The organism is Streptomyces sp. AK02-01A, assembly GCF_033795305.1.
Lineage (GTDB): Bacteria > Actinomycetota > Actinomycetes > Streptomycetales > Streptomycetaceae > Streptomyces.
Genome location: NZ_JARBAE010000007.1, coordinates 156,673 through 213,484 on the forward strand (window position 1 = coordinate 156,673; position 56,812 = coordinate 213,484).

Consider the following 56,812-nt stretch of genomic DNA (forward strand, 5'->3'; position numbering starts at 1 on the left):
CCCTGACCCGGCGTCATGGCGCCACCACCGGGTCGGGCGACTTCTCCGTCCCGTCGCCGGAATCGTCTCCGCCGCCGTCCACCGTGACCGAGCGGCGTTTGGAGCTGTACACCGCTCCGACGATGACCAGGAGGGCGAGCGCCGCGACGAGTGCGCGGATGCCGGCGTTGGCTCCGTCTCCATAGCTGAACCGCACGACCGCGGGCGCGATCAGCAGCGCCACCAGGTTCATGACCTTCAGCAGCGGATTGATCGCGGGACCGGCCGTGTCCTTGAACGGGTCGCCCACGGTGTCACCGATGATCGTCGCCGCGTGCGCCTCACTGCCCTTGCCGCCGTGCCGGCCGTCCTCGACGAGCTTCTTGGCGTTGTCCCAGGCGCCGCCGGAGTTGGCAAGGAAGACGGCCATCAGAGTGCCGGTCCCGATCGCGCCGGCCAGAAACGAGCCGAGCGCCCCGACGCCGAGCGCGAAGCCCACGGCGATCGGGGTGAGGACGGCGAGCAGCCCCGGGGTGGCCAGCTCGCGCAGGGCGTCCTTGGTGCAGATGTCGACCACGCGGCCGTACTCCGGCTTCTCGGTGTAATCCATGATCCCGGGGTGCTCGCGGAACTGCCGCCGCACCTCGTAGACCACCGAGCCGGCCGACCGCGACACCGCGTTGATCGCGAGCCCGGAGAAGAGGAAGACGACCGCGGCGCCGAGGATCAGCCCCACCAGATTGTTCGGCTGGGAGATGTCCAGACTGAGCGTCAGCTCGTCGGCCCTGGCGCCCACATCGACGACGGCTGTGGCGATGGCGTCACGGTACGAGCCGAAGAGCGCCGCCGCGGCGAGTACGGCCGTGGCGATGGCGATGCCCTTGGTGATGGCCTTCGTGGTGTTGCCGACGGCGTCGAGATCGGTGAGCACCTGCGCGCCCGCGCCCCGGACATCACCGGACATCTCCGCGATGCCCTGCGCGTTGTCCGCGACCGGGCCGAAGGTGTCCATGGCGACGATGACACCGACGGTGGTGAGCAGGCCGGTGCCGGCCAGCGCCACCGCGAAGAGAGCGAGCATGATCGAGGTGCCGCCGAGCAGAAAGGCTCCGTACACCGCGAGACCGATCAGCAGAGCGGTGTAGACCGCGGACTCCAGGCCGATGGCGATGCCCGCGAGCACCACGGTGGCGGGGCCGGTGAGAGCGGACTTGCCGATGTCCCTGACGGGACGCCGGGTGGTCTCGGTGAAGTAGCCGGTGAGCTGCTGGATCAGGGCCGCCAGCACGATGCCGATGGCGACCGCGATCAGGGCCAGCACTCGGGGATCGCCGCTGTGTGTGAGGATCGATTCCTCGCTGACCCCGTCCAGTTGGGCGTACGAGGACGGCAGATAGACGAAGGCCGCCACGGCGACCAGGGCGAGCGAGATCACGGCGGAGAGGAAGAAGCCGCGGTTGATGGCGCTCATACCGCTCCGGTCGGCGCGCCGCGGGGCCACCGCGAAGATGCCGATCATCGCGGTGACCACGCCGATCGCGGGAACGATCAGCGGGAAGGCCAGTCCGTAGTTCCCGAACGCCGCCGTGCCGAGGATGAGCGCGGCGACGAGCGTCACCGCGTACGACTCGAAGAGGTCGGCCGCCATGCCCGCGCAGTCACCGACGTTGTCTCCCACGTTGTCGGCGATGGTCGCGGCGTTGCGCGGGTCGTCCTCGGGAATGCCCTTCTCCACCTTGCCGACCAGGTCCGCGCCGACATCGGCGGCCTTGGTGAAGATGCCGCCGCCGACGCGCATGAACATGGCGATCAGCGCGGCGCCCAGGCCGAAGCCCTCCAGGACCTTGGGCGCGTCGGCGGCGTAGGCGAGCACCACGCAGGAGGCACCGAACAGCCCGAGGCCCACCGTGAACATGCCGACCACGCCGCCCGTACGGAACGCGATCTTCGTGGCCTTGTGCGAAACGGCGGTCAGGTCCTTCTCGGGCCGGCCTTCCGCCGGCGTCGCCTCACGGGCGGCCGCCGCCACCCGCACATTGCTGCGTACGGCGAGACGCATGCCGAAATAACCGGTGGCCGCCGAGAAGAGCGCGCCCACCAAAAAGAACAGTGAACGTCCAGCACGCTCCGACCAGTTGTCGGCCGGCAACAGCATCAACAGAAAGAACACCACGACGGCGAAAACGCCGAGAGTGCGCAGTTGCCGGGCCAGATAGGCGTTCGCACCCTCCTGTACGGCCGCGGCGATCTCTTTCATGGAATCGGTGCCCTCGCCGGCCGCCAGCACCTGGCGTACCAGAAGCTGGGCCACGAACAGCGCCGCCAGCGCGACGACCGCCACAACGATCACGATCAGCCGGTTGTTGTCCGTGAGTATCGCGGCCGCGAGAGAAGTGAGGCCCTCGGAAAGCTGTGGATGGAAGTGTCCCGCCATTCGTCCTCCTTGACGCTCAGCGCTCAAGATGGACGGATTGTAGGGAGTGGAACCTGATCAGAACTGAGCACGCCACATGCAATTGACCTTAATGTATCGACAGGCAATGATCGCATGCCGAAAATCATTCCGGAGACAATCTCGGAATGATTATTAGATAAACACATTGACGTTGCGGATGTTGCGGATGTTGCGGATGTTGCGAAAAATCGTCCGGTGAAAATAAGAAAGACCCTGCTGAGCAGGGCCTTCTTAAAATTGGATCATCTGTTCGCGAGCCGGTCGAGGGACCCCGGACAGCACTCTCCCGGACGGCACCGCCACGGAAGAAGGGACGCCACTGGAGAAGAGACCAGTATCAGGACGGTCCAGGACGAGGCACTCAGGAGAGCCGGATCAGGGCAGAGCCACGGCAGTCGTCGTCGGCCAGCTCATCCGGATGACCCCGCCGTCGTCGCCGGAGGTGACTTCCACATCGTCGACCAGCCCGCTGATCACCGCGAGGCCCATCTCGTCCTCGTCCTCGGCATCGCTCTCCTGGAGATCGCCCGAGGACGCCTCCTCGCGCGCCTCCGGAGCCCCGGCGCCGCCTCCCGGGCCCAGCACGCCGTCGCCGACCTCGATGGAGAAGGCTTTCTCCTCCTCGGTCAGCACCACCCTCACCGGGGTGGTGATGCCATGACTGCGGTGCAGCCCGACCGCTCGGCTGCATGCTTCGCCGACCGCGAGTCTGACCTCGTCCAACACAGCTTCGTCGACGCCGGCCCGACGCGCCACGGCGGCCGCCACCAGACGGGCCGTCCTGACATGTTCGGGCTGGGCGCTGAAGCGGAGTTCAACGGTGGCCATGCGATCCCCCTTGAACGTACGAGCGGGCAAACTCACGGACTCGGGCACCCGGCCATAACACCCGGTGCCCCGCCCTTATTCTTCCGGAAGGCTGCTGCCGACCTCAGTCGGTGGCCGCCACGGCCTCGTCGACCGTGGTGTGGATCGGGAACACCTTGGTCAGACCGGTGATCCGGAAGATCTTGAGAATGCGCTCCTGGTTGCAGACCAGGCGCAGCGAGCCCTCGTGGGCACGCACACGCTTCAGGCCACCCACGAGCACGCCGAGACCGGTCGAGTCCAGGAAGTCCACGCCCTCCATGTCGACAACCAGGTGGTAGCTGCCGTCGTTCACCAACTCGACCAACTGCTCGCGCAGCTTGGGCGCGGTATACACATCAATCTCGCCACCGACCTCGACGACCGTACGGTCGCCACCAGGGCCGGACACATTGCGAGTCGACAGGGACAGGTCCACGGATCCTCCAGCACCTTGCTATCGAGCGGTCGCCCCTCGGGTCTCCCCGACGGAGCCAGGGGACGTATCGCCAGCCGCCATGGCATTCAATCACTTACCAGCAGCCATGCACGACGCCTTGGGACCATTGTCCGTCACGCCAGTGACAGACTCGATGCCGATGACCAGGAATCACCGTCCCAGTGGACCCCCGGAGAGCGGGGGCAACAGCCCTTCTCCCCGTGCGGTCCTCGACCGGCTCGCCGCAGGGGCGGGCCGTGCTGCGCGCATCACCCATACGGAGCACCTGCCCCCGCGTGCGGGTCGCCATGCGGTCTGGCCCGATCGCATTCGCCCAGAAGTGATCAGCGCCATTCAGCGGGCCGGGATCGACCATCCGTGGGCCCATCAGGCCGCCGCCGCCGAGCACGCCCTGGACGGTGAGTCCGTCGTCATCGCCACCGGCACGGCCTCCGGCAAGTCCCTCGCCTATCTCGCTCCCGTTCTGACCACACTGCTGGACGGCTCCGAGGCCGCCAACGGCCGGGGCACGACGGCGCTCTATCTCGCGCCGACCAAGGCCCTCGCCGCCGACCAGCGCCGTGCCGTCAGAGCGCTCGCCGCCCCGCTCGGCAACCGTGTGCGTCCGGCCGTGTACGACGGTGACACCCCCGTCGAAGAGCGCGAATGGGTCCGGCAGTACGCCAATTACGTGCTGACCAACCCCGACATGCTGCACCGGGGAATACTCCCGTCCCATCCCCGCTGGGCCTCCTTCCTTCGCTCACTGCGCTATGTCGTCATCGACGAGTGCCACACCTACCGCGGCGTCTTCGGCTCGCACGTGGCCCAGGTGCTGCGCCGTCTGCGCCGCGTATGCGCCCGCTACGGCGCGAACCCGGTCTTCCTGCTGGCCTCCGCCACCGCCGCGGACCCCGCCGTGGCCGCCGGCCGGCTCACCGGCCTGCCCGTCCACGAGGTCGCCGACGACGCCTCGCCGCGTGGCGAGATGGTCTTCGCCCTCTGGGAGCCCCCGCTCACCGACCTCCATGGTGAGAAGGGCGCTCCCGTCCGCCGTACCGCCATGGCCGAGACCGCCGACCTCCTCACCGACCTGACCGTCCAAGGCGTCCGTACGGTCGCCTTCGTACGCTCCCGGCGCGGCGCCGAACTCATCGCCGTCATCGCCCAGGAGCGGCTGGCCGAAGTGGACCGCTCGCTGGCCCGCCGGGTCGCCGCCTACCGCGGCGGCTACCTCCCCGAGGAACGCCGCGCCCTGGAGAACGCCCTGCACTCCGGCGAGCTCCTCGGCCTCGCCGCCACCACCGCGCTGGAACTCGGCATCGACGTCTCCGGCCTCGACGCCGTCCTCATCTCGGGCTATCCCGGCACCCGTGCCTCGCTGTGGCAGCAGGCGGGCCGGGCCGGGCGCTCCGGACAGGGAGCGCTGGCCGTCATGATCGCCCGCGACGATCCGCTGGACACCTTTCTCGTCCACCATCCCGAGGCGCTGTTCCGGCAGCCCGTCGAGTCCACGGTCCTCGATCCCGACAACCCCTACGTCCTGGCCCCGCACCTGTGCGCGGCCGCCGCCGAACTCCCGCTCACCGAAGCCGACCTGACGCTCTTCGGCCCGGCCGCCCCGGAGCTGCTCCCACAGCTTGAGACCGCGGGACTGCTGCGCCGTCGTGCCTCCGGCTGGTACTGGACGCGCCGCGAACGGGCCGCCGATCTCGCCGACATCCGGGGCGAGGGCGGCAGCCCCGTCCAGATCGTCGAGGCGGTGACCGGCCGGCTGCTGGGCACGGTCGACGAACAGGCCGCCCACACCGCCGTCCACGACGGAGCCGTCCACCTCCACCAAGGCCGCACCTATCTGGTGAAGCGGCTGGATCTGGCGGACTCGGTCGCGCTCGTCGAGGAGGCCAACCCGCCGTACTCCACCACTGCCCGCGACACCACCGCCATCTCCGTCCTCGAAACGGACACCGAGATCCCCTGGGGAGACGGACGCCTCTGCTACGGCTCCGTCGAGGTCACCAACCAGGTCGTCTCCTTCCTCCGCCGCCGGCTCATCACCGGCGAGGTGCTCGGCGAGAGCAAGCTCGACCTGCCGCCACGGACGCTCCGGACCCGGGCCGTCTGGTGGACGGTCACGGAGGACCAGTTGGACGCGGCCCGGGTCAACCCGGAGCAACTCGGAGGCGCGCTGCACGCCGCCGAGCACGCCTCCATCGGGCTGCTCCCGCTTTTCGCCACCTGCGACCGCTGGGACATCGGCGGTGTCTCCGTACCGCTCCATCCGGACACCCTGCTGCCGACGGTCTTCGTGTACGACGGCCATCCCGGGGGCGCGGGATTCGCCGAACGGGCCTTCCAGACGGCCCGTGAGTGGCTCACGGCCACTCGCGAGGCCATCGCCTCCTGCGAGTGCGAGGCCGGCTGCCCGTCCTGCATCCAGTCCCCCAAGTGCGGCAACGGCAACGACCCCCTGCACAAGCGAGGCGCCGTGCGGCTGCTGACAGAGCTGCTCAGATATGCGCCGGACGCGGCCGAACCGGCGGGCGCGCAGGCCGCGCCGACCGCTCCACCAGCGGCGTAGCCGTCATGGCACGGCCTCCCCGGCGCCGGGCCGGGACTGGAAGGCCGCGTCCCCGGCGCCGGGCGTGGGCGGGCCGAGCGGCGGCCCCGCCCGGGCCCTGACCGCCGGGGCATACGGTCCGGACCGCGCCCGCGCCGTCACATCCGCGATCTCCCCGCTCAGCGCGCACCGCACCACCTCCGCTCCCTGTGCCGACGCCACCTCGGCGGCCCTGCGGCAGGCATCCGCAGGCCCTCGCGCGGCGTGATCCGCGGCGGCGAGGGCCGCCAGGTCCGCGGCCGCGCCCGCGCGGTGCCGGGCCACGACCGCCTGGCCCATGGCCAGCACCGCCGCGAACACCACGCACATCGCGGTCGCCGCCATGGCCGTCCACACCGTCGCCGAGCCCCGGTCGCCGGTCATGGCGCCACCTCCGCCGGACCCGGGCGCGCGGTGCCGCCTTCGACATCGCCCTGGCCGTCCTCCGCCGAAGCGGCCGCCTCCGCCGTGAGCGTCAGGGCCAGCGCACCCGGGCCGGGCGTGGGAGCCTCGACCCGCACCCGCCACAGCCCCTTCGTACGCCCCAGCGTGACCCTGGCACCGGCCGGCGCGGCCGAACGGGCGGAGGCCAGCGCCGCGGCCCGTGGCTCGGACCTGGCGGCCGCCCGCGCTCCGGCCCGTGCCGCGTCCACACACTGGATCTGCGCGGAGGCCGCCGTCAGAGCCCAGACCAGGGCCAGCGTGAACGCCACCAGCGTCGGCACCGCCACGGCCGCCTCCGCCGTCACGGACCCCCGATCGGCCCCGTGGCCCCGGACGCGCCCTCGGGCCGTAGAGCCCCGCTCAGAACTGCGCATTGAGTGCTCGCGCGATCAGCGACTGCAGCGCGTCCGAGACAGGACCGCTCGTGACCACCTTGTAGAGCACCGCGGCGAACGCGCAGGCCGCGATCGTCCCCACCGCGTACTCGGACGTGGTCATCCCACTGTCGGTACGCATCCGGCGCCGCCACTCTCGCCGCATTCGCTGTGTCCTCATCCACATGCCGACCTCCCCGTAGACATCTCTGATAACCGGCATAAACCGGCATAAATAGATATGGGCATTCGAAGGAAACGCTGAACCGGACTCAAAACGGCCGGCGCTATGTGCCTGCCAGCAGCCCGCCGGCCAGACCGATGACCACCGGTGCCACTCCCACCGCCAGAAACGCGGGCAGAAAGCACAGCCCCACCGGCGCGGTGATCAGCACCTGGGCCCGCTGGGCCCTGGCCACGGCGGCGCGGGTCCGCTCCGCCCTGAAGCTCTCGGCCAGCCGGGACACCGGCTCCGCCGACGGCGCCCCGGTGGACGCGGCGCGCTCCAGACAACGGGCCAGCCCCGCCGCGCCCGCTATCTCCCCCAACCGCCCCCACGCCTCGGCCGGTTCTCCGCCGAGCCGGAGCTCCGCCGCCGTCCGTGCCAGCCGGTCGCCGACCGGGCCGCCCAGCGACTCACCGACCGCCTCCGCGGCTTCACGCGGCCCCGCGCCCGCGGCGACGCAGGCGGCCAGCAGGTCGGCGGCGAGCGGAAGCTGACGCGCTGTCTCACCGGACCGGACGCGGTCGTCCGGCTTCCGGGTACGGAGCCATCGACGGAGCGCGTACGCCCCGGTGATCCCGACCACCCAGCCGGCGGCCCCGCCGACCAGGACCCAGCCGGTGATCGCCGCGCCAAGAGGCGGGCCCCACCTCCGCGCCCACGCCATGGCCTCGGGCCTGGGACGCCGCTGTCCGTACTCGACCGCCAGCAGCGCCGCGAGCCGCCCGCGAGTCCGCCGGCCGCGCCGCGCCCCCGCCATCGCGAAGGCCGCACTTCCCGCGGCGGCGAGCACCGAGACCGCCACCCACAGCGTGTGGACGGACTCCCGCGTCATGGCGCCTCCCCGGTCCGTACGATCCGGGCGGCCCACCACAGGCCCGCGCTCTCCAGCAGCCCGCCCACCAACAGGCAGCCCAGGCCCGCCGGAGTGTGCAGCAGCACGCGCAACGGCGCGGCGCCCATGGCCCAGCCCATCGCCAGACCCAGTACCGGAAGCAGCGCGAGCACCACCACCGTCGACCAGGCACCCGCGAGCTGAGCGCGCAGCCCCTGCCGCTGGTCCCTCTCCGTCCGCAGCGCGGCCTCCAGCCGGTCCAGCCCGGTGGCAAGGCCCGCTCCGCCGTCCACGGCCACCCGCCAGCAGGCGGCGAGCCCCACCAGACCGTCCGCTCCCGGCTCGCGGGCCGCCTGCCGCAGCGCACCGGGGACGTCGCCGCCGAACCGCGCGGCGGCCAGCACAGCGGCCTCCCCGCCGCCCAGCCCACCGGTGGACCCGGCGGCGGCCAGAAGGGCCTGTACGGGCTGCAGACCGGCACGCAGCTCGGCCGCCGCCGAGCCGCACAGCGCGACAACCCCGTCGGCCCGACGCTCCCGTGCCGTCCTCCGCTCCCACGCCCGCAGTCTCCGCCCCAGCACTGGCACGGCCAGCGCGCCGCCGATCAGCGGCAGCACCGACTCACCCAGTACGGCGAGCGCCACCGCCACCGGCAGACAGAGCCACTCCCCGCGCAGCCCGCCCGCCCACGCCCGCGCCCTCGGCGGCCACAGCTCCCACGGCGGCGCGCCCGGCACCACGCCGTGGCCCGCGAACAGCCGTCTGGCCCGTCGCGACCCGCGCTCATGACCGGCCGTCAGCCAGGCCGCGGCTCCCGCGCACACCATCGCCGCCCATACGGCGGCCGACATGACCGCGGTCGTCACAGCGCACCGCCGATCAGCGTCAGCAGCCGCGGCCAGCCGCGCTCGTACGCGAATGCCTCCGCGCCCCAGCGCAGCGCGGGCACCGGCACCACCAGCCCCGCCGCGTCCCGCTCCAGCACATGCACCTCGGCGATCCGCCGCCGCCCGCTGCGGTCCCGCACGAGATGGATCACAACCGACAGCGCCGCCGCCAACTGGCTGTGGAGCGCGGCCCGGTCGAGCCCGGCCGCCGTCCCGAGGGCCTCCAGCCGCGCGGGCACGTCCGCGGCCGTGTTGGCGTGCACAGTCCCGCAGCCGCCCTCGTGTCCCGTGTTCAAAGCGGCCAGCAGTTCGGTGACCTCGGCCCCCCGCACCTCTCCGACGACCAGTCGGTCCGGCCGCATCCGCAGCGCCTGCCGGACCAGGTCCCGAAGTGTCACCAGGCCGGCACCCTCCTGGTTCGCCGGCCGCCCTTCCAGCCGCACCACATGCGGATGATCGGGCCTCAACTCCGACGAGTCCTCCGCCAGTACGATCCGCTCGCGCTCACCGACCAGGCCGAGCAGAGTGGACAGGAGTGTGGTCTTCCCGGTGCCCGTGCCCCCGCTGATCAGGAACGACAGCCGTGCCTCCATCAGCGCCCGCAGCACCCTCTCGCCGCCCGGCGGTACCGTCCCCGCAGCGGTCAGCTCCGCCGGTGAGAACGCCTTGGGCCGCACCACTCGCAGCGACAGGTACGTCGAGCCGACCGCCACCGGCGGAAGCACCGCGTGCATCCGTGTCCCGTCGGGCAGCCGCGCGTCCACCCAGGGCCTGGCGTCGTCCAGCCGGCGTCCGGCCACCGCGGCGAGTCGCTGCGCCAGCCTGCGTACGGACGCGGTGTCGGCGAACGACACCGCCGTGAGCTCCAGTCCGCCACCGCGGTCCACCCAGACCCGGTCGGGGCCGGAGACCAGCACATCCGTCACAGCCGGATCGGCCAGCAGAGGCTCCAACGGCCCCGTCCCCACCAGCTCGCACCGCAACTCCTCTGCGGCACCGAGCACTTCGGTGTCGCCCAGCAGCCGGCCCTGGGCCCGCAACGCCGCCGCCACGCGCGCCGGAGTCGGGTCCGCCCCGCTCTGCGCGAGCCGCTGCCGTACGGCGTCCAGCAGCCCGCCGTCCGCCGTCCCGGCCGTCATGACGCCACACTCCCGTCCCCGGCCAGCGCGCGCTCCCAGAAGGCCGTGCAGAACGAGGCCAGAGGCCCGCGCGCACGGGAACCCGGCGGCGATCCGCCGTCCTGAGCCTCGGGCAGACCAGGCTCCAGCGGCAGTTCGCCAACCAGCGGGAGCCGGAGCGCGCCGGCGATCCACCGCTCGTCGAGCCCGGTCGCGTACGGACCGCGGACCACCGCCCGCAGATCCTTGAGCACCATGCCCACCATGGAGGCGACCCGGCCGGCCGCGGCGACGGCGCGGAGTTCGGCGGGCACCACCAGCAGCCCCAGGTCCAACTGGGCCAGAGCCTCCGCCACCGCCTCGTCGACCCTGCGGGGAAGATCGACGACCACCACACCGCCGCGTCTGCGGGCGGCCGCGAGCACCGATCTCATGGCCTCCGGCCGGACCACCACCGAGTCTCCGCGATCCCAGCTCAGCACCCGCAGATCGTGCAGGCGGGGCAGGGACTCCTCCAGAGCGCCGCCCGCGACTCGTCCCTTCGAGGCCGCGAAATCCGGCCAACGTCTGCCTTCCGCCTGCTCACCGCCGAGCAGCACATCGAGCCCGCCGCCGAGCGGATCGCCGTCGATGAGCATCGTGCGCCGTCCGGCGCGCGCCGCGGTGACCGCCAGTGCGCAGGCCAGTGTCGAGGCTCCGGCGCCGCCGCGGCCGCCGATCACACCGACGGTGAGCGCCTGCCTGCCGACGCCCTCCGCCGCGTCCGCGATCCGGTCGACGAGCCAGCTCTCCGCGTCGGGCAGCCGCAGCACACAGTCGGCGCCGATCTCCACCGCCCGCCGCCATACATCCGGGTCGTCCTGGTCGCGCCCGACAAGCATCACGTCCCGTCGGCGCGTGGCGCCACGGCAGCGGGCCGCGGCGTCGTCCCCGACGAGAACCATCGGCGCGTCCTCCCAGGAGCCCTTCCGCTCCGGCACCGAGTGGTGCACTTCGGGCTCCGCGCCCGCCGCCGCGCACAGCCGCAGCAGATCGTCGAGGAGCTCCACGTCCTCGGTGACGATCAGCGGTCCCGCCCGGCGCCCTTCGGCGACCCGCGACCGACCGGATGTCATGGATCCAGCCACGATCTCCGCCCCCTATCTCTGCTCTGATCCGGAACCGCGAGCGCTTCTCCGAGCGATCTCGCACAGATCCGGTATCCGCGATTCCGGCTGCCGCGAACTTCGCGACCGAAATCACCGTGCAGCGGAACGGAAAATCGTGTGGATCTTGCTTGAAAACTGTGGACAACTCCGGAGTTGTGAATAACTCCACCGCTCGTCCCAGTGACTTCCGGAGCGCAGCGCCCCAACTACTCACGGTGACAGGTATTAATGGTGAGAGGTCGGCAGCACACAGCGGGCACGAGAGGAGGACGACCTGGATTCGAGAGCCGAAAACGCGTCCGGACATGCGACGACCCCCGCCGGGGGGGAGAGCGGGGGTCGTCCCCACGGCCGACTCGGGGGGGGGGAGGAGCCGGACCGGGTTAGCACGGTCGCGAACGATCCGTGACTTCCATGGTGTACCCGAGAGCCTTCTCAGGCAAACCCACGCGCCCGAGCTTACGCCGAATGGTGGGCGCATATGCTCGGCCCCGTGGAAAACCACTCCTTGCCGCGCGCAGCAGCCTTCTTTGACCTGGACAAGACGGTCATTGCGAAGTCATCGACGTTGACCTTCAGCAAGTCCTTCTACCAAGGCGGTCTGATCAACCGCCGCGCCGTACTACGCACCGCGTACGCACAGTTCGTCTTCCTCGCCGGAGGCGCCGATCACGACCAGATGGAACGGATGCGGGAGTATCTCTCGGCACTCTGCAAGGGCTGGAACGTCCAGCAGGTCAAAGAGATCGTCGCCGAGACACTGCACGACCTGATCGACCCGATCATCTACGACGAGGCCGCGTCTCTCATCGAGGACCACCACACCGCCGGCCGCGATGTGGTGATCGTCTCCACCTCGGGCGCGGAGGTCGTCGAGCCCATCGGCGAACTCCTGGGCGCCGACCGGGTGGTGGCCACCCGGATGGTCGTCGGCGCCGACGGCTGCTTCACGGGCGAGGTCGAGTACTACGCGTACGGACCGACCAAGGCCGAGGCGATCAGGGCGCTCGCCGAGTCCGAGGGATATGACCTGTCCCGGTGTTACGCGTACAGCGACTCCATCACGGACGTGCCCATGCTCAAGTCGGTCGGTCATCCCTACGCGGTCAACCCGGACCGCGCCCTGCGGCGGGAGGCGACGGCACGCGACTGGCCGATTCTCGTCTTCAACCGGCCGGTCCAGCTCAAGCAGCGGCTTCCCACCCTCACCATGCCGACCCGGCCGGCCCTGGTCGCGGCAGCCGCGGTGGGTGCGGCGGCAGCGACCGCGGGACTGGTCTGGTACGCCAGCCGGCGTCGGCAGTCCACGCCCGCCTGACTCTTATCAGCCGACGACGCCTTTGAGAACAAATGAACAGTGTGCCCGTTTAGCCACTATTTGAACCCAAAAGTAAAGAAGTGAAGCCTGGGGTTCCGCATTCCTGGGGACAGGAGTACAAAGGTTTTATCGGCCCGCGAGACCAAGGACATCCGAGAGGATTTCCCGAAAACGCATCCGGCCCCACGGACCGCGCATGAAAACCGGGCACCCACGCGACGTCGACCCGTCGATTACGGGCCAGCCGCACCAGGTGACGGGCAAGGAACCCGACCTGATGGGCAACACAACGAGGACGCTTGGTAACCGGGTGGACATGCCAGCGGCGGCGCCTACACGGTGCCGCCGCAACCCTGTTCCGGCCGTGCCGACGCGCACCACCTCACCTTCGGGCCCGCATCGCCGCGCGGCACCTCACCTTCAGGCCGCCCCTCGCTGAAGCGCCTCACAGACGGCCATCGACTCCCTCGCGCCCAGCTCGACCGCTCGCCCACAGTGGCCGATCCACGCCGCCATACCGTCGGGAGTCCCCGACAGATAGCCCTCAAAAGCGGACGCGTACGCCGCGCGCCCCAATTCCGCGTGGCCGACCTCCGCCGGACAGACCGACTTGGGGTCCAGGCCGCTGCCGATCAGCACGACACGCTCGGCCGTTCGCGCCACCACACCGTTGTAGGAACCAAAGGGCCGAAGAGCCAGCAGTTCGCCATGCACCACCGCCGCCGTGACCAGCGCCGGCGCCGAACTCGCCGCGATCACCAGCGCCGACAGCCCGTCCAGCCGGACCGTGACCTCGTCCGCGCCGGGCAGCGGAGCTTCGATCAGCGGGCCGCCGACCTCCGCCCCGGGCGTCTCGGTCACCGATTCACCCGCCAGCCGGGGCCGCCCCACCGTCTCGTCGGGGACGCCAGAACCGCCGGCCGCCACCAGGTGCAACCGCGCGAGGACGCGCATCGGTGACTGCACCCAGATGGAGAGCAGTTGACCGGCCTCGGCGGTCAGCCGCAACGCCGCGCCGACCGTACGAGCCTCCGGCTCCGAGCTGAAGTCGCTGCGGCGGCGCACCTCTTCAAGCGCCCAATCGGCGCCGGACAGCGCGGCGGAGCCGCGCGCCGCGCGCAACGCCGCTTCCGAAGTGACCTCGTTGCTCCGGCGCCGCATCACGCGATGGCTGTAGACGCGGTCGACGGCCTCGCGCACGGAATCCACCACGTCGGGGACGCCCGGCAGAGAGGCCAGTGCGGCCAGAGGATCCTCGGGGCGCGGGGCGAAGGAGGCGTCAGAGGCAGTCGTACTCATAAGTACGGAGGCTACGCGCCCAGGGCGCGCGCCCCACCTTGGAGTGGTCTTCCCCACCCACATTGGTCACCTTGAGCGATTACTCGGCTACCCTAGGTGAACATGAAGATCGCTTTCGTAGGCAAGGGCGGCAGTGGCAAGACGACGCTGTCCTCGCTTTTCATCCGCCACCTGACCGCCAATGAAGCGCCCGTCATCGCGGTGGACGCCGACATCAACCAGCATCTGGGGGCCGCTCTCGGTCTCGACGAGGCCGAGTCGGCCGCTCTGCCCGCGCTGGGTTCGCACCTTCCCCTGATCAAGGACTATCTGCGGGGCAGCAATCCGCGGATCACGTCCTCCGAGGCGATGATCAAGACAACTCCGCCGGGCGAGGGGTCACGACTGCTCCGGGTCCGTGAGGAGAATCCGGTGTACGGGGCCTGCGCCCGGTCCGTCCGGCTCGACGACGGCGAGATCCGGCTGATGGCCACGGGCCCCTTCACCGAGTCCGATCTCGGTGTGGCCTGCTACCACTCCAAGGTCGGCGCCGTGGAACTATGCCTCAACCATCTCGTCGACGGGCCCCACGAGTATGTGGTCGTCGACATGACGGCGGGGTCGGACTCCTTCGCCTCCGGCATGTTCACCCGGTTCGACATGACGTTCCTGGTGGCCGAGCCGACGCGCAAGGGCGTGTCCGTCTATCGCCAGTACAAGGAGTACGCACGGGACTACGGCGTCTCGCTCAAGGTCGTCGGCAACAAGGTGCAGGGCCGGGACGACCTGGACTTCCTCCAGGCGGAGATCGGCGACGACCTGCTGGTCACCGTGGGCCACTCCGACTGGGTCCGGGCGATGGAGAAGGGCCGCCCGGCCCGGTTCGAGCTGCTGGAGGCGGACAACCGCTGCGCGTTGCAGACGCTCCAGGACGCGGCCGAGGACTCGTACGAGCTGCGCGACTGGGAGCGGTACACGCAGCAGATGGTCCACTTCCATCTGCGGAACGCGGAGAGCTGGGGCAACGCGAAGACGGGCGTCGACCTGGCCGCGCAGGTCGATCCGGCCTTCGTCCTCAGCGAGGCACTCGCCGAACCTCAGCCCACCTGACCGGAGTCCCGGCCGCACCGGCGGTCGGAGGCCGAGGCGCCTCGCGTCCAGAGCCGTACGAGCCCGGACGCGGCGGCGGGAACAAAGCGGCGGGGCCCGCACCGGCCGGCCTCGGCCCCGCACCGGCGGGACTGAGGCCGGTGGCGTCAGTGCTGTGCGGGATGACTGGCGGGCTTGCCCGCCGGGCTCCCGGAGGCTTGCGGGCCGGCATTCACGACGCCCGTGTACGGCCCCCAGGCCCCGCCCTTGGGCGCCTGTCCGACGCGGAGGCCGCGCAGCTTGGCCAGGATCGCCGGATCCTGCGCGTCCAGCCAGTCCGCGAGCTGGCGGAATGTCACGCACCGCACGTCCTTCTGGACGCAGACCGTCTTGATCGTCTCCTCGATGGCACGCATGTATGTGCCGCCGTTCCAGGATTCGAAGTGATTACCGATAATCATCGGAGCACGGTTTCCCCGGTAGGCACGGCCGAAGGCCTCAAGCAGGCCATCACGCATCTGGTCGCCCCAGAACGTGTGCTGGGCCGGGTCGCCGTTGACCGTGCCCGACTGGTTGTACATGAAGTTGTAGTCCATCGAGAGCGTCTCGAAATCCCGGCCCGGCACCGGTACCAACTGCAGCGGCAGGTCCCACATACCTTCGGTCTTCTTCGGCCAGACCTGATTGCCGATGCCGCTGGAGTCATAGCGGAAGCCCATCGTCTTCGCCGCCTGCATCATGTTCTTCTGCCCTTCCAGGCAGGGTGTGCGGCCGCCGACCATTTCCTTGTCGTAATTGAAGGGCAGCGGGGCCTCGTTCTTCAGGCCAGAGTTGGTCTTCCAGTTCTTCACAAAGGACTTGGCCTGCTTGATCTCGCTCTTCCACTCGTCGACGGACCAGGTGCCGACGCCACCGTTCTCGCCGCAGAAGTGGCCGTTGAAGTGGGTGCCGACCTCACTGCCCTCACGCCAGGCCGCACGCAGCTCCCGCAAGGTGTCCTTGATTCCCTGCGTGTCGTTGAAGCCGATGTCCGAACTGCCCGGCGAGTGCTGAGGCGGGTCGTACAACTTCGCCTTCTCTTCGGGCAGGAGATAAACGCCGCTCAGGAAGTACGTCATGGTCATCTTGTACTTCTTGCTTACCTGGCGGAAGTGGGAGAAGAGCTTCTGGCTGTCCTCGCCGGCGCCGTCCCAGGAGAACACCACGAACTGCGGGGGTTTCTGACCCGGCTTCATACGCTCCGGCTTGGCCACGTTCGGCTGGGCACCCGTGAAAGCGGTCGAGCCGTCACCGATGAGCTGTACGACGCTCTTGGCGCCCGCGGGGCCCTCTTTGGCTCCGGGCGCGCCTTTCTTGGACCCCACACGGCTGTCCGACACGTCAGAACATCCGGCAAGGCCGACGGCGAGCGCCGTGACGGCGGTGCCGATGGCGACTCTCTTTGTGGCGGCCAGCATCCGCCCACCCTCTTCCTTCAGGTTCAGTACCGAAGTGCCGAGCGGCGACGTGCCGGCACGGCGCCGAGCGCCGACAACGTCGCACTGGGACTGACGAGAAGAAGAAACGACAAGCCGGACAAAATCACTAATCACCACTCTGGGTGAAAGATTGCCCTATTTGCCCGGAAAATCATGTCTCAGTCTTTACTCTCCATTACGATCCATTTACCAAGAGTTGAGCATCCCGCCGCTGCGAAGCCGTGCCCCAACGGCCGCGACCCACGTTCCGCGACCGCGCTGCCCCAGAGGAGAGGGAAAAATGTCTGCTGCCTGCGTCCCCACTCGCACCGACCGCACCTCCCCCACCACCCATGCCGAAGGCACATCCCGCTTTTCCCGCCTCTCCCGCTTCGGGCGGCCGCACAGCCCGCCGCCGGACGGCCGCGGGTTGCGGATCGCGGGAGCCGATCTGTCCGCTTCCATCACTGTCTTCCTGATCGCGCTGCCGCTCTCCCTGGGCATCGCGCTCGCCACCGGCGCGCCGCTCCAGGCGGGTCTGGTGGCCGCCGCGGTCGGCGGCCTGGTCGTCGGCCGGCTGGGCGGCGCACCGCTCCAGGTCAGCGGCCCGGCGGCCGGGCTCACGGTCGTCACGGCCGACCTGATCCATCTGTACGGCTGGCGCACCACCTGCGCCATCACCATCTGCGCCGGCCTCGCTCAACTCGCTCTCTCGGCGCTGCGTGTGGCCCGCTCCGCACTCGCGGTCAGCCCGGCGATCGTGCACGGCATGCTCGCCGGCATCGGCGTCACGATCGCTCTCTCCCAGCTCCATATCGTTCTCGGCGGCAAGCCGCAGAGTTCCGCCGTCGACAATGTGCGCGGGCTGCCCGCCCAGTTGGCCAATCTGCATCTGGGCGCGCTTTCCGTGAGCGTCCTGACCATCGCGGTGCTGCTCGCCTGGCCGCGGATCCCGGGGCGCGCGGGACGGATCGTGCGCAAGCTCCCCGCCGCGCTCGCCGGAGTGGCCGTGGCGACCTCCGTGGCCGCGTTCGCCGGGCTGAGCCCGGAGCGGGTCCATCTGCCTTCCTGGCGCAGCCATGCCCTGCCGGGTCTGCCCGAGGGACCGATGCTCGGGCTGCTCGCCGCGGTCCTCACCGTCACGCTGGTCGCCAGCGTCGAATCGCTGCTGTCCGCCATCGCGGTCGACAAGCTGGTGGCCGCCCGCAAGGAGCCGCGCGTCCATATTCCGAGGGCCCGGCTCGACCGGGAGCTGGCCGGACAAGGCGCGGGAAACGTGGTCTCCGGCGCGCTCGGCGGGCTGCCCATCACCGGGGTCGCCGTGCGCAGCGCCGCCAATGTGTCCGCGGGCGCCGTGAGCCGGCGTTCGACGATGCTGCACGGCCTGTGGGTCACGGTCGCGGCCCTGCTGCTGGTGCCCGTGCTCGACCTCATCCCGCTGGCGGCCCTGGCCGCGCTGGTGATGGTCGTCGGTATCCAGATGGTGAACCTCGTACATCTGCGCAATGTGCAGCGGAACCGCGAAATGCTGGTGTACGCGGCGACGCTGACCGCGGTGGTGTTCACCGGTGTGCTGGAGGGCGTTGTCATCGGCATCGCGCTGGCGGTCGCGGTCGCGCTGCACCGGGTGACCAGGACACGGATCACGGCGGAGGAGCAGAGCGGGATCCACCGGGTGCACGCCCGCGGCCAGTTGACGTTTCTCGCGGTGCCGAGGCTCAGCCGGATTCTGCACCGGGTGCCGCAGGGCGCGAGGTGCGTCGTCGAACTGGACGGGTCCTTCATGGACCACGCCGCGTACGAGGCGCTGCACGACTGGCAGACGGCGCATGAGGCCCAGGGCGGTACGGTCGAGTTCGCCGGACGGGCGGGAGGCCGGATCGCGCCGCCCGCCACCGAGTCCGACGCCTGCTGCCGGCCCTGGACCCCTTGGCGTAATCACCACTGCGACGAAGAGCACGCCGCGGCGGAGGCCGCGGAATTCGCGGGCCACGGCCTGTCCGGAGGAGAAGCATCCGAAGCCGGTGCGTCCGGCACGCCTCCGGCCGGCTCCGGTTACTTCGACAGTACGTACACCAGCGGCGTGTATACCGACCGTACGCACGCCTCCGGGACGCTCCCGGACGGCGCTCACCCCCACGACAGCCAGTCCAACGGCGCTCAGTCCAACAGCGACCAGTCCAACGGCGAGCCGCACGGCACGCGGGACCACGGCGCAGAGCCCGGTGGCGTGGGAGCCGGCGGTCAGCGGAGCTCCGGGCTGTGGGCCGGCGGACCGGGCCGTACGCCGAGCAGCCGGCAACTGGCCCGTGGACTCAGCTCGTTCCAGCGCAATACGGCGCCACTGGTGCGCGGCGAGCTGGCGCGGCTGGCGCGCGAGGGCCAGCGGCCGTCTCAGCTCTTCCTCACCTGCGCCGACTCCCGGCTGGTCACGAGCATGATCACGTCCAGTGGTCCGGGTGATCTCTTCACCGTACGAAATGTGGGCAACCTCGTGCCGCTGCCGGGCGCGGAAGGCACGGACGACTCGGTGGCCGCCGCCATCGAGTACGCCGTCGAGGTGCTCCAGGTGGGATCCATCACCGTCTGCGGGCACTCGGGATGCGGTGCCATGCAGGCCCTGCTGAACACTCCCGGCGACGCCGACGACTCCCAGACACCGCTGCGGCGCTGGCTGCGGCACGGCCAGCCCAGCCTGGAGCGGATGCGGAGCAGGCGTCACTCCTGGGCGAGGATCGCCGGCCGGCTGCCGGCCGACGCGGCGGAGCAGCTCTGTCTGACCAATGTGGTCCAGCAGTTGGAGCATCTGCGGGCCCATGAGGCGGTGGCGCGCAGGCTCGCCGAAGGCAGTCTGGAGCTGCACGGCATGTACTTCCACGTCGGCGAGGCCCAGGCATATCTGCTGGCGGACCCGGTCGGAATCGCCGACGGCGGTGGCGGCGAGGAGGTGTTCAACCGAGTAGCCCCGACCGCGCTGGAGCAGTCGCGCGTCTGAACCATCACGACATCGCGTCCGTGAGAGTGTGTGGCCCCCTTCCCCACTGCCCCGGGGAAGGGGGCCCTCTCCGTCGCACGGAACACCGCACGCGGGGCACGCGCCAGATAGGTCTAAACCAATTTCTGAAAGGCCCTTGTCACCCGGGCATCCGCCTGATGAGCTAGTGCCGCGACCGGCACGTCTGCCCGCGAAGGCGCGGCGTCCGGCGCAAGTGGATCGCGAAGCGGCCGGAAGCACGTGTACGGGAGTTACCAGGGCTTCTGGCCAACGCGGCGAGCGCGCGTGCGGGGCGTCGCGACGGGGCAGACCTCGCCGTGAGGGGCACTGGGCCCGGGACAGACAGGACGCCCTGGGAAAGGGAGATGTCGTGAGCAATGAAAGCCTGGCCAAACTGCTGAAGGAGGAGACGGGACAGTGACCGAGAACCCTTCCCTCTCCAACTTGCTCAAGGAAGAGCGGCGGTTCGCGCCGCCGGCCGAGCTGGCCGCGCACGCCAATGTGACAGCGGAGGCGTACGAGCAGGCGAAAGCGGACAGGCTTGGCTTCTGGGCCGAGCAAGCGAGGCGGCTCACCTGGGCGACGGAGCCGACCGAGACACTGGACTGGTCGAACCCGCCCTTCGCGAAGTGGTTCGCGGACGGTGAGCTGAATGTCGCCTACAACTGCGTCGACCGCCATGTGGAGGCCGGCCACGGCGATCGCGTCGCGATCCACTTCGAGGGCGAGCCGGGAGACAGCCGCGCGATCACCTACGCGGAGCTGAAGGACGAGGTGTCCCGCGCCGCGAACGCGCTCACGGAGCTGGGCGTACGGAAGGGCGACCGGGTCGCCGTCTATCTGCCGATGATCCCCGAGGCCGCGGTCGCCATGCTGGCCTGCGCCCGGATCGGCGCCGCGCACTCCGTGGTCTTCGGCGGTTTCTCCGCCGACGCCGTCGCGTCCCGTATCCAGGACGCCGACGCCAAGCTGGTCATCACGGCCGACGGCGGCTACCGGCGCGGCAAGCCCTCCGCGCTCAAGCCCGCGATCGACGAGGCCGTCGCCAAGTGTCCGCAGGTCGAGCATGTCCTGGTGGTACGCCGTACCGGCCAGGACACCGCCTTCGACGACTCGCGGGACGTGTGGTGGCACGACATCGTGGGCCGGCAGTCCCCGGAGCACACGCCCGAGGCGTTCGGCGCCGAGCACCCGCTCTTCATCCTCTACACCTCGGGGACGACGGGAAAGCCGAAGGGCATCCTGCACACCTCGGGCGGCTATCTCACCCAGGCCGCCTACACCCACCACGCCGTCTTCGACCTCAAGCCCGAGTCGGACGTGTACTGGTGTACGGCCGACATCGGCTGGGTGACCGGACACTCTTACATCGTGTACGGGCCGCTCGCCAACGGCGCCACCCAGGTCATGTATGAAGGCACACCCGACACCCCGCACCAGGGCCGCTTCTGGGAGATCATCCAGAAGTACGGGGTGACGATTCTCTACACAGCGCCCACCGCGATCCGTACGTTCATGAAGTGGGGCGACGACATCCCCGCCAAGTTCGACCTGACCTCCCTGCGCGTGCTGGGCTCGGTCGGCGAGCCGATCAACCCCGAAGCGTGGATCTGGTACCGCGAGCACATCGGCGCGGGAAAGACCCCGATCGTGGACACCTGGTGGCAGACCGAGACCGGCGCCATGATGATCTCACCGCTCCCGGGCGTCACCGAGACCAAGCCCGGCTCCGCGCAGCGCGCTCTGCCGGGCATCTCGGCCACCGTCGTCGACGACGAGGCCCGTGAGGTCCCGGACGGAGGCGGCGGTTATCTTGTGCTCACGGAGCCCTGGCCGTCGATGCTCCGTACCATCTGGGGCGACGACCAGCGGTTCATCGACACCTACTGGTCCCGTTTCGAGGGCAAGTACTTCGCCGGTGACGGCGCCAAGAAGGACGACGACGGCGACATCTGGCTGCTCGGCCGGGTCGATGACGTCATGCTGATCTCGGGCCACAACATCTCCACCACCGAGGTCGAATCCGCCCTGGTCTCCCATCCCAAGGTCGCCGAGGCGGCCGTCGTCGGCGCCACCGACGAGACCACCGGACAGGCGATCGTCGCGTTTGTCATCCTGCGCGGCACCGCCGTCGTCGACGACGGCCTCGTGGCCGAGCTGCGCGACCACGTCGGCACCGCGCTCGGCCCCATCGCCAAGCCCAAGCGGATCCTGCCCGTCGCGGAACTGCCGAAGACCCGCTCCGGCAAGATCATGCGACGCCTTCTGCGCGATGTCGCGGAGAACCGCGAGCTCGGTGATGTCACCACGCTCACCGACTCCTCCGTCATGGATCTCATCCAGACGCAGTTGCCGTCGGCGGCCGGCGAGGACTGAGCCGCACACCCCGGCGCTCTCCGCGCGGGGCACCCGGGCAGCGTGCCGGGTGCCCCGCTCCGGTGCCGGGTAAAGTGGGCGCCACGTCAAGAACGCAACAGGGAATTCTGGGTGAGCCGGGAAGTCTGGTCGGCACGTGCTTCGTCGTGTCCGCCGATCCGACCTGGAGGTCCCCGCCCGTGGCCGCGCCCCGCCCCACCAGCCGTAAGTTCCTCGGAGTGCTCTCGCTGCCCGAGCGGAACTTTCTCACGGACGCACTGCGTACGGAGACCGTCGGTGGTGTCCTGCTGCTCGCCGCCGCGATCGGAGCCCTGATCTGGGCGAACACCCCGCTGAGCGGCGGCTATGAATCCGTACGGAATTTCCGTGCGGGCCCTTCCGCGCTCGGCCTCGATCTCTCTCTGGAGCACTGGGCGTCCGAGGGCCTGCTCGCCGTCTTCTTCTTTGTCGCCGGCATCGAGCTCAAGCGCGAACTGGTGGCCGGAGAGCTGCGCGACCCCAGGACGGCCGCGCTTCCGGTGATCGCCGCGCTCTCCGGCATGGCCCTGCCCGCATTGGTATATGTGCTGGTCAGCGGCGTCGGCGGTGGATCGTTGGGCGGCTGGGCCGTCCCCACCGCCACCGATATCGCTTTCGCGCTCGCCGTCCTCGCGGTCCTCGGCACCTCCCTGCCCTCGGCGCTGCGCGCCTTTCTCCTCACTCTCGCCGTCGTCGACGATCTCTTCGCGATCCTGATCATCGCCGTCTTCTTCACCGGCGATCTGAACTTCGCGGCGCTCGGCGGCGCGTTCGCCGGTCTTGCCGTCTTCTGGATCCTGCTGAAAAAGAACGTGCGCGGCTGGTACGTATATGTCCCGCTGGGCCTGGTCGTCTGGGGCCTGATGTACAACAGCGGCGTCCACGCCACCATCGCCGGAGTCGCGATGGGCCTGATGCTCCGCTGCGTCAGACACCCGGACGAGCGGCGTTCCCCGGGCGAGCGCATCGAACATCTCGTGCGTCCCGTCTCGGCCGGTCTGGCCGTGCCGCTGTTCGCTCTCCTCGCCGCGGGCGTCCCGGTCTCCGGCGGCGCGCTGGGCGCTGTCTTCACCCGGCCCGAGACCCTCGGTGTCGTGCTGGGTCTGGTGGTCGGCAAGGCGATCGGCGTCTTCGGCGGCACCTGGCTGGCCGCACGCTTCACCAGGGCCGAGCTGAACGAGGACCTGGCGTGGCCCGATGTGTTCGCCGTCGCCGTACTCGCCGGAATCGGCTTCACGGTCTCGCTGCTCATCGGCGAGCTGGCCTTCTCGTCGGACCCGGTGCTCACCGACGAGGTGAAGGCCGCGGTGCTGACGGGTTCGGTCGTCGCCGCCGTGCTCTCCGGCATCCTGCTGAAGCTGCGCGTCCGCAGATACCGGGCGCTCTGTGAGAACGAGGAGCGCGACGAGGACCTGGACGGCATTCCCGACATCTATGAACAGGACGATCCCGGGTACCACCTGCGCATGGCCGCGCTCTACGAGGCGAAGGCCGCGGAACACCGCCGGCTGGCGGAACACGCGGGGGCAACGCGCGAGGAACGCGGCGGTCCGGCATGATCTGACAACGGATCCGTAGACAAAAAGAGCGAGAAGAGGGAGTCACCTATGAGCGACCCCGGCAGGCAAGTCGCCGACACTGTCCGGACCGGCACAGTCGTCAAAGCCGTCACCACCGAACGCAGTATCGGCCAGTTGTTCGCCTCGGCGACCGCGGAGATGTCCGCGCTGGTCCACGACGAGATCGCGCTGGCCAAGGCAGAGCTCCGACAGGACGTCAGGCGCGGCGCGGTCGGCGGCGCCGCCATCACCGTCGCGGGCGTCTTCGCGCTGTTCTCGCTGCCGGTGCTGAGCTTCGCCGCCGCGTACGGAATCCACAATCTGGGTCTTGGCCTCGCCTGGTCGTTCCTCATCGTGGGAGGAGCGTTCCTGGTGCTCGCCGGGCTGCTCGCCGGACTCGCCCTGCTGAAGTTCAAGAAGGTCAAGCCTCCGGAGAAGTCCATCGCCTCGGCCAAGGAGACGGCGGCCGTACTGCAGAACGTGAAGCCTCACCCACGCGAGTTCCGGACGAGCCCCAAGTCTGTGGCACGCTCGTCTGCATGACGGACCCTGATTCCGACCCCGGCAAGACGCTCCGCCCGCCGCCCGGTTCGACGCCCGGCTCGAACCCGGGCGCGACCGCCGGTTCGGCTCATGGTGCGACGACCGCCTCCGCCGTACGCCTTGATGGTCCCTGGACCCATCGCGACGTGGCCGCCAATGGTGCGCGCTTCCATATCGCCGAGGTGGGCGAAGGGCCGCTGGTGTTGCTGCTCCATGGCTTTCCGCAGTTCTGGTGGACCTGGCGCCATCAACTGACCGCGCTCGCGGACGCCGGCTACCGCGCCGTGGCCATGGACCTGCGCGGTGTGGGCGGCAGCGACCGTACGCCGCGCGGTTACGACCCGGCCAATCTGGCCCTCGACATCACCGGTGTGGTGCGCTCGCTCGGCGAGCCCGACGCCGCGCTCGTCGGCCATGACCTGGGCGGTTATCTCGCCTGGACGGCGGCCGTCATGCGGCCCAAGCTGGTGCGCCGGCTCGCGGTCTCCTCCATGCCGCATCCGCGCCGCTGGCGTTCGGCGATGCTCTCCGACTTCGCGCAGAGCAGGGCCGGATCGTACATCTGGGGCTTTCAGCGTCCATGGCTCCCGGAGCGTCAGCTTGTCGCGGACGACGCGGCGCTGGTCGGCAAGCTGATCCGGGACTGGTCAGGGCCCGGCCTGCCCGACGAGGACGCGATCGCGGTCTACCGGCGGGCCATGACCATCCCGTCGACAGCGCACTGTTCGATCGAGCCCTATCGCTGGATGGTGCGGTCGATGGCGCGTCCGGACGGCATCCAGTTCAACCGGCGGATGAAGCGCGCGGTGCGGGTGCCGACGCTCCAGCTCCACGGCTCGCTCGATCCGGCGATGCGGACGCGCAGCACGGCGGGCTCGGCCGAGTATGTGGAAGCTCCCTATCGCTGGCGGCTGTTCGACGGGCTGGGGCACTTTCCGCACGAAGAGGATCCGGCGGCGTTCTCCGCGGAGCTCATCAACTGGCTGAAGGACCCGGAGCCGGACCGCTGAGTCCGGACGACTGACCGGCGTCCGCATCGCCGGCCTCGTCACCGGACCGGTCACCGCCGCGTACCACCGTCCCGGCCACTGAGCCGGACGGCTGATCCCGACCGTTGTTGTCGATGAGGTCGACCACCCTTTGAACACTTGTCATATGAACTGCCAATTGCCTCACGCATAGGCCAATTGGCCCTCTTCCGCGCGATTACCGACCATGGGGCAGGGGCAGACGTCCGGGTATGGGCTGGACGCACGACTACGGTGACGCAGCACGCAACCGCCGCTCGGCCTCAGCGCCGATCACCCACGAGAGGGGCGCCCCGGAACACCAGGGCCATGATCCCCGGCTCGGTATTTCTCTGATTCTCCGCCGCAGGGCCCGCTGGGTCTCGGCCCGGCTGCGCCATCAACGCATTTAGGACCTGCCAGGGCGAACCCGGCGCAGCGGCACCGCATACGCCGGGTTCGCGGGCCGGACGAAACGTGTCAGACAGCACCTAGGCCCTGTCTGACACATCCCGCCTGGCCTGCGACGCCTGGCACGCACGCTCACCGCGTTGTCGGAGTCATCCGAGTACGTCCAGTACACGGATGATCCTCCGCCTTGGGATCGCACGCACCAGACGTCGCAGGCCCCGCCCTCCGGGCGGACGGCGCTATGTGTCAGACACGTCCTAGAGCGCGCACTGCTGGCTGTCGACCTCCTGGTTGGCGGTCCGCCCGAGCGTGATGTCGTCGCGGATCTCGTCGGCCGTCAGGGCGTAGCCGGTCTGGGCGTCGTCGAGCGACCTCGCGAAGATGACGCCGTACACCTCGCCCTCCGGGGTGAGCAGCGGGCCTCCGGAGTTGCCCTGGCGCACCGTCGCGAAGAGCGAGTAGACATCGCGGCGGACCTCGCCGCGCCGGTAGATGTCGGGGCCGTTGGCGTTGATACGGCCGCGGACCCGGGCGGAGCGTACGTCGTACGCGCCGTTCTCCGGGAAGCCCGCGACGATCGCGCCGTCTCCGCTGCCGGCGTCCGCGTCGGTGAACCTGAGCGGGGCCGCCCGGAGGTCGGGCACATCCAGTACGGCGATGTCGCGCTGCCAGTCGTAGAGCACGACCTTGGCGTCGTACAGCCGTCCCTGGCCGCCTATCTGGACCGTGGGCTCCTCCACGCCGCCGACCACATGCGCGTTGGTCATCACCCGGCGGTCCGCGAAGACGAAGCCGGAGCCTTCGAGGACCTTGCCGCAGCTCGGCGCCGTACCGACGACCTTGACGATGGATCTCTGGGCGCGGGACGCGACCGGGCTGCCCGCCAGCGCCGGGTCCGGCGGGCGGACCTCGGTGATGGGCTCATTGGCGAACGGGCTGAAGACCTGCGGGAAGCCGTTCTGGGCGAGGACGGAGGAGAAGTCCGTGAACCACGTCGACGCCTGACTGGGCACCACCCGGGAGACCCCGAGCAGCACCTTCGAGCTACGGACCTCCTTGCCGAGCGTGGGCAGCGAGGTCCCGGCGAGCGCGGAGCCGATCAGCCACGCGACCAGCAGCATGGCCACGACATTGACCAGCGCGCCGCCGGTGGCGTCCAGGGCGCGGGCGGGCGACCACGTGATGTAGCGGCGCAGCTTGTTGCCGAGGTGCGTGGTGAACGCCTGGCCGACGGAGGCACAGACGATCACTATCACCACGGCGACGACGGCGGCCGTGGTGGATACCTCGGAGCCCTCGGTGAGCTGATCCCATACGACGGGGAGCAGATAGACCGCGACGAGACCGCCGCCGAGGAATCCGATCACCGACAGGATGCCGACGACGAAACCCTGGCGGTAACCGACGATCGCGAACCACACGGCGGCGAGCAGCAGCAGGATGTCCAGCACGTTCACCGTCAATAGCCTCGCTAGCCTCGCAGATACGTCTCCGGTCGCCCGGTACGGAGCGGCGGCCGCCCTCGCCGGGCCGCCGTCGTCAGAGCCCCGGAAGGGCACAGCACTGGGTCAGGGTGTCATGCGCGCCAGTCGAGCGGGACCTGCTTGGAGCGGTCCCACGGCCGTTCCCATCCCGCGAAATGCAGAATGCGGTCAATTACTCCCGCGGTGAAACCCCAGACCAGAGAGGACGCGACCAGAAACGCCGGCCCGTTGTGGCCGCGCGGGTGCACGGCGGTCACGCGGTTGGCCGGATCCGTGAGATCCGCCACGGACGCGGTGAAGACCCGTGCGGTCTCCATGGGGTCGACCACGCCGACCGGAGTGGGTTCACGCCACCAGCCGAGGACGGGAGTCACCACGAAGCCGCTCACCGGGATGTAGAGCTTGGGAAGGACACCGAAGAGCTGGACGCCCGACGGGTCGAGACCGGTCTCCTCCTCGGCCTCACGCAGCGCGGCCCGCAGCGGCCCCGTGGTCGCGGGATCGCCGTCCTCCGGGTCGAGCGAGCCACCGGGAAACGAGGGCTGCCCCGGGTGCGAGCGCAGATTCCCGGCCCGCTCCATGAGCAGCAGCTCCGGGCCGTGTTCGCCTTCGCCGAAGAGGACGAGCACGGCGGACTGCCGGCCGCCGCCGCTTACCGGTGGCAGAAAACGGCTGAGCTGCTCCGGTACGACGGTCTGCGCGGTCCGCACGACGGGCGTGAGCCACTCGGGCAGCCCTTCGGTGCTGACGGCGTCCCGCGTCGTCGGGTTGTCACAGGTCTCTTCAGCGCGCGTCATGGGCACCCCCGGCGTACAACGCCTGCCGTCGGCCCGTTCGTTCCGCTCTCATCCGGCTCCACTCATTCGTGTCCGGACAAGTCCGTGTCCTGACAAGCCATGGCTCACTCATAAGGCGCCGACCGTCATCCGCACCGATCGCTCACCGTCCACCGCGCTCCCACATGGTGCGTATGTCCCGGCCTCACGCCGCGCCCGGAGGCGTGCCCAGCGGCGGAGCCGGCTTGCCCGGATAGTCGGCCGGCGGGCTCAGGCGCTGGCCCGGATAGCCGCCCATCTCGTACTTGAGAAGCTTCTTCGCCTTTTCCGGGTCCGTCTCGCCCTCGCCGTACGAAGGACAGAGATGCGCGATCGGACAGGCACCGCAGGCCGGCTTGCGGGAGTGGCAGATCCGGCGGCCGTGGAAGATCACCCGGTGCGAGAGCATCGTCCACTCGCTCTTGGGGAAGATCGCGGCGATGTCCGCCTCGACCTTCTCCGGATCCTCCTGGTCGGTCCACTTCCAGCGGCGGACCAGCCGGCCGAAGTGCGTGTCGACGGTGAGGCCGGGAACACCGAAGGCGTTGCCCAGCACGACATTCGCCGTCTTGCGGCCCACGCCGGGCAGCGTCACCAGATCCTCCAGCCGGCCCGGCACGTCGCCGCCGAAGCGGTCCCGGAGCGCCGTGGACAGGCCGATGAGGGACCTCGCCTTGGCCCGGAAGAAACCGGTCGGACGCACGGCCTCCTCCAGCTCCTCCGGCACGGCCGCCGCCATGTCCTCCGGCGTCGGATAGCGCGTGAACAGCGCGGGCGTGGTCTGGTTGACCCGGAGGTCGGTCGTCTGGGCGGAGAGGACCGTGGCCACCAGAAGCTCGAACGGATTCCGGAAGTCCAGCTCGGGATGGGCGTACGGATAGACCTCGGCCAGCTCGCGGTTGATCCGGCGGGCCCGGCGGACCATCGCCAGCCTCGACTCCGGTTTGACCGCGGATTTCCGTACGGCCGCGCTCCCGGACCCGGAGGTGGGCTCCGCCTGGAGGTCCCCCGGAGGCTTGCGCCTACCTGTTGACCCTTTTGCGGCTTTTTTCGCTTTCGCCGAAGGCTGTTCGCCCACAGCGGAATTACGCTCCGCGGACACTCTTCCAGCCCCCTTGGCCTGCGCTGTCACCGGCGAGTCGGACACCCGGCCAGCCTAAAGCCCCGCACCGACATCCGCCCCGGGCACGGCCGATCACCACCCGAATCGGCTCCCGGAGCATGGCCGGCCGCACCCGTGGGTCAGACTTGTGACTGATCGCACGCTTTCGAACAGACAGCATCGGACAGCGGGCGAAGCAGCTCAGCGATGCCGAGCCTCCGAGAAGAAGTGCCACGTACGGCATCATGGGGACGACGGTTTCCTGAGCAGGTCGACAAGGAGAGAACACGTGGACGACGTTCTGCGGCGTGCCCCGCTCTTCGCGGCGCTCGATGACGAGCAGGCCGCGGAGCTCCGCGCCTCGATGAGTGAAGCGACGCTCGCCCGCGGCGACGCGCTCTTCCACGAGGGCGACCCCGGTGACCGCCTGTACGTGGTCACCGAGGGCAAGGTCAAGCTCCACCGCACCTCCCCCGACGGCCGCGAGAACATGCTGGCCGTGCTCGGCCCCGGCGAGCTGATCGGCGAGCTGTCCCTCTTCGACCCGGGCCCGCGCACCGCCACCGCCACCGCGCTCACCGAGGTCAAGCTCCTCGGTCTCGGCCACGGCGACCTCCAGCCCTGGCTGAACGTCCGGCCGGAGGTGGCCACGGCCCTGCTGCGCGCCGTCGCCCGCCGGCTCCGCAAGACCAATGACCAGATGTCCGACCTGGTCTTCTCCGACGTCCCCGGCCGCGTGGCCCGCGCGCTCCTCGATCTGTCGCGCCGCTTCGGCGTGCAGTCCGAGGAGGGCATCCATGTTGTCCACGACCTGACGCAGGAGGAGCTGGCCCAGCTCGTCGGCGCCTCCCGCGAGACGGTCAACAAGGCGCTCGCCGACTTCGCGCAGCGCGGCTGGCTGCGTCTGGAGGCGCGTGCGGTGATCCTGCTGGACGTGGAGCGCCTCGCGAAGCGCTCGCGCTGACCGGCCGGCGCGGCGCGGGCGACGCGGCGCCGGGACCGCCGGGCCGGCGCCGGGACCTCTCGCGCACCGGACCGCGGTGCTCAGATCAGGCCGTGTTCGCGCAGGTACTGGAGCTGGGCGCGTACCGACAGCTCGGCCGCCGGCCACAGAGACCTGTCCACGCCCGCGTACACCCGCGCCACCACCTCCGAAGGCGTGCGGAGGCCGTTCTCGACGGCCGTCTCCACCTGAGCGAGCCGGCTCGCGCGATGGGCGAGATAGAACTCGACCGCGCCCTGGGCGTCGTCCAGTACGGGTCCATGGCCGGGCAGGACCGTACGGACGCCGTCGTCGACCGTGAGCGAGCGCAGCCTGCGCAGCGAGTCCAGGTAGTCGCCGAGCCGGCCGTCCGGATGCGACACCATCGTCGTACCGCGTCCGAGGACGGTGTCTCCGGTCAGCACCGCGCCGTCGGCGGGCAGATGGAAGCAGAGCGAGTCCGCGGTGTGGCCCGGGGTCGGTACGACCCGTAGCTCCAGCCCGCCGGTGCTGATGACGTCCCCGGCGGCCAGCCCCTCGTCGCCGAGCCGCAGCGCCGGGTCCAGGGCCCTGACAGCGGTACGTGTCAGCGCGGCGAAGCGCGCCGCGCCTTCCGCGTGGTCCGGATGCCCATGGGTGAGAAGGGTCAGCGCGATCCGCTTTCCGGCCCTCTCGGCGGTGGTGATGACCGCCTTGAGGTGGCCGTCGTCCAGCGGGCCCGGATCGATGATCACCGCCAGCCCGGAGTCCGGCTCCGAGACGATCCAGGTGTTGGTGCCGTCCAGGGTCATCGCGGAGGCGTTCGGCGCGAGGACATTGACGGCGCGGGCGGTGGCGGGGCCGGACAGCGCTCCGCCGCGCGGCTGACCGGGGAGGGCGGCGGCGTCGGTCATCGGAGGCCTCCGGACGGGTCGTGTTCGGGACGGCCGGCGGACTCGTCGGACGGCGCGGCGGTGGCGACGCGTTTGGTGAACTCCTCGTGCCCCGGCCAGCTCAGCACCAGTTCACCGCCTTCCAGCACGGCCGTGGCCAGTACCGGAGTCAGATCGCGGCCGTCGGCGCCCGCGAGCGCCTCGGCGGCCGCGCCGTACGGCTGGAGCTGACGCAGCGTCGACACGGTCGGCGGCATCATCAGCAGCTCTCCTCTGTCGTACGCCTCCGTCGCCTCCGCCGGTCTGATCCACACCGTACGGTCGGCCTCCGTCGAGGCGTTCCTGGTCCGCTGGCCCGCCGGCAGCGCGGCCACGAAGAACCAGGTGTCGTAGCGGCGCGGTTCGAACTCCGGGGTGATCCAGCGCGCCCACGCCCCGAGCAGATCGCTGCGCAGTACCAGCCCGCGCCGGTCCAGGAAGTCCGCGAAGGACAGTTCACGGTCGACGAGGGCGGCGCGGTCGGCCTCCCAGTCGTCGCCGGTGGTGTCGCCGACGACGGTCCCCGCGGTCTTTCCCGCCAGCAGGACACCGGCCTCCTCGTATGTCTCGCGGACCGCCGCGCAGACGATGGCCTGTGCGGACGCGGTGTCCACGCCGAGCCGCCGGGCCCAGACGTCCCGGCCGGGCCCGGCCCAGCCGACGAGCCGGTCGTCGTCCCGCGAATCGACTCCGCCACCCGGGTACGCGTACGCGCCGGCGGCGAAGGCCATCGAGGCCCGTCGCCGCAGCATGTGCACGGCGGGCCCGCCGGGACCGTCGCGCAGGAGCATCACGGTCGCAGCCCGCCGCGGAGTCACGGCCGCGATCTCACCGGCGGCGAGGGCACGGATCCGCTCGGGCCATTCGGGCGGGTACCACTGACCATTCGACATGGCCGGATGCTATGCGCTGGCGCGGGTATGTTCGAGGGCCGGTTCTTCCGGCGCCGCCGACGCGAAGATCCCGCCCGGTACGCGCGAGGCGCGTGTACCGGGCGGGATCCACGAAGCGACACCGCCGTCAGGTCCCGGTCAGCCCTCGGTCAGCTCGACCTGGATCTCGACCTCCACCGGTGCGTCCAGCGGCAGGACCGCCACGCCCACCGCGCTGCGGGCGTGCACGCCCTTGTCACCGAGCACCTGGCCGAGCAGTTCGCTCGCGCCGTTGATGACGGCCGGCTGGCCCGTGAAGTCCGCGGCCGAGGCGACGAAGCCGACGACCTTGACCACCCGCGCGATGCGGTCCAGGTCGCCGGTGACCGACTTCACAGCGGCCAGGGCGTTCAGCGCACAGGTACGGGCGAGTTCCTTGGCCTCCTCCGGCGTGACCTCGGCACCGACCTTGCCGGTGACCGGAAGCTTGCCCTCCACCATCGGGAGCTGGCCCGAGGTGTAGACGTAGACACCGGTCCGCACGGCCGGCTGATAGGCGGCCAGCGGCGGCACCACCTCGGGCAGTGTCAGCCCCAGCTCGGCGATGGCGGCCTCGACGGCTCCGCTCATGCGGTCTTCTCCCGCTTGAGGTAGGCCACGAGCTGCTCGGGGTTGTTCGGCCCGGGAACGACCTGGACGAGCTCCCAGCCGTCCTCGCCCCAGGTGTCCAGAATCTGCTTGGTCGCGTGCACGAGAAGGGGCACGGTCGCGTATTCCCACTTGGTCATGGAGGCGACTGTAGCCGTACGCCGGGAAGCCTCGTGCGTAGCCTGTGGCCTTACTGGTTAGGCTCAAATACGTGAGCAGGCTCCAAGTCGTCAGCGGCAAGGGCGGTACCGGTAAGACGACGGTCGCCGCCGCCCTCGCGCTCGCCCTCGCGACCGAGGGCAAACGCACGCTCCTCGTCGAGGTCGAGGGCAGACAGGGCATCGCACAGCTTTTCGAGACCGAGGCGCTTCCCTACGAGGAGCGGAAGATCGCCGTCGCCTCGGGCGGTGGTGAGGTGTACGCGCTGGCGATCGACGCGGAGCGCGCCCTCCTCGACTACCTCCAGATGTTCTACAAGCTCGGCGGCGCGGGCCGGGCGCTCAAGAAGATCGGCGCCATCGACTTCGCGACGACGATCGCACCCGGCGTCAGGGACGTCCTGCTGACCGGCAAGGCGTGCGAGGCGGTGCGCAGACGCGACCGGCAGGGCCGCTTCGCCTACGACTACGTGGTGATGGACGCTCCGCCCACCGGCCGCATCACACGCTTCCTGAATGTGAACGACGAGGTGGCCGGGCTGGCGAAGATCGGCCCCATACACAATCAGGCGCAGGCCGTGATGCGTGTCCTGAAGTCACCGGGGACCGCCGTGCACCTGGTGACGCTGCTGGAGGAGATGCCGGTCCAGGAGACCGTGGACGGCATCGCCGAGCTGAGGGCCGCCGAGCTGCCGGTCGGCAATGTGATCGTCAACATGGTCCAGCCGCACCTCCTCGACGAGGCAGCCGTCCGCGCCGCCTCCGGCGACCGCCGCAAGGAGGTCGCCAAGGTGCTCGCCACCGCCGGGCTGAGCGCGCCCACCAAGCTCGTCGGTCCACTCCTCGAACAGGCCGCGGAGCACGCCCAGCGCGTCGAGCTGGAGCGCGAGCAGCGGGCCGTCCTGGCGAAGCTGGGCCTGCCCACCCACGAACTCCCGCTGATCGGCGAGGGAATGGATCTCGCCGGTCTCTACCGGCTGGCGGGAGAGCTACGGCGACTTGGGGAGGTCTTCTCATGACCCTGGACCCGGCGGCCGCTCCGCTCGCCATCGATCCGCTGCTCGACGATCCGGCCACCCGCATCATCGTGTGCTGCGGTTCGGGCGGGGTCGGCAAGACGACGACCGCCGCGGCTCTCGGCGTACGGGCGGCCGAGCGCGGCCGGAAGGTGGTCGTCCTGACGATCGACCCGGCCCGCCGGCTGGCCCAGTCCATGGGGATCGACTCGCTCGACAACACGCCGCGGCGGGTCAAGGGCGTCGACGGCCCCGGCGAACTGCACGCGATGATGCTCGACATGAAGCGCACCTTCGACGAGATCGTCGAGGCGCACGCGGACGGCGAGCGGGCCCGCGCCATTCTGGAGAACCCCTTCTACCAGTCCCTGTCGGCCGGTTTCGCGGGCACGCAGGAGTACATGGCGATGGAGAAGCTGGGGCAGCTCCGGAGCCGCGACGCATGGGATCTGATCGTCGTCGACACCCCGCCGTCGCGCTCCGCGCTGGACTTCCTGGACGCGCCGAAGCGGCTCGGGTCCTTCCTCGACGGGAAGTTCATCAGGCTGCTGATGGCCCCGGCGAAGATGGGCGGCCGGGCGGGCATGAAGTTCCTGAACGCCGGGATGTCGATGATGACCGGCACGCTCGGAAAACTGCTCGGTGGTCAGCTCCTGCGTGACGTGCAGACGTTCGTGGCGGCGATGGACACGATGTTCGGCGGTTTCCGTACTCGCGCGGACGCGACATACCGGCTGCTCCAGGCGCCCGGGACGGCCTTTCTGGTGGTCGCGTCGCCCGAGCGGGACGCGCTGCGGGAGGCGGCGTACTTCGTACAGCGGCTGGCGGCCGAGGAGATGCCGCTGGCCGGTCTGGTCCTCAACCGGGTCCATGGCAGCGGCGCCGCCCGGCTGTCGGCCGAGCGAGCGCGGGCGGCGGCAGAAAATCTTGAAGAGGGCCGCATTGTGGATCAGCGGCCCGGGAAGACTGAAGCTCGTGGCACTGCTGCCCCGGAAGGCCCTTCTCCCGAAGCCTCCGAGGCGCATGAAGCCCCCGACGCCACCGGATCCTCCGAAACCGCAGCCCCTGAGAGCCGCCCGAGCACCACGGACCAGCCGAGCCGCACGAGCCGCCCGTCATCACCCACGTCCGACCCGTCCGTACCCGCGACATCCACGACATCCGCGGTGCCGTCGGAGTCCTCCTCCGCGCCCGCTTCTGTCACAAGTGTGGAACAGCTGACCGCGGGTTTGCTGCGCCTGCACGCCGAGCGGATGCAGGTGCTGGCACGTGAGCAGCGCACGCGTGACCGCTTCACCGCGCTCCACCCCGAGGTGGCCGTGGTCGAGGTGGCGGCCCTGCCCGGCGATGTTCATGACCTCGCGGGGCTCAGGGCCATCGGTGAACGCCTCGCGACCGGTCGCCCTACGACCTGAGCCGACGGAGACGTGAAAGGCAGCGCGGCTGGTCGAGCCGCGACAACCGCACAAGGACTGTGAAGATGGAGCGCCCGGCCAGGACGGAGAGCCGCTTCGGCCCACGCCGAAGCGCCGAACCTCCAGCTCACCGCCGTGTCATGTCCCGCCGTGTCATGTCCCGCCGAGTCATGTCCCGCCGAGTCATGTCCCGCCGGTCAGGGACGAAGGACCAGGGACGAGGGGCCACCTGAGGGCTACCCCACCGCCGCGTACGTCTCGTACGTCTCGTCGTCCTCCAAGCCCACGGGCAACAGGCCCGCGCTGCGCTCGTACTCCGTACGCGCGGTCTCAAGCAGCCGTCGCCACGAGGTGACGGTCGGTCGCCTGCGCAACAGTGCGCGGCGCTCCCGCTCGGTCATTCCGCCCCATACGCCGAATTCGACGCGGTTGTCCAGCGCGTCAGCCAGGCATTCGGTCCGCACCGGACATCCGGTGCACACCGCCTTGGCCCTGTTCTGCGCTGCACCCTGCACAAACAATTCATCCGGATCGGTAGTGCGGCAAGCTGCCTGCGCACTCCAGTCGGTTACCCAGCCCATCCCGGCGCCGTCCTCTCCCGAATCGAGGCTCCCCCACGGCGGTAGCGGCATATTCACCGCTGCCAGTTGAGGACGTTACGGAAGGTGGGCACAGCGCAACACCCCCTTCGGGCCCAATCTTGAATGGCCCGAACGGACTATGCGTACGCGGCAGATCACCCAGGGGAGTGACCCAAGGGCATAAACGACCAACCCGGTCAAAGCCGGGCATTTCACTTGAGTCGCGAGGGGTATTTAATGATGAACGGGGCGATTCCGGACATGACTTCCGGTGTTTCGGGTTCACCGGAAGTTCACATCGGAGGCTTGATGCGCAACCCCACTGCTGTGACAGTTGAGAACAGCTTAGGCCAGAGCCTTGACGCGTGTCCGGCGAATGAGAACGTAGGCTGCCCCCATGCCAAAGAAGCGCTCGGGCGGGGGTCTGACCGGGACCCAGCAGGCCGCCAAGTTCCTCGGTGTCAGCTTGCTCGCGGGGGCCGTGCTGGCCGGTATCGCCCTGCCGGCCTTCGGTGTGCTGGGACTCGCGGCCAAGGGGACGGTCGAGGAATTCGACGACATCCCAGCCAACCTCAAGACCCCGCCGCTGAGTCAGCGGACCACGATCCTGGACTCGCAGGGCGGACGCCTCGCCACGGTCTATTCGCGTGACCGCACCGTCGTACCGCTGAAGGACATCTCTCCGTACATGCAGAAGGCGATCGTCGCGATCGAGGACTCGCGCTTCTACGAGCACGGCGCGATCGACCTCAAGGGTGTGCTGCGCGCGGTCAACCGCAACGCCCAGTCGGGCGGAGTCTCCGAGGGCGCCTCGACCCTGACCCAGCAGTATGTGAAGAACGTCTTCGTCGAGGAGGCCGGCGACGACCCGACCAAGGTCGCCGAGGCCACCCAGCAGACCCTGGGCCGCAAGATCCAGGAGCTGAAGTACGCGATCCAGGTCGAGAACGAACTGGGCAAGAAGAAGATCCTTGAGAACTACCTCAACATCACCTTCTTCGGCCAGCAGGCGTACGGCATCGAGGCGGCCTCCCAGCGCTACTTCTCCAAGCCCGCCAAGGACCTGAAGCTGGAGGAGGCGGCGATGCTCGCGGGCGTCGTCCAGTCGCCCAGCCGGTTCGACCCGGTCAACGACGAGGAGGAGGCCACCAAGCGGCGCAACATCGTGCTGCAGCGGATGGCCGACGTCCGGGACATCTCGCAGCCGGAGGCCGACCGCGCCAAGGCAGCGCCGATCAAGCTCAAGGTGAGCCGCCCGAAGAACGGCTGCATCACGGCGGTCAGCGGAGCGGGTTTCTTCTGCGACTACGTACGAGAGGTCTTCCTCACCGACCCGGTCTTCGGCAAGACCCGCGAAGAGCGGGCGAAGGTCTGGAACCAGGGCGGTCTGACGATCCGTACGACGCTCGACCCGCAGGCTCAGGAGTCGGTTCAGGATTCGATCAAGAGCCATGTCAACCAGAGCGACAAGGTCGCCACGGCGGTGACCCTGGTCGAGCCGGGCACCGGCAAGATCGTGGGCATGGGCCAGTCCAAGGCGTACGGCTTCGGTAAGAACGAGACCCAGATCAACTTCTCGGTCGACCACGGCATGGGCGGCTCGAACTACGGCTTCCCGACCGGTTCGACCTTCAAGCCCTTCCTGGCCACGGCGGCCATCGAGCGCGGTGTCCCGCCGACGCAGTCCTATCCGGCGCCGTACGAGATGCCGTATCCGGCCTCGATCCCGGCGTGCGGCGGCAAGCCGTGGGTCAACGTCGACGGCGACCGGGCCGAGAACGAGAACGAGTCCGAGGTCGGTCCGTACTCACTGAAGGAGGCCATGGCCAAGTCGGTCAACACCTACTTCGTGCAGATGATCGACCAGATCGGGCTCTGCCCCGTGACGGAGACGATCTCCAAGCTGGGCATCGTCCAGGGTGACGGCAAGAAGCTCCCGGAGTCGCCGTCCGCGCTCACGCTGGGCTCGCAGGGCATCTCGCCTCTGCGGATGGCCAACGCGTACGCCACTTTCGCCAATCGCGGCACCTACTGCACGCCCATCGCCATCGCCTCCATCAAGACGGCGGCCGGCGACGATCTCAAGGTCCCGCAGTCGTCCTGCACCCGCGCCATGACGGAGAAGACCGCCGACACGATCAACACCCTGCTGAAGGGTGTGGTCGACTCGGGTACCGGTGAGCCGGCCGGACTCACCAGCCGGGACAACGCGGGTAAGACGGGTACGACGGACCAGCGGAAGAACGCCTGGTTCGTCGGGTACACCCCGAACATGTCCGGCGCGGTCTGGGTCGGCAGCCCCTCCCAGCAGGTCGAGATGGAGGACATCACGATCGGCGGCGAGTACCACCCGCTGGTGTTCGGTGGTGAGGTCCCGGGGCCGATCTGGAAGGACGCGGTGTCCGGTGCGCTGGACGGCAAGCAGGCTCCCAACTTCGTGACCGTCGACATCCCGGACGCGCCGAAGGCCGGCCGGGACGGAGATCCCAGCAAGCCGGGCGGTAACGGCGGCCAGGGGAATGGCGGCCGCGGCGACGGAAAGCCCGGTGACAACGGCGGACAGGGTCCGTTCCCCGGCCTGATCGGCGGCGGCGACAACGGCGGGAATGGAAACGGCGGCAACGGAAACGGCGGGAACGGGAACGGCGGCCAGGACGGCGGCGGGTTCTTCCCGTAAACCTCGGTATCGCGCTGCCTGCGGTTGACCACAGTGTTGGACCACAGAGAACAGCGTGGGACCACAGAGAAGGGGTGCTCCACCTGGTGGAGCACCCCTTCGGTCTTTCCCGGCGCCTGCCGTCGCCCGGCGCCTCCTCGGCCGATGCCGCTCCTCGCCGGACGCCGATCGCGGACATCAGGAGATCGTGACACCGTCGCGGGGTCCTACGGACTCGGCGCCGCGCGGCCGCGGCCTCAACCGGCGAGCGACCGCTTCACCAGGGCGGCGACCCGGCCGCCCTCGGCCCGGCCGGCGACCTTCGGGTTCACGATCTTCATTACCGCGCCCATCGCCCGCGGGCCCTCGGCGCCGGCGGCCTTCGCCTCTCCGACGGCCTGCTCGACGATCGCGCCCAGCTCCTCGTCGCTGAGCTGCGCCGGCAGATACGCGTCAAGGAGCACGCCCTCCGCCTTCTCCCGCTCCGCCTGCTCGGCACGGCCGCCCTGGGTGAAGGCCTCCGCCGCCTCACGGCGCTTCTTCGCCTCCTTGGCGATCACCTTCTGGACCTCGTCGTCGGAGAGCTCACGCGCCGACGTGCCAGAGACCTCCTCCTTGGTGATCGCGGAGAGGGTCAGCCGGAGCGTGGCGGAGCGGAGCTCGTCGCGTGCTCTGATGGCGTCGGTGAGGTCTTCCTTGAGCTTGGACTTAAGGCTGGTCATAAGGGCAAGTGTGGCAGGTGCGCCGCCGTGGTCGCCCGCGGATTTCGCAGCCGTACGGCGTCTGCGACGATGGGCGCATGCGCGCACGATACGGAGTACCCCTGGGAATCGCGGCAGTCGGCGCGGCCGGCCTCGCCTATGCCGCCGGCTTCGAAACCCGCTCGTTCCGGCTGCGGCGGGTCTCCGTACCCGTACTGCCGCGTGGAATGCGTGATCTTCGTGTCCTCCATGTCTCCGACATCCATATGGTGAGCGGACAGCGCAAGAAGCGGCGCTGGCTCCAGTCGCTGGCCGGACTGCGTCCCGACTTCGTCGTCAACACCGGCGACAACCTCTCCGACCCGGAGGGCGTACCGGAGGTGCTTGACGCGCTGGGCCCGCTGATGGAGTTCCCGGGCGTCTATGTCTTCGGCTCGAACGACTACTACGGCCCGAAGCTGCGCAACCCGGCCCGCTATCTCTTCGAAAAGGCCCAGGGACGCCACGGCCTGAACGGCAACGCACCGGCCGTCTCCGCGCTCCACAACCCGTGGGAACCGATGCGTGACGCCTTCGACGCGGCGGGCTGGGTGGGCCTCAGCAACACCCGGGGCCGGCTCAAGCTGGAGGGCTACGAGATCGCCTTCACCGGCGTCGACGATCCGCACATCAAGCGGGACAGATACGAGCGGGTCGCGGGCGGCCCGGAGGCGGGCGCGGACCTGTCGATCGGCGTGGTCCACGCCCCGTATCTGCGCTCCCTCGACGCCTTCACCGCCGACGGTTACCCGTTGATCCTGGCCGGACACACCCATGGCGGACAGCTCTGCGTCCCCTTCTACGGCGCGCTGGTCACCAACTGCGACCTCGACACGGACCGCGTCAAGGGCCTCTCCACCCACCGCTCCGGCGGCCACCGGGCCTATCTCCACGTCTCAGCGGGCTGCGGCGCCAACCGCTACACCCCGGTCCGCTTCGCCTGCCCGCCCGAGGCCACCCTGCTGACGCTGACGCCGCCCGCCTGACCACGCGGCCCCGGGCCCGCCACCGGGCCAAAACCGGATTTCGTCTCCGGCCAGCGGTGGGCTAAAGTAATCGATGTCGCAGCGACACGGGCGACATCGGGGTGTAGCGCAGCTTGGCAGCGCGCTTCGTTCGGGACGAAGAGGTCGTGGGTTCAAATCCCGCCACCCCGACAGCCGAAACACCAGGTCAGGGGCCTAATCCGCTTAGCGGGTCGGGCCCCTGAGTGGTTTCCGGGGTCGCTATGGGAGCCGTTTGGGAGCCGAGTGTGGGAACACAGCTCTCACGGGTCAACGCCACGACTGTCACACGGAGCGGCCGAGGGCCACGCAGTCACTCGCCAGATGTTCATGCTCTGGGAGCGGCGGACCCGCCCGCGAGGGGCTGCTTCCACCAGCGCGACCGCTTCGCACCATCGCCTCCCGCACTCGTACGATCTCTCCGACCACGTCGGTAGAGCCGCAGCCCTACGATCCCTTCTCACGCTGGGATCCGAAAAGTTCAATGTCACCCACGCCAACCTCGGCCGACAGCCTCCCCTCCCAGGTCCGAGCTGATGTGACGGTCGCCAGGCGGTCTCGATTTGTCAGGGCAGGTTCAGATGGGCGAAGACGACGTCTCGCAGGCGGAGCACGGCGTCGGGGGTGGTGGCTGCGAGGACCGGGACCGCGTGGTGCCAGCCATCCGGGGTAAGAGCTGCTGTTAGGAGGACTCTTGCCCGGGGGAGATCCGGGCCGGACGGAGTCGGGAGTAGAAGGCCAGCCAGGCGCCGCGACGATCGCCGCCCGGGAGGTCTTCGGCGCGTTACGACGGTCCGAAGGCGACTTGGCGGCGGTCGCCACGTGGCCGGGGACACGCGGCACGAGGACCCGCAGGTCGCCGCCGCCCCGGTACTGGGTCAGCTCGACCGCGTACACCTCCGTCTGCCGCATCCGCCGATTGAGGAATTCCACGATCGCCCGCAGCTCCAGCGGGATGCGGTTGGCCACGAACAGCAACCGCATGTGGCCCGCCGCCAGTCGCTCCTCCACCGCCGCCCAGAAATCCTCCGGGGTACGTTCGCCCAGCAGTTCCCCGTACGCCTCGTCCAACGACCGGTCGTCCGCCTGGCAGGTCTCCTCGAAGGAGCGCTGGAGCAATGCGGCCGGCCAGTAGCGGGCACCGTTCGCGGCGTAGTCGAGCATCTGGCCCACGACTTCCCGACGGATCCGGGTGTCACTGGCCCGCTTGACCTCCACCAGCGTCGGTACGCCGTCGGCGTCGACGAACAAATGGTCCAGCCAGTACGCCGGACCGCTCTCCACGCTCGCCGGCACCCTCATCTCCCGCGCCACCAGCACCAGCCGCAGCAGTTGACCGTCCGTGAGAGACCCGAAGTTCAGCACCCGCGGGTGCCGAGCCAATAGTTTCTGGAACTCGGCCTCCGTCTCGAACCCCGCCGACTCCAAGCCCGCGAGTCCTCATCAAGCACGAACAACGCCTGATCAGTCACTTTCAATCCCTACGAATCCGTGGCCGCGCAAAGCTCACTTCCCCACTCATTCATACCGGATGCGACTGGCAGCGCGGCCCGAACAGCTCGTCCGTCACCTCACCATGAGGCTGAGTAGCTGAAGCATGTATGAAATCGGCGCCTCACCAGGAGCGCCCACCCCCGTACACGACGATGGCTGCGGCGATGCCCGGCCGCTCATCAGCTCTCGGTTGCGACCTCCGCTCCTTCCGGAGACTCGCATGACCCATTTCTTGCTAGCGTCGTTCCGTCGCCATGGAGGTCCAGTGCCGTCTTCTCTCTCCGCCACACCCCACGTCGACCTGCGAGTTGAGCCGGTCGATGACGTGCTCACCCAGGTTGAGCGTGCCTTCCAGACTTCGCTGGACCTGGGGACTCTGGTGCGTAAACGGCGCTCGCTGGGTGCGCGTACCGACCGTGGCACGTGGGTGCGGATCGAGCGGCGCCGGTTTGACAAGATCGGCGGCCAGGGCTGGAACGGAACCGAATGCGCTGCCCTGCTGGGTGGGGTGGCCAGGCCCCAGTGGCACCGGGGCACGGCTTGGCGCGAGCCCGATGATGCCGTGATGTGGCGGGCCGACGAGACGGACCTTTTGCCAGGAGCGCCGATCGGCAGCAGCGTTCTGGCTACCGATCCCCACCTGCCGGACGAGTGGTGGCAGGCGTTGAATGCGTCGTTGGACGCGCTGGCCGTCCAGCATACGAGGCGCGTGGCCACCCCGGACACCGTCACAATCACCCAGAGCGCTGTTACTGAGGCGATCCAGCGATTCCTTCCTGTCGGCGCCGACACGGCGTTGAGCCAGTGGCGGCCAGCGCACGCTGACCTCAACTGGGCGAACATGACCGGACCGCGGTTCTGCCTGTTCGACTGGGAGGACTGGGGTATGGCCCCTCAAGGTCTGGACGCGGCGTCGCTGTGGGGGAACTCGCTTGCCGTCCCGGCGCTGGCCGAGCGCGTCCGCCACGAACGGCGCGACGACCTGGAGAGCCGGGACGGCAAGCTGATGACCTTGTTCGTCTGCGCGAAGATCCTGGCCCCGGACGCCCACCCCGAGGACCCTCGCCTCGAACCGGCACGCGAGATGACGGAACGAGTCGCGGACGACCTTCAGACGGGCTGACGGCCTGCCCGTTCACAGAGGAGCCGCCGATACGTACGGAGGCTCCTGGCGTCGGCCTTGTACCGCAGGGCATCGACCAGTTCCCGCAGGTGGGAGGGGTTATCCGTACCGACGGCGACCCTGCCCACCTGCGGTAGCCAGTACGCGGTGCGGAACGCGGCCTGCAGTGCCGAGAGGCCGTCATCAGGGTCCTGGATGAACACCTGCGGGTCGAGCTGGCCCCACAGCGGATCCGTGGCCTTACCGCCGAACGGGCTCATACCCCAGAGCTGTCCCGCGCCGAGGTCCCACCGGGCCGCGAGGGTTTCAGAGGCTTCCAGGACGTCGATCCCGGCGAGGAGACCTCCGCGGACCATGAGGGCGTCGGGCCTGGGCATGGAGCCGACCGCCAGTTCGCGCAGCGGGCGGGGGTCCCAGGAGGAGATGCCCCAGGCTCCGCACAGCCCCTCTGTCGCGGCTACTGCCAGGGCAGTGCACGCCATGGCCAGAGCGTCCTTGGCGGCGTTCGGCGAGCCGGTGAGAGAGCGCTCGGGGTTGTGCAGGAACACCAGGTCCGGCGCGCGGCCCAGGTCGCGGTTCGTCTGCTCCATGGCTCTCCGAAGTCGGCCTGGATCGAGGGAGTGCTCGGCCTGTCCGGCGGCCGGGAAGAAGCCGACCTTGGTGGAGAGCGTGAAGCGGGGAAGGAGATCGCTTCCGATCTCCGCCAGGGCGGAGTGGGCTGAGAAACCGCGGTAGTTGAAGCTGGTGTCGATCGCGTCGATGCCGAGTTCCAGCGCGCTGGTCAGGATCCGGCGCTCGTAACGAGATCGGTGTAGCCCGAGAACAATTCGGGGGTCAGACTCGCGCACAGCTCCTCCTCCACCAGGATCTTCGCCAGTGCCTCCACCTCGGCGCCCAGCGCGCGGGCGGCCTCGTCCAGTTGAACGGGGTGGCCGCTCAGGAGCATGCGGAGTCCCGGCAGGGCCCTGGCCGCGAACGTGAGCTTCTTGCCGGCGGCCACCACGACAACGCTCTCCCCGACCTCGCGGATCAGGGGTGGGAACTCGCTGACACACGCCACGGCCTCCAGAGGGCCGAAGATGTCCAGGAAGGGAACGTGCCTGCCGGGAGAAGCTTCCTGCTCACGAAGCCTGAGGAACTCCGCCGGGTCGCGGGCGTCGATGAGGCGGGAAGTGGCGGTGGCCAGCAGCGAGTGCTGGGCCTGTTGTTCGTCGAGGCCGCCCCATCGGTCGAGGTCGTGGCGGAACACCTCCTCCTGGCGGGACCAGTCGGCGAGCCAGGTCAGCCAGCTCACCCCGGTGCGCTTGGCGAACCCGAAGGTCACATGGGTGCTGTGGCCGCCGCCCTGACCCACGCGGGTGGCCGCGTGCCAGTAGCCGCGGGGGATGTGCATCACGTCGCCGGCCTTCATGGTGCCGGTCCATACGGTCTCTTCGCTGGGAGTGTTGTTCCGCTCCGCGTCCCGGAACATGGGCACGGGCCGGGAGTTGCCGCGTACCTCCCACTGCTTCTCGCCGGCCAGTTGCACGATGAGGACGTCGTGGTCGTCCCAGTGCAGGTCGAAGCCGGACGCGTCGTTCGTGGTCAGGTAGACGTTCGCTTGGACGTGCTCCCGGGACCACCACTGCATTGCCCGGCAGGCCGCTTCCATCGTGGGGTCGAAGACGTTCGACTGGTCCAGGACCAGCGTCGCGCCCTCACGCAGGAGGCCCCCCAAGCGGTGCATGTCCGCCATCGGTATCGCCTGCCCCCGGGGTGTGACCTGGCGGTCGAGGTACGCGTCCGGGTGCAGCTCCTCACCGCCCTTGAAGAAACGGAACTGGGGGTTGGCGAGGCTCCGGCGCATGACCATGTCGAGCAGGCGCGGAGGTGTGAGCAGCCGCGCCACGATCTCGGGGTCGATGATGCTTCCCCGGGCGAACTTCTTACCGAGCGGGCCTGGACCATCCCACCCCAATGCCTCTTCGACGGCACGAACCAGTCGATGCTCCATGAGCTGTTCCCTTCCTTGCGTCAGATCGGACGTGGGAGGCGGAGGGATCGCGGGTGCGACCCCTCCGCCAGAGAACTGGCGGCTACGCCGCGTGGTTCAGCCCGTCACCCCCGGGCCAGGGGCCATCGCCCGAGCTGCCCTGCCCCGGGTCGGAGGCGTTGCTGTCATGCCGGTCGTGGACGCTCGCGAGGACTTCCACGGCGACCAGCAGACCCTCCTCGACGGAGGGTGTCGTGTCTCCCACTTCGTGCTCCTTCCTCTACCGATCTCCCGCCGGTGCGGCGGGAAGTCTGTGGCGTGCGGAGGTGCCGGTTACTGCGGGCGGAGGCCGTCCCCGTGGCTGTTGGGTCCGCGCAGGGGCAGGCTGAAGGCCAGCTCGTCGTGGCTGGGGCCAGCGCTCAGCGACGGCGCAGGAATCCGCCTCGCGCCCGGTGCTTGCCTCCGCGCCGTCCAACGGACGGCTCCGTTTCAGAGGCAACACCGGGTTGCGCCGATCGCGTCGGCTCATCGTGGAGAAGGATGGATCGCCAGACCTGGTCGTGCAGATCCCGGATGCAGGGGCCGCAGGCGTACATGGCCGCCTGGGCACCGGCCACGCTCACAGGACCGATCCACAGAACACGGGTCCATTCCTGGACGCAGTAGAGCCAGCAATATCCGTCCACCCACCGGTTGCCGTCGTCGGTGTCCGCCGGTGCTGGTAAGCCGCCCCGGGCGAATTCGGCGATCCCGGGTATCAACCGGGGCGTCACGGCCAGGTCAACATGCACAGTTCAGCCTCGAAGGTCACTCGCCCTGAACTGCCACCCGGGCCTGACCCTTCTTACGGGCGTCGGCAAAAAGGAGGGTGGGCTCGGCCAAGATGTCGCGGCCGGATTCGCTCTTGTAGATCTCGTCGACGCTGCCGAACCGGGCTTCCGAATAGTCGAGGTCGAGCAGAGCCGCTGCCTGCCGGACCGATGCCTCGTCGGCTCCTTCGATCTCGATGAACGTGGGGAGGTCCGGCCAGGTGTCAAAGTCGAAGGCGACCTCGCCCAGGCGCCACTCCTCGCGGTAGTTCTCCTGGTAGCGGACCTCGCGCCATCCGATCGTACGGAGGATCTCGGCCATGGCGTGCAGATCCGAGACCTCGGTCTCGACCTCGGTGGTGCCATCGATGGTGGTGGGGTCGGTGACCTGCTTCAACGTGAGCGTGGATCGAGTGGCCTCGTCCCTCAGACGGATCCAGGCGCCACCTTCAAGGGCGTCGATTTTGCGGGTGAGGAGCGTGCGCGGGAACGCCTGAGTCGCGCCGAGGGCAGCCAGCCTGGCCAGGAGGTCGTCCACGTCGACGGCGAGGAACTTCGCCTCATACTCGTGCTTCATGAGTCCTTCTTCCCTGTGTCTCTAGGAGAGGGTGGACGCGCGGGCGGCAAGGAAAAGGCCCATGCGGGGGGTATGGTCCTGCAATTGCCCGACGTGGGCCCGCTCGGTGAACTCGTCTGTCCGCAGGGTGAGCAGGACGTCCCAGTCGCCGATGAAGTAGCGTCGGAGCCTCTCAGGCGACGTGTAGTGCTCAAGCAGGTGATGGCGCTGCTCGACGGGCATCATGAACTCCGCGCCGTACAAACCACCAGGCCGGACCAGGCGCTGCATGCGGTAGACGAACTCACCAAGAGGGCGGCGGTGGTTGGCACCGTAATGCCATGAGCAGCTCGTCCAGACCGCGTCACTGGTTGTGCCCAAGGGCTCGGATACGAGGAAGTCCTCCTCTACGACCTGCACCCGACCATTGAGCCCTTCGAGCTTCAGCCGCTCGATCAGCCCCATCGCATGGCCGGTGTTGTCACCCGGAAGTTGGACTTCGCCGCCGTGAACGGCGATCGGATCGCGTTCGATGGCGACGACGCGATAGCCGGCGGAGACCAGCGGCAGGATGAGCCTGCCGTCGCTCGCACCGATGACCGTAACGGTGGAGTCAGGCTCTGCACGCTCCTTCAGAACGGCGAGGAACTGTGGGAAGAAGGTGAGGGTGTGCCGCCACATGCTCTGTGTGCGCACTGAGCTGCTCTCCTTGAGCGTTGATGGCGATGATCGTCTGAAGCACCTCGTCGGGCTTGAGTCCGGTGGTGTTGACGCGGTGCATCGGGAACGAGGTGTAGGCGTCGGCGATTTGATCGGCGGCGATCTCAGCGAGTGCGTCCCAGCGAAACACGGGCTTCTCCCGCAGGGCGAGGCGGCGCTGGCGCTCATCTTCCGCGCAGATCGGGTGATAAGTGATGGGATGCGATAGATCGGACGGCAGGGTCACACCAAGGCCAGTCCCAAATGCGCGGTGATTGGCCAGGCAGCGGGCGAAGTAGCTCTCCACGACGACCGGGGTGCCGGCGGACAGGTATCGCTGAATACGGTCAGCCGCACTGAACAGGGCCGAGAGGTAAAAGGACATCCGGGAGTCGACATTCCCTCGGAGGCCCACCTCGTGCCGCAGCGCTTGATAGACGGGAGGCACGGTCGGGACCAGCACGGCTCCGCGGGCTGTTGCGAGCATGGGTGCGAGGGTCGACTTGCCAGTGCCACGGAGTCCTTCGAGGCTCTCGAACGACGCCTGGTCAGACACGGCCGTACACCACGTCCGGTACCGCGAGGGTGAGTTCGTCGCCGGCGGAGGATCGGTGGGTGATGTGGTCAGCGAGCTTGTCGTACCAGAAGGCGTGTGAGTCGCGGCCAACCGCCTTGCAGGACATGGTGAGTGCGCCGCGCGGATCGGCCTCGATCCGCTCGATCTGCGTCGGGCCAACTACAGGAGCGCGGATCTCCGGGGCGCCATGCTCGGACAAGTCCTCGTCAACCATCATTTCAATCGTCAGCTCGGCGGTCTGGAACTGTTCACGAAGGCGGATGTAGGCGGCAGAATCGGTGACGAGGAGTTCGGGGTGATCTGCCGCGTTGCCGACCGGCCGGAGGCAGTGAAGCTTCAACTGCTCGACCCCGTAGTGTTGCAGGGTGCGCGCCAGGGGCAGCACCTCGTCGATGTTGCGAGCGGTGACCGTCAGGGTCGCACCGGTGCGGACACCGAGTCCCCGGGCGATGTCGAGTGCGCTCAACGTGCTCTGGTAGCTCCCGAACTTACGGATGTGATCGTTGGTCGAGCCGATGCCCTCCAGCGATACCGGCAGCAGGTCCAGATCGGGGGCGATCTCGATGAGCCGGCGCTCGATCCGATAGCCGTTAGTGCAGATCTCGACCCGCATGCCCAGATCCTGCTTGGCGTACCGGACGACCTGGGCGAGGTCCTTGTGGACGAACGGCTCGCCGCCGAGCAGAGTGACAGCCTCAGTGGCGTATTGCTCGCGCATAAGCGTGAGGAGGCTGATCGCCTCGTCCGCGGTGAAGGCATCGGCGTGCTGGAGCCTCTTGCCATGGAAGCAGTGCAGACACTCGAAGTCGCAGCGGTACAACAGCTGCAGGTACAGCATCCGGATCCTGCGGATCCCGGTGACTTCCCCGATCACGTGGGTCTCCCTGGGGCAGTTGCCTGGTGGGAGACCTGATGCTCGCGGAATGAGGAAGGACCGCATCACCGCGTATCCGGACGCCGCGGGGACGTCCTGGGACGTTTTCAGTGCGCCGAGAAGGTCTCCAGGATTCCGAGAATTCGCGCGGTGTCCGTCAAGTCCGGTAGCACCACCTGGGCCCCGGCAGCGGCCAGCTCTTCGGCGCTGTGGACGCCAGAGGCGACCGCGATGATCCCGGAGCTCGTGGCGAGCGCGGCTTCAACATCCCTCGGGGTATCCCCTACGAGCACGACAGGCACGTCTTCCCGGACGTCCCGGAGGCGTTGGGCACGCTCTCGGGCAACAGCCACCAAGCCCGGCCGCTGGAGAGCGTCCGCCCCGTAAGCGCCAACCGACAGGTCCAGCAGGGGGTCAAGGCCGAAGGCCGAGACCTTCACGCGTGCGTTGGCCGCGATATTGCCGGTGAGAACCGAGGACACCCAGCCATCCCGTGCCGAAGCTTCCTTCAAGACGTCACGCACGCCGGGCAGGGCCGTTCCGCGCCGACTGAGATCGTGGAGGCGCTCCTCCCCCGCGCCGGCGAGAGCGGCCTCGACAGCGATCCAGTCCGGCTCGGCCAGACCGTTGCGCTGGAACATGTCGCGCATGATCAGGCGATCTGTGCGGCCCTCCGTTCGCGCCGGTTCCGCCGGATCAGTTCCCGCCAGCGCCGTGAAGGCAGCCGCGTAGATCTCCTTGCTCACTCCGGCGTTCTCGATGAGCGTGTGGTCGATGTCCCACAGGACGATGAGTTCCATACGACCAGCGTAAATACCCTGGTCGGAGCTTCGGCGCCTGAGGAACGTCCCATAACGTCCTTGTACGCTCCTGACCGCCTCAGCTTGTATAGCGTCTGTGAACGAGCGACTGCACTCCGTACTTGCCCAGCGCGGCGTCTCGCCAGAGTCACTCGCTGAAGTCTGCGAGGTAGACCCCAAGACCGTCGGCCGGTGGCTCGGGGGGCGCGTTCCTCATCCGCGCCACCGTTTCCGCGTCGCCCAACACCTCCGGGTGGAGGAGTTGTTCCTGTGGCCACTCCCGGTGCCGAGTGCCGGACAGCCCGCTTCCGGGTCGGGATTGGAGCTGGTCGAGACCTACCAGAACCGAGCCAGCGTTCCACGGGACATGTGGCTCTCGCTGCTGAAGGGAGCCCAGGACCAGATCAGTGTCCTCGTCTTCTCCGGCACCTTCTTCGCCCAGTCCAACCCCCACGTCGCCAAGATGCTTGCCGAGCGCGCGGCAGACGGGGTGCGAGTACGGCTCTGCTTCGGCGATTCGAGCGGCCGAGCCGCGGCCATCCGCGGCCACGAAGAGGGCATCGGCGACACGCTTGCCGCCAAGATCCGCGCTTCCCTGACCTACTACCGGCCCTTATTGTCCGAGGCGGGCTGCCAGGTCAGACTGCACGACACCACGCTGTACGCCTCCCTGTTCCGCTATGACGACGACCTTCTGGTCAACCCGCATGTCTGGGGCCGGCCGGCCAGTGCCAACCCTCTGCTCCATCTCAAGAGAGTTGACGCTGTGGGATGGTTCGACAACTACGCTCAGAGTTTCGAAGCTGTCTGGGCCGCCGCGCGGCCCTGGACGCCAAACCAGGAGGGGCCTTCGTTACATGGGCAGGACTGAGTACTACAACGACCCCAAGGCCCCCAAGGCGAACACGCTCATTCCCGCCAACAACCTGCTCGTCGTCGACGACAGCGGCGCCATCCTGCTCCAGCGCCGACGCGATACGGGCCAGTGGGCGCTGCCGGGCGGAGCCCAGGACATCGGTGAGACGGCGGCACAGTGTGCGGTCCGCGAATGCCTGGAAGAGACCGGCATCATCGCCGAGATCACAGGCTTTCTCGGGGTCTACACAAACCCCAACCACATCGTGGCCTACACCGACGGCGAGATCCGCCAGCAGTACGAGAACACGTACATCGGCCGCCCCATGGGAGGCGAGCCCACCATCAACGACGAAGCCGACGGCGTCCGCTACATCCAGCCATCCGACTTGGACCAGTACGACATCCACCCCAGCATGCGCCAGCAGATCGGCGACTACCTCGCCGGCACCTACCCCTACCTGGGTTGAGCCGCCAACGCCGCTTCCACCCGCCCCACGGCAGCGACGATGTCCGGCGCCGCCCGACGGATGAATCGCCCCACCAGACTGTCAGCGCCATAACGGGTGGTGATCTCGGTCAGCCGAGCCTCGACAGAAGTGACCTCGCCATCGGGCGTGGTCGTCATATCGCAGTAGACGAGCGCGTCCACAAGGCGCTGGTCGTCGAGCAGCGGAAACTCGGCCTCCAGCACGTCCCGGAGTCCGCGTTCCTCAGCTTCCAGCAACGCAAACGAGTGGTTCGCCACCAACCGCACCAACCGGTCATCGGCCCCATGCTCGTCCCGGAGGAACCGGGCGCCATCAAGGGGATGGAAGCCAGTGAGGGCCAGCCTGGCCGCGTACCCCACGTCATGCAGGGTGGCTGCGGCAACGAGCAGATCGGAGTCCTCGCCAAGGATGTTTCCGAGCTCGACCGCTCGGGCGGCTACCCCCTGCGAATGCGCCCACCGCCGGGGAAGAGCAAGGCCAAGCTCTGTCTCAGCCACGCCAGCGGCCCAACCCACTGTCTCTTCATCCATGGTCACGTACATGCCCCATAGGGAGCCGGGCACTCCAGACTGGCTGAGGAACGCTCACACCGCAATCGCGACGTGCTCCCCTCCTGAAACAGATCCAGGCGGAATCGGGCTACTGTGGAACACCATTAGCCTTAATAAAACTCCGGTGAAGGCTGTCGAGCTCATCGTTCTTCGATCCCCCTTTCAATCTCGGCGGCGGCCATCGCGGCGAGGAAGACGTGCGCCAGCATGACCAGATTGATGTGGCGGTACCAGCCCGATAGCGACGGACTTCAGTGCCTCGGGTTCGAGCCCCGTGCGCTCGGCCCGGTGGCAGATTGTGTCGCTATGTCCGTCGGGGCACCGCAGCACGATGTGGCTGCCAACGCGCAGTTGAGCGCTGAAGCCGGATCCCACGCTGCCGGGTTGCAGCAGCCCCGGACATCGCCGCGATCTCCAACGACCCACCTCTGCCGCCGGGATCCCTGTCCCCTCGATGACAGGCTCACGACCACGCACCGCGGAGTCGACTGCGACGTGGTCGCGGGGCGTTAGCAGGTCAGGAATGTGGCGACCGTGCCTATTGAAGGGCGCGAGCACGTCCACCAACTGGTGGACGACCACGTTCCAGCCCCTGATCAGGTCGACCGCCTGGTCAGGCTCAGCCGCGTAGATCATGTGCGTAGATCATGTCTGGTGCCGCGACGAGCGCTGGCTGTGAACTGCTACCGTGCTCTGCCCCAGAACCGCATGGCCACTAGAAGACTGCTGAAAATCTTGTTGAGGGGCTGTTCGGCCGTAGGCCGGGCGGCCTCTTCTTCGTCATGGGGTGGCCGGGGCGAGACGCCAGGTGGTGTTGGTGCGGGTGAGTCCGAGTTTGATCAGTCGGCGGATGTTGAGGGCGGCGGCGCGGTGGTGGAGTGCGATGTTGTTGGCGATGACGCCTCGGTAGCGGACTCTGCGGTTGCCGTGGGCAACAAGCCAGGCGATGGCGCGTTCGACCGGGGGCCGCCATCGGCGGTATTCGTCCTGCCAGGCGGTATCGGTGGCGGCCTGGACGCGGGCCGCGGTCAGCAGTTCGTGCTGAGGGTGGACGTTGATAACCCGTCCGGTCTTGGAGGTTGTGCAGCGTTCCCGCAGTGGGCAGCCGGTGCACAGCCGTTTGAACTGGGCGGTGCGGCCCCCGTCGGCCTTGGTGCGGCCCAGGTTCGCGGTCTGTCCGGCCGGGCAGGTCACGGTGGCGGCGTCGGTGTCGACGTGGAAGTCGTCAATGGTGAAGCCTCCGGGGACGGCCTGCCGCAACGGCGGCGGCTTGACCACCAGGACGTGGCCCTGGCCGGTCAGTTGTTCACGCAGGTCGCCGGTGCCGTAGGCGGAATCGCCGAGCACGGTCAGCGTCTCGCCCTCGCTGTGGTCTTCGTCGGCCAGCAGGTCCAGCGCGACGGCGGCCTCATGGTTGTCCGGCCCGTAGCCGCTGGTTAACGCGACGGCAGTGAACAGTCCGGCCTCAGGCTCGAAGGACACGTGCCCTTTGAAGCCCTCTTGGTGGCGGGTTCGGTTCTTGTGGATGTGCCGGGCATCGGCATCGACGGTGGACACCGCCCGGTCGGGCACGGTGCGCCTGGCGATGCGCCAGCGTCCGTCGCGGCCGTCGGAGTCCTCGGCCGGTTCCACGTCCTGGCCTGCGACGAGGGCGAGAAGGCCCACCGCGTTCGCGGCCCGCTCGCCCAGCTCACGCTCGGGCAGACGGCCGAGCATGTTGAGCGCGTCGCTTACCAGGGCGTCGACCAGCGCCTCGCGGGCGGCTTCGTCATTCCAGGCGATCCTGGGTTTGCCGGGGTCGGTGTAGTCGTGAGCAGTGCACCACCGGCCGGCGACCTCGCCGGCGCCGGGGACCTCACGGATCACCCGGCGGATCGCGGCCACGATCTGGGTGACGGTGTCCTGGGTGGCCACCGCATCGTCCAGGACGGTGGAGTCCAGCGCCCGGCGCTGTTTTCCTCTGAGGACACCGGTGGCAGTGACCACCTCTTTGACCTTGGTGAAAATCCGCGTCGGGTCGGCCGAGCGGGCGAGCCGGCGCCGGAAATAGGTCAGCAGCGAGGGATCGAAGGCGGTGTCGTACAGGCCCAGCCCGCAGGCGGCCTTCCAGCGCAGGTCACACCGCAGTTCCTGGACCGTCTCGAAGTCCGACAGCCCCTGCAGGCTCTGCAGGACCACCGTCGCGGCCAGCACCTGCGGCGGCAACGACGGCCGTCCGTTGGCCGACGGATACATGTCCGCGAAGAACTCCGGCGGGAACAGCACCTCACGATGCTCGGCCAGGAAAGCGAACACACTCCCCGCCGGTATCAGCTCCCGGCAGGTCTCCCACACATCCGGCCCGACCATCTCCCGGCCCATTCCCCCTGCATGCCCACAAGACTGGCCCCGGACCTGCCGGTCCGGGGCCAGAACGCAAAAGATTTTCAGCAGTCTTCTAGGCAACGCCGTGGAGAGCGAGTCTGCTCGATTGCAGAAGCTCGTCGAGCACGCGCACCGGTGACGTGGGGTATATCGCCAGACGGACGTCGAGCGCCTTCCCCCACTGCTCCGTCAGTCCGGGCATGAGACGCCTGCGCATGCCAGGGGTGACGTGGGCATAGCGGGCCGAGACCGAGCCGTCGATGTGGCCCATGCGTTCGTCCATGAGGACCTTCTCGGTGCCAAGGCCCTCTATCATGGTCCGGTGAGTGTGGCGGAGGCCATGGGGGTGATGCCCTTGGCGATCGGGAGCCAACAGGCGTCGCGTCGGTCCGGCACACCCTCGAACTGACCCGCGCGCACAGTGCTCAGAACCGCACGGACGAAGCTCTCGCCCTCGTCCTGGACGCGGAGGAGCTCTCGCCCGAGCAGGTCCGCTACCACTTCATCTCCCGCCACCTGGTGACCGCCTGGGTCCGGCAGCAGCGCGGGAAGACGAGCCGTCTGCTGGCCGGTGTGGCTCAGCGGCTACGTGTCGTCGGGTGGTCCGCGTGCTACGGCGTCCATCACCAGCTCCGCGAACGTCTCCAGCTGCTTCCGTTCCTACGCCCCGACCACACCGTCTACCTCGACGTACCGGCCGAGGCGCTGGCCTTGCGACGCAAGAAGGCCGGACACACGGAGGTCGAGTCCGGCTACTTCCTCCACGACCCGGCGTTCCTCGGGCATGCCCGCGACTACTTCGTCGCGGGCGTCCAGTCACCGATCGCGCGCGAGGTGATCGTCGTCCCCGCTGACACGACCCCGGCGGAGATCGCGCAGGCAGTGGAATCTCTCGTTACGTTCTGGGCGAGGTGACCCTCCGTGCCCACTGCCCTCTTCGCCTGGCGGCGCACACCGCCCCCGCTCCTCATCGGCGGAGCCGAGGTCACCCAACAGCTCCTCGCCGAAGAACTCGCTGCGGCCGGCTGGCGCGTCGACTATCTGGGATCCCATCAAGCACCGTGGGACCAAGCCGAGCAGCGCGATCAGCTCACGCGACAGTGCCGCCGCCTCGTCCGGATCCACACACTCGGTACTGGGAGCGCGCCGCCTGACAGGAGAAAGACCGAACAGGGCTCGGCGTGTCACAGGGGCTCCCCGTGTGCGCCGTTTACGTCATGGTGGAAGTTGTGCCCGATCCGCCGCAGGATTTCGTCTCCTTGTGGAACGCCGACATCGCTGAGGACACGAGCGAGGTTCACTCCAACGAAGCCCCTGTCCTCCTCCGACAGTCCCTGGAGTGTCGCCGCCAGAGCCCTTTCCCAGCCGTCCCGGTCGGTAAGTAGATTGCTGTGGGTTACCGTCCAGTCGAGCACTTCTCTTGCCTGCTCGGGCTGATGCAACAGCCAGAGAGCGGCCAGTCCAACCGGTCCGCCCGCAACCACTTCGCGATAGAAGCGGTACGCCTCACGATGGGCCTCGCCGAAGGCCGGCGGAAGGGTAGGCACCGCGCCGGTGCCCGGCGCGGTCAGGAACGCGTCCGGAGGATCCAGGAACCAGTACACGAGACCCGCTTCATCTATCACCCGCAGTTGACCGGGCGGCTCAACCTGGGCGGTCCCGTAGTGCGGTGGCGGCTGTTTCAGCGGGTCAGGTACACCGGGCAGAGCCGCGTGCTCCCCGATATGCCGGACGATCCGCTGATGGGCTTCTTCCTCGCCGACCCGGGCCCTCGCGGCAACGACTGGGTTGCTGATCTTCCAGGCAACCTCATAGCGGGAACGCGGGCGAACCGCCGGTGTCGCAGTGCGCCGGGGGATGTCGACCCAGAACCTTCGTTCCGCGAGCGACACCTCCACTATGTCGAAGAACACTCCGCGCCGCACTTCCCGTACGGTCGGCCGCGGATAGCCCCAGAAGTCACCACCACGTGGCGGTTCCAGTCGATCCAGCCCCTGCTCCGAGAGGAACACGAGGGCTCGATCCACCGGTGTACCGAAGCGCAGACGGAGGAGCCGCCACGCGGGTGAGGAGGTCACAGGCGTAATCAGTTGATACGTCATGAGGCGATCCCTTCATCTGTACCGGTCGTTCGAGTCCGATGGCGGCGCAGCATGAACCGAATGACTCCTCGGTGTCGGTGAGCCATCCCGGCGAGCGCCGTGAGAAAGGAGGCGAAGTCAGTCCGGTGTCGCGGATCCGTGTCCTCCTCGATCAGAAGCAACCCTTTCGTCGTCGCCTCATACGTGGCCGGATCGTCGAGGGCGAGAACCACCAGTCGAAGGGCTTCCTCGGGGTAGTCCACCAGCATGTCGGACAAACTCAGGCGTGCGGCACCGGTGCTTCCTTGCTGGGGAAACGTCGAAAGACTCACCGACTCGACGACGTGCGCCGCCACAGCGTGACGCCGTGTTCCGCTCTCCGACGCCAGCCACTCAGCCACCTTGTCGAACACAATGGTGTGGTTCGCCTCCTCAGTGAGGAGCGCGCCGAGTGCGAAGGCGACCGCGGTACGCAGGCTTCGTTCCGCCTCTGTGTCCGGACCGTCGAGGACGGCGTCCAGAAGCCTCAACGCCGCGGCAGGACGAGCCAGGCCATAGCTGCCCGCGCAGGTTTCGGCGACTGTGCACCGGACGAAGCCCGAGCGTGCTCGGCTCCATTGCCGTAGCTGATCCCTCACCACGCCGGTCAGTGCGGCGTGCTGAACCATCTCTCCGAGTGCGAAAGCGACCAAGCGTCGCCGCCATCGCGTGCTCGCCGCGGCGAAGGGAACCAATTGGCGCAGGGTGCTGGGTCCGGTGGCATAGGTCAGTGCACGTCCGATCGCCCGACCCGCCGTCAGATCGACACCGGACTGATGAGGCAGGGAGTCAAGGGCCTTCCACAGCAGCTGCGCCATGCCCTCGTAGTCCAGCCACAAATGTCGGAGCAACGTCTCCGACCGGTGCCGGCCGGAGAACCCGACCGGCTGAACGGGATAGCGGGATCGCGACCCCGATCCGAATTCCGGCGTCAGCAGGCGCGCTCCCACGGCGGCCAGCCGGTCCTCAAATACCTGACCGAGTACATCGGGTCGCTCCGGCTGGCTGCCTGTTGCCTGGTCCGGTCCTGCTCGTTCGAGCATCAGAGGCCGGACCACCGCGGTGAACTGCTCGATCAACGTGCGGTCTTGTCGAGGCAATAATGCGACGGCGGCCATAAGGGAGAGGCTGTCAGCGTTGTGCCGTGATTCCGCCAGCGCCGCGCGCGCGGCCGAGACACTGCCGACCCGCAGATCTTCAAGTACGGAGCCTACGGACGTTTCAGACACGGCCGCCTCGCGCAGACCTTCGGCTACATCGGCTCCGTCACCGGGCAGAGGGTGTGCACGCAGGTAGTCGGTGAACTCACGAGAGGCAAGGTGTTCCAGTGCTCGGGCCATCTGCGGACCGGTGAGCTTATCTGTCTCGGCCATGGTCCGCAGCCGCTTCGCGGCCACATCTCCCGATAAGGATGGCAGATGCGTCACTTGCCACGGCTCGGTGTCGGGGACCATCACCGTCCCCTCGGCCACGGTGATGATCAGGTGGGCCCCGGAGCGTCGTAACAGGTCGGCCAGGCCCCTCAGTGCCACCTCATTGAGCGGGTCGGCCGCCGTTTGGGAAAGCCCTTGAAGCAGATAGCCACGGCTGCCTTTCGGGCGCCAAGTCGTGAGATTGGCCAGGGGATCCAGCCCCGTGATTCCGTCGACGCCGTACCGTTCCGCCAACAGTGCGAACGCGGTCGTACTCACACCTGTTCTGCCCCGCGCCCGCACCACGAGGACGTGACTGTCCAGTGCCTTTCG

52 protein-coding genes, 1 tRNA gene and 1 pseudogene (1 of these 54 cut by a window edge) are annotated in these 56,812 nt (G+C 68.9%); 19 read left to right on the forward strand and 35 right to left on the reverse strand.

What is annotated here, in order from left to right:
- Window positions 1-13 precede the first annotated feature (13 nt).
- The 3 genes from PV679_RS10300 to PV679_RS10310 form a co-directional block, all read right to left on the reverse strand.
- Entirely contained in the window at window positions 14-2,413 is a 2,400-nt protein-coding gene (locus PV679_RS10300; RefSeq protein ID WP_319679806.1) for a sodium-translocating pyrophosphatase, read from the reverse strand.
- A 396-nt stretch (window positions 2,414-2,809) separates the two neighbouring features.
- The gene (locus PV679_RS10305) at window positions 2,810-3,262 is read right to left on the reverse strand and encodes an ATP-binding protein (protein ID WP_319679807.1); all 453 of its coding nucleotides are present in this window, start codon (window positions 3,260-3,262) and stop codon (window positions 2,810-2,812) included.
- A 103-nt stretch (window positions 3,263-3,365) separates the two neighbouring features.
- Window positions 3,366-3,719, reverse strand: coding sequence for an STAS domain-containing protein (locus tag PV679_RS10310; RefSeq protein ID WP_003967428.1), 354 nt, complete (start codon window positions 3,717-3,719; stop codon window positions 3,366-3,368).
- A gap of 79 nt (window positions 3,720-3,798) precedes the next feature.
- Here PV679_RS10310 and PV679_RS10315 point away from each other — a divergent pair, with 79 nt between their 5' ends.
- Complete coding sequence (locus PV679_RS10315) at window positions 3,799-6,300, forward strand: DEAD/DEAH box helicase (RefSeq protein ID WP_319679808.1); 2,502 nt, start codon at window positions 3,799-3,801, stop codon at window positions 6,298-6,300.
- A 3-nt stretch (window positions 6,301-6,303) separates the two neighbouring features.
- Here PV679_RS10315 and PV679_RS10320 read toward each other — a convergent pair whose 3' ends face one another.
- The 7 genes from PV679_RS10320 to ssd all read right to left on the reverse strand — a co-directional run bounded on the left by PV679_RS10320 (window position 6,304) and on the right by ssd (window position 11,314).
- Window positions 6,304-6,702 (reverse strand): Rv3654c family TadE-like protein, encoded by a 399-nt coding sequence (locus PV679_RS10320; RefSeq protein ID WP_319679809.1) that lies wholly within the window; start codon window positions 6,700-6,702, stop codon window positions 6,304-6,306.
- Entirely contained in the window at window positions 6,699-7,067 is a 369-nt protein-coding gene (locus PV679_RS10325; protein WP_416069688.1) for a TadE family type IV pilus minor pilin, read from the reverse strand. The genes PV679_RS10320 and PV679_RS10325 overlap by 4 nt, the downstream gene beginning before the upstream one ends.
- Before the next feature lie 55 nt (window positions 7,068-7,122).
- Window positions 7,123-7,323 (reverse strand): DUF4244 domain-containing protein, encoded by a 201-nt coding sequence (locus PV679_RS10330; RefSeq protein WP_319679811.1) that lies wholly within the window; start codon window positions 7,321-7,323, stop codon window positions 7,123-7,125.
- A 100-nt stretch (window positions 7,324-7,423) separates the two neighbouring features.
- Window positions 7,424-8,194 carry a type II secretion system F family protein gene (locus PV679_RS10335; protein ID WP_319679812.1) on the reverse strand — a complete coding sequence of 257 codons (771 nt, stop codon included), beginning with the start codon at window positions 8,192-8,194 and terminating at the stop codon, window positions 7,424-7,426.
- Complete coding sequence (locus PV679_RS10340; RefSeq protein ID WP_319679813.1) at window positions 8,191-9,045, reverse strand: type II secretion system F family protein; 855 nt, start codon at window positions 9,043-9,045, stop codon at window positions 8,191-8,193. Before PV679_RS10340 ends, PV679_RS10335 begins: the two co-directional genes overlap by 4 nt.
- 11 nt (window positions 9,046-9,056) lie before the next feature.
- Window positions 9,057-10,220 (reverse strand): TadA family conjugal transfer-associated ATPase, encoded by a 1,164-nt coding sequence (locus tag PV679_RS10345; protein ID WP_319679814.1) that lies wholly within the window; start codon window positions 10,218-10,220, stop codon window positions 9,057-9,059.
- The gene (gene ssd / locus PV679_RS10350; protein WP_319679815.1) at window positions 10,217-11,314 is read right to left on the reverse strand and encodes a septum site-determining protein Ssd; all 1,098 of its coding nucleotides are present in this window, start codon (window positions 11,312-11,314) and stop codon (window positions 10,217-10,219) included. Before ssd ends, PV679_RS10345 begins: the two co-directional genes overlap by 4 nt.
- Before the next feature lie 514 nt (window positions 11,315-11,828).
- On the opposite strand from ssd, the gene PV679_RS10355 reads away from it, so the two are divergent.
- Window positions 11,829-12,665 carry an HAD-IB family hydrolase gene (locus PV679_RS10355; protein ID WP_319679816.1) on the forward strand — a complete coding sequence of 279 codons (837 nt, stop codon included), beginning with the start codon at window positions 11,829-11,831 and terminating at the stop codon, window positions 12,663-12,665.
- 420 nt (window positions 12,666-13,085) lie between these two features.
- Here the strand turns inward: PV679_RS10355 and PV679_RS10360 are convergent, their stop codons facing one another.
- Complete coding sequence (locus PV679_RS10360; RefSeq protein ID WP_319679817.1) at window positions 13,086-13,964, reverse strand: oxidoreductase; 879 nt, start codon at window positions 13,962-13,964, stop codon at window positions 13,086-13,088.
- Window positions 13,965-14,066: 102 nt separating this feature from the next.
- Here PV679_RS10360 and PV679_RS10365 point away from each other — a divergent pair, with 102 nt between their 5' ends.
- Entirely contained in the window at window positions 14,067-15,053 is a 987-nt protein-coding gene (locus tag PV679_RS10365) for an ATP-binding protein (protein WP_319679818.1), read from the forward strand.
- Window positions 15,054-15,199: 146 nt separating this feature from the next.
- Here PV679_RS10365 and PV679_RS10370 read toward each other — a convergent pair whose 3' ends face one another.
- Window positions 15,200-16,489: a hypothetical protein gene (locus PV679_RS10370; RefSeq protein ID WP_319679819.1), complete on the reverse strand. Its 1,290-nt coding sequence runs from the start codon at window positions 16,487-16,489 to the stop codon at window positions 15,200-15,202.
- 301 nt (window positions 16,490-16,790) lie between these two features.
- Between PV679_RS10370 and PV679_RS10375 the strand changes: the two genes are divergently transcribed.
- The 6 genes from PV679_RS10375 (at window position 16,791) to PV679_RS10400 (ending at window position 25,400) form a co-directional block, all read left to right on the forward strand.
- Window positions 16,791-19,484, forward strand: a complete 2,694-nt coding sequence (locus tag PV679_RS10375; RefSeq protein ID WP_319679820.1) for a SulP family inorganic anion transporter — start codon at window positions 16,791-16,793, stop codon at window positions 19,482-19,484.
- 417 nt (window positions 19,485-19,901) lie between these two features.
- On the forward strand, window positions 19,902-21,860 hold the full coding sequence (gene acs, locus PV679_RS10380) for an acetate--CoA ligase (RefSeq protein ID WP_319679821.1): 1,959 nt from the start codon (window positions 19,902-19,904) through the stop codon (window positions 21,858-21,860).
- Window positions 21,861-22,039: 179 nt separating this feature from the next.
- Complete coding sequence (nhaA, locus tag PV679_RS10385; RefSeq protein ID WP_319679822.1) at window positions 22,040-23,437, forward strand: Na+/H+ antiporter NhaA; 1,398 nt, start codon at window positions 22,040-22,042, stop codon at window positions 23,435-23,437.
- A 48-nt stretch (window positions 23,438-23,485) separates the two neighbouring features.
- Entirely contained in the window at window positions 23,486-23,980 is a 495-nt protein-coding gene (locus PV679_RS10390; RefSeq protein WP_319679823.1) for a phage holin family protein, read from the forward strand.
- Window positions 23,977-24,990 (forward strand): alpha/beta hydrolase, encoded by a 1,014-nt coding sequence (locus PV679_RS10395; RefSeq protein WP_319679824.1) that lies wholly within the window; start codon window positions 23,977-23,979, stop codon window positions 24,988-24,990. Before PV679_RS10390 ends, PV679_RS10395 begins: the two co-directional genes overlap by 4 nt.
- A 230-nt stretch (window positions 24,991-25,220) precedes the next feature.
- A complete protein-coding gene (locus PV679_RS10400; protein WP_319679825.1) occupies window positions 25,221-25,400 on the forward strand; it encodes a hypothetical protein in 180 nt (59 codons plus the stop codon).
- Window positions 25,401-25,655: 255 nt separating this feature from the next.
- On the opposite strand, the gene PV679_RS10405 is transcribed toward PV679_RS10400, so the two are convergent.
- From PV679_RS10405 to nth, 3 genes are all read right to left on the reverse strand, one after another.
- Entirely contained in the window at window positions 25,656-26,855 is a 1,200-nt protein-coding gene (locus PV679_RS10405; protein ID WP_319679826.1) for a MarP family serine protease, read from the reverse strand.
- Between the two features lie 119 nt (window positions 26,856-26,974).
- Window positions 26,975-27,679 (reverse strand): CoA pyrophosphatase, encoded by a 705-nt coding sequence (locus PV679_RS10410; RefSeq protein ID WP_319679827.1) that lies wholly within the window; start codon window positions 27,677-27,679, stop codon window positions 26,975-26,977.
- Window positions 27,680-27,863: 184 nt separating this feature from the next.
- Window positions 27,864-28,775 (reverse strand): endonuclease III, encoded by a 912-nt coding sequence (gene nth / locus PV679_RS10415; protein WP_416069689.1) that lies wholly within the window; start codon window positions 28,773-28,775, stop codon window positions 27,864-27,866.
- A gap of 313 nt (window positions 28,776-29,088) precedes the next feature.
- Here nth and PV679_RS10420 point away from each other — a divergent pair, with 313 nt between their 5' ends.
- A complete protein-coding gene (locus tag PV679_RS10420) occupies window positions 29,089-29,763 on the forward strand; it encodes a Crp/Fnr family transcriptional regulator (RefSeq protein WP_018845857.1) in 675 nt (224 codons plus the stop codon).
- A gap of 80 nt (window positions 29,764-29,843) precedes the next feature.
- Here PV679_RS10420 and PV679_RS10425 read toward each other — a convergent pair whose 3' ends face one another.
- The 4 genes from PV679_RS10425 to PV679_RS10440 all read right to left on the reverse strand — a co-directional run bounded on the left by PV679_RS10425 (window position 29,844) and on the right by PV679_RS10440 (window position 32,352).
- Window positions 29,844-30,674, reverse strand: a complete 831-nt coding sequence (locus tag PV679_RS10425; RefSeq protein ID WP_319679829.1) for an MBL fold metallo-hydrolase — start codon at window positions 30,672-30,674, stop codon at window positions 29,844-29,846.
- Window positions 30,671-31,585, reverse strand: coding sequence for an NUDIX hydrolase (locus tag PV679_RS10430; protein ID WP_319679830.1), 915 nt, complete (start codon window positions 31,583-31,585; stop codon window positions 30,671-30,673). The genes PV679_RS10425 and PV679_RS10430 overlap by 4 nt, the downstream gene beginning before the upstream one ends.
- 138 nt (window positions 31,586-31,723) lie before the next feature.
- Window positions 31,724-32,194: a RidA family protein gene (locus PV679_RS10435; RefSeq protein WP_319679831.1), complete on the reverse strand. Its 471-nt coding sequence runs from the start codon at window positions 32,192-32,194 to the stop codon at window positions 31,724-31,726.
- Entirely contained in the window at window positions 32,191-32,352 is a 162-nt protein-coding gene (locus PV679_RS10440) for a DUF4177 domain-containing protein (protein ID WP_093601778.1), read from the reverse strand. The genes PV679_RS10435 and PV679_RS10440 overlap by 4 nt, the downstream gene beginning before the upstream one ends.
- Before the next feature lie 71 nt (window positions 32,353-32,423).
- On the opposite strand from PV679_RS10440, the gene PV679_RS10445 reads away from it, so the two are divergent.
- Together PV679_RS10445 and PV679_RS10450 are read left to right on the forward strand one after the other, a co-directional pair.
- Entirely contained in the window at window positions 32,424-33,389 is a 966-nt protein-coding gene (locus PV679_RS10445) for an ArsA family ATPase (RefSeq protein WP_319679832.1), read from the forward strand.
- Window positions 33,386-34,801 (forward strand): ArsA family ATPase, encoded by a 1,416-nt coding sequence (locus PV679_RS10450; protein WP_319679833.1) that lies wholly within the window; start codon window positions 33,386-33,388, stop codon window positions 34,799-34,801. The genes PV679_RS10445 and PV679_RS10450 overlap by 4 nt, the downstream gene beginning before the upstream one ends.
- A gap of 236 nt (window positions 34,802-35,037) precedes the next feature.
- On the opposite strand, the gene PV679_RS10455 is transcribed toward PV679_RS10450, so the two are convergent.
- Window positions 35,038-35,382 carry a WhiB family transcriptional regulator gene (locus PV679_RS10455; RefSeq protein ID WP_030353248.1) on the reverse strand — a complete coding sequence of 115 codons (345 nt, stop codon included), beginning with the start codon at window positions 35,380-35,382 and terminating at the stop codon, window positions 35,038-35,040.
- 397 nt (window positions 35,383-35,779) lie between these two features.
- Here PV679_RS10455 and PV679_RS10460 point away from each other — a divergent pair, with 397 nt between their 5' ends.
- Window positions 35,780-38,059: a transglycosylase domain-containing protein gene (locus PV679_RS10460; RefSeq protein ID WP_319679834.1), complete on the forward strand. Its 2,280-nt coding sequence runs from the start codon at window positions 35,780-35,782 to the stop codon at window positions 38,057-38,059.
- Window positions 38,060-38,295: 236 nt separating this feature from the next.
- On the opposite strand, the gene PV679_RS10465 is transcribed toward PV679_RS10460, so the two are convergent.
- Window positions 38,296-38,760: a GatB/YqeY domain-containing protein gene (locus PV679_RS10465; protein ID WP_319679835.1), complete on the reverse strand. Its 465-nt coding sequence runs from the start codon at window positions 38,758-38,760 to the stop codon at window positions 38,296-38,298.
- A gap of 77 nt (window positions 38,761-38,837) precedes the next feature.
- Here PV679_RS10465 and PV679_RS10470 point away from each other — a divergent pair, with 77 nt between their 5' ends.
- Window positions 38,838-39,764, forward strand: coding sequence for a metallophosphoesterase (locus PV679_RS10470; RefSeq protein WP_319679836.1), 927 nt, complete (start codon window positions 38,838-38,840; stop codon window positions 39,762-39,764).
- Between the two features lie 97 nt (window positions 39,765-39,861).
- Window positions 39,862-39,935 (forward strand) — tRNA-Pro (locus PV679_RS10475).
- 294 nt (window positions 39,936-40,229) lie between these two features.
- On the opposite strand, the gene PV679_RS10480 is transcribed toward PV679_RS10475, so the two are convergent.
- Window positions 40,230-41,210 (reverse strand): hypothetical protein, encoded by a 981-nt coding sequence (locus PV679_RS10480; protein WP_319679837.1) that lies wholly within the window; start codon window positions 41,208-41,210, stop codon window positions 40,230-40,232.
- Window positions 41,211-41,541: 331 nt separating this feature from the next.
- On the opposite strand from PV679_RS10480, the gene PV679_RS10485 reads away from it, so the two are divergent.
- Window positions 41,542-42,399 (forward strand): hypothetical protein, encoded by an 858-nt coding sequence (locus PV679_RS10485; RefSeq protein WP_319679838.1) that lies wholly within the window; start codon window positions 41,542-41,544, stop codon window positions 42,397-42,399.
- Here the strand turns inward: PV679_RS10485 and PV679_RS10490 are convergent.
- From PV679_RS10490 to PV679_RS10525, 8 genes are all read right to left on the reverse strand, one after another.
- The gene (locus PV679_RS10490) at window positions 42,387-43,247 is read right to left on the reverse strand and encodes an aldo/keto reductase (protein WP_319679839.1); all 861 of its coding nucleotides are present in this window, start codon (window positions 43,245-43,247) and stop codon (window positions 42,387-42,389) included. The genes PV679_RS10485 and PV679_RS10490 overlap by 13 nt on opposite strands.
- Window positions 43,181-44,392 (reverse strand): JmjC domain-containing protein, encoded by a 1,212-nt coding sequence (locus PV679_RS10495; RefSeq protein WP_319679840.1) that lies wholly within the window; start codon window positions 44,390-44,392, stop codon window positions 43,181-43,183. The genes PV679_RS10490 and PV679_RS10495 overlap by 67 nt, the downstream gene beginning before the upstream one ends.
- Window positions 44,393-44,474: 82 nt before the next feature.
- On the reverse strand, window positions 44,475-44,636 hold the full coding sequence (locus tag PV679_RS10500) for a hypothetical protein (protein ID WP_319679841.1): 162 nt from the start codon (window positions 44,634-44,636) through the stop codon (window positions 44,475-44,477).
- Between the two features lie 542 nt (window positions 44,637-45,178).
- On the reverse strand, window positions 45,179-45,757 hold the full coding sequence (locus PV679_RS10505) for a CYTH domain-containing protein (RefSeq protein ID WP_319679842.1): 579 nt from the start codon (window positions 45,755-45,757) through the stop codon (window positions 45,179-45,181).
- Between the two features lie 21 nt (window positions 45,758-45,778).
- Window positions 45,779-46,432, reverse strand: coding sequence for an SAM-dependent methyltransferase (locus PV679_RS10510; RefSeq protein WP_319679843.1), 654 nt, complete (start codon window positions 46,430-46,432; stop codon window positions 45,779-45,781).
- Window positions 46,350-46,922: a hypothetical protein gene (locus PV679_RS10515; RefSeq protein WP_319679844.1), complete on the reverse strand. Its 573-nt coding sequence runs from the start codon at window positions 46,920-46,922 to the stop codon at window positions 46,350-46,352. Before PV679_RS10515 ends, PV679_RS10510 begins: the two co-directional genes overlap by 83 nt.
- A gap of 61 nt (window positions 46,923-46,983) precedes the next feature.
- Window positions 46,984-47,886, reverse strand: a complete 903-nt coding sequence (locus PV679_RS10520) for a radical SAM protein (protein WP_319679845.1) — start codon at window positions 47,884-47,886, stop codon at window positions 46,984-46,986.
- Window positions 47,887-47,993: 107 nt separating this feature from the next.
- A complete protein-coding gene (locus tag PV679_RS10525; protein ID WP_319679846.1) occupies window positions 47,994-48,686 on the reverse strand; it encodes an HAD family hydrolase in 693 nt (230 codons plus the stop codon).
- A gap of 97 nt (window positions 48,687-48,783) precedes the next feature.
- Between PV679_RS10525 and PV679_RS10530 the strand changes: the two genes are divergently transcribed.
- Window positions 48,784-49,557, forward strand: a complete 774-nt coding sequence (locus PV679_RS10530; RefSeq protein ID WP_319679847.1) for an XRE family transcriptional regulator — start codon at window positions 48,784-48,786, stop codon at window positions 49,555-49,557.
- Window positions 49,544-50,011 carry an NUDIX domain-containing protein gene (locus PV679_RS10535; RefSeq protein ID WP_319679848.1) on the forward strand — a complete coding sequence of 156 codons (468 nt, stop codon included), beginning with the start codon at window positions 49,544-49,546 and terminating at the stop codon, window positions 50,009-50,011. The genes PV679_RS10530 and PV679_RS10535 overlap by 14 nt, the downstream gene beginning before the upstream one ends.
- Here the strand turns inward: PV679_RS10535 and PV679_RS10540 are convergent.
- The 3 genes and pseudogenes from PV679_RS10540 to PV679_RS10550 form a co-directional block, all read right to left on the reverse strand.
- Window positions 49,999-50,574 (reverse strand): HD domain-containing protein, encoded by a 576-nt coding sequence (locus PV679_RS10540; RefSeq protein ID WP_319679849.1) that lies wholly within the window; start codon window positions 50,572-50,574, stop codon window positions 49,999-50,001. The genes PV679_RS10535 and PV679_RS10540 overlap by 13 nt on opposite strands.
- A 789-nt stretch (window positions 50,575-51,363) precedes the next feature.
- Entirely contained in the window at window positions 51,364-52,932 is a 1,569-nt protein-coding gene (locus PV679_RS10545) for an IS1182 family transposase (protein WP_319679850.1), read from the reverse strand.
- Window positions 52,933-53,020: 88 nt separating this feature from the next.
- A pseudogene (locus tag PV679_RS10550) lies at window positions 53,021-53,346 on the reverse strand (LacI family transcriptional regulator); the annotation flags it as partial.
- A gap of 120 nt (window positions 53,347-53,466) precedes the next feature.
- On the opposite strand from PV679_RS10550, the gene PV679_RS10555 reads away from it, so the two are divergent.
- Window positions 53,467-53,862: a hypothetical protein gene (locus PV679_RS10555; protein ID WP_319679851.1), complete on the forward strand. Its 396-nt coding sequence runs from the start codon at window positions 53,467-53,469 to the stop codon at window positions 53,860-53,862.
- Between the two features lie 269 nt (window positions 53,863-54,131).
- Here PV679_RS10555 and PV679_RS10560 read toward each other — a convergent pair whose 3' ends face one another.
- Complete coding sequence (locus tag PV679_RS10560; protein WP_319679852.1) at window positions 54,132-55,049, reverse strand: hypothetical protein; 918 nt, start codon at window positions 55,047-55,049, stop codon at window positions 54,132-54,134.
- Window positions 55,046-56,812, reverse strand: partial view of a hypothetical protein gene (locus tag PV679_RS10565; RefSeq protein ID WP_319679853.1) — the 3' portion only. 282 nt of this gene lie beyond the right edge of the window; 1,767 of the gene's 2,049 nt are visible here — the last part of the coding sequence; its start codon lies off the right edge, out of view; the stop codon is at window positions 55,046-55,048. The genes PV679_RS10560 and PV679_RS10565 overlap by 4 nt, the downstream gene beginning before the upstream one ends.

What these genes read in the sequence shown, in the direction of transcription:
- PV679_RS10300 (WP_319679806.1), bottom strand. Translation starts at nt 2,413, where the DNA reads ATGGCGGGACACTTCCATCCACAGCTTTCCGAGGGCCTCACTTCTCTC.
- PV679_RS10305 (WP_319679807.1), bottom strand. Translation starts at nt 3,262, where the DNA reads ATGGCCACCGTTGAACTCCGCTTCAGCGCCCAGCCCGAACATGTCAGG.
- PV679_RS10315 (WP_319679808.1), top strand. Translation starts at nt 3,799, where the DNA reads ATGGCATTCAATCACTTACCAGCAGCCATGCACGACGCCTTGGGACCA.
- PV679_RS10320 (WP_319679809.1), bottom strand. Translation starts at nt 6,702, where the DNA reads ATGACCGGCGACCGGGGCTCGGCGACGGTGTGGACGGCCATGGCGGCG.
- PV679_RS10330 (WP_319679811.1), bottom strand. Translation starts at nt 7,323, where the DNA reads ATGTGGATGAGGACACAGCGAATGCGGCGAGAGTGGCGGCGCCGGATG.
- PV679_RS10335 (WP_319679812.1), bottom strand. Translation starts at nt 8,194, where the DNA reads ATGACGCGGGAGTCCGTCCACACGCTGTGGGTGGCGGTCTCGGTGCTC.
- PV679_RS10340 (WP_319679813.1), bottom strand. Translation starts at nt 9,045, where the DNA reads ATGTCGGCCGCCGTATGGGCGGCGATGGTGTGCGCGGGAGCCGCGGCC.
- PV679_RS10345 (WP_319679814.1), bottom strand. Translation starts at nt 10,220, where the DNA reads ATGACGGCCGGGACGGCGGACGGCGGGCTGCTGGACGCCGTACGGCAG.
- ssd (WP_319679815.1), bottom strand. Translation starts at nt 11,314, where the DNA reads ATGACATCCGGTCGGTCGCGGGTCGCCGAAGGGCGCCGGGCGGGACCG.
- PV679_RS10355 (WP_319679816.1), top strand. Translation starts at nt 11,829, where the DNA reads ATGCTCGGCCCCGTGGAAAACCACTCCTTGCCGCGCGCAGCAGCCTTC.
- PV679_RS10360 (WP_319679817.1), bottom strand. Translation starts at nt 13,964, where the DNA reads ATGAGTACGACTGCCTCTGACGCCTCCTTCGCCCCGCGCCCCGAGGAT.
- PV679_RS10365 (WP_319679818.1), top strand. Translation starts at nt 14,067, where the DNA reads ATGAAGATCGCTTTCGTAGGCAAGGGCGGCAGTGGCAAGACGACGCTG.
- PV679_RS10370 (WP_319679819.1), bottom strand. Translation starts at nt 16,489, where the DNA reads ATGCTGGCCGCCACAAAGAGAGTCGCCATCGGCACCGCCGTCACGGCG.
- PV679_RS10375 (WP_319679820.1), top strand. Translation starts at nt 16,791, where the DNA reads ATGTCTGCTGCCTGCGTCCCCACTCGCACCGACCGCACCTCCCCCACC.
- PV679_RS10390 (WP_319679823.1), top strand. Translation starts at nt 23,486, where the DNA reads ATGAGCGACCCCGGCAGGCAAGTCGCCGACACTGTCCGGACCGGCACA.
- PV679_RS10395 (WP_319679824.1), top strand. Translation starts at nt 23,977, where the DNA reads ATGACGGACCCTGATTCCGACCCCGGCAAGACGCTCCGCCCGCCGCCC.
- PV679_RS10400 (WP_319679825.1), top strand. Translation starts at nt 25,221, where the DNA reads ATGGGCTGGACGCACGACTACGGTGACGCAGCACGCAACCGCCGCTCG.
- PV679_RS10410 (WP_319679827.1), bottom strand. Translation starts at nt 27,679, where the DNA reads ATGACGCGCGCTGAAGAGACCTGTGACAACCCGACGACGCGGGACGCC.
- PV679_RS10425 (WP_319679829.1), bottom strand. Translation starts at nt 30,674, where the DNA reads ATGACCGACGCCGCCGCCCTCCCCGGTCAGCCGCGCGGCGGAGCGCTG.
- PV679_RS10430 (WP_319679830.1), bottom strand. Translation starts at nt 31,585, where the DNA reads ATGTCGAATGGTCAGTGGTACCCGCCCGAATGGCCCGAGCGGATCCGT.
- PV679_RS10435 (WP_319679831.1), bottom strand. Translation starts at nt 32,194, where the DNA reads ATGAGCGGAGCCGTCGAGGCCGCCATCGCCGAGCTGGGGCTGACACTG.
- PV679_RS10440 (WP_093601778.1), bottom strand. Translation starts at nt 32,352, where the DNA reads ATGACCAAGTGGGAATACGCGACCGTGCCCCTTCTCGTGCACGCGACC.
- PV679_RS10450 (WP_319679833.1), top strand. Translation starts at nt 33,386, where the DNA reads ATGACCCTGGACCCGGCGGCCGCTCCGCTCGCCATCGATCCGCTGCTC.
- PV679_RS10455 (WP_030353248.1), bottom strand. Translation starts at nt 35,382, where the DNA reads ATGGGCTGGGTAACCGACTGGAGTGCGCAGGCAGCTTGCCGCACTACC.
- PV679_RS10460 (WP_319679834.1), top strand. Translation starts at nt 35,780, where the DNA reads ATGCCAAAGAAGCGCTCGGGCGGGGGTCTGACCGGGACCCAGCAGGCC.
- PV679_RS10465 (WP_319679835.1), bottom strand. Translation starts at nt 38,760, where the DNA reads ATGACCAGCCTTAAGTCCAAGCTCAAGGAAGACCTCACCGACGCCATC.
- PV679_RS10470 (WP_319679836.1), top strand. Translation starts at nt 38,838, where the DNA reads ATGCGCGCACGATACGGAGTACCCCTGGGAATCGCGGCAGTCGGCGCG.
- PV679_RS10495 (WP_319679840.1), bottom strand. Translation starts at nt 44,392, where the DNA reads ATGGAGCATCGACTGGTTCGTGCCGTCGAAGAGGCATTGGGGTGGGAT.
- PV679_RS10505 (WP_319679842.1), bottom strand. Translation starts at nt 45,757, where the DNA reads ATGAAGCACGAGTATGAGGCGAAGTTCCTCGCCGTCGACGTGGACGAC.
- PV679_RS10515 (WP_319679844.1), bottom strand. Translation starts at nt 46,922, where the DNA reads ATGCTCGCAACAGCCCGCGGAGCCGTGCTGGTCCCGACCGTGCCTCCC.
- PV679_RS10525 (WP_319679846.1), bottom strand. Translation starts at nt 48,686, where the DNA reads ATGGAACTCATCGTCCTGTGGGACATCGACCACACGCTCATCGAGAAC.
- PV679_RS10535 (WP_319679848.1), top strand. Translation starts at nt 49,544, where the DNA reads ATGGGCAGGACTGAGTACTACAACGACCCCAAGGCCCCCAAGGCGAAC.
- PV679_RS10540 (WP_319679849.1), bottom strand. Translation starts at nt 50,574, where the DNA reads ATGTACGTGACCATGGATGAAGAGACAGTGGGTTGGGCCGCTGGCGTG.
- PV679_RS10545 (WP_319679850.1), bottom strand. Translation starts at nt 52,932, where the DNA reads ATGGTCGGGCCGGATGTGTGGGAGACCTGCCGGGAGCTGATACCGGCG.
- PV679_RS10560 (WP_319679852.1), bottom strand. Translation starts at nt 55,049, where the DNA reads ATGACGTATCAACTGATTACGCCTGTGACCTCCTCACCCGCGTGGCGG.